This window comes from Citrobacter sp. wls615, from assembly GCF_005281355.1.
Classification (GTDB): domain Bacteria; phylum Pseudomonadota; class Gammaproteobacteria; order Enterobacterales; family Enterobacteriaceae; genus Citrobacter; species Citrobacter werkmanii.
In genome coordinates this window covers 57469-115139 of sequence record NZ_SZXM01000006.1, presented here as the reverse complement: position 1 = coordinate 115139, position 57671 = coordinate 57469, and the positions used below count along the sequence as shown (strand labels likewise).

The window sequence follows — 57671 nt, the reverse complement described above, 5'->3', positions numbered from 1 at the left end:
GGACGACACCACCAACGCGGTGTCGATCCGCAACTTCTTCAAACGCGTAACGGGCGTGGCGACGACGGAGCGTACCGAAGACGCCACACTGATCCAGACCCGCCACCGCATCCCGGAAACACCCTTGGTGGAAGATCAGATAATCATCTTCCAGGTGCCAATCCCCGAGCCGCTGCGCTTTATTGAACCGCGCGAAACAGAAACCCGCACCATGCACGCGCTGGAAGAGTACGGCATCATGCAGGTGAAACTGTATGAAGATATCGCCCGCTTCGGCCATATCGCCACGACCTACGCCTATCCGGTGAAGGTCAATGACCGCTACGTCATGGACCCGTCGCCCATCCCGAAATTCGATAATCCGAAGATGGACATGATGCCGGCCCTGCAACTGTTTGGCGCAGGTCGCGAAAAGCGCATCTATGCCGTTCCTCCTTATACCCGCGTGGAGAGCCTCGATTTCGACGATCACCCGTTTACCGTGCAGAGCTGGGATGAGCCTTGCGCCATCTGCGGCTCTACCCACAGCTATCTCGATGAAGTAGTGCTCGATGACACCGGCAAACGCATGTTTGTCTGCTCCGACACCGACTACTGCCGCCAACAGAGCGAGGCTCTCAGCAAATGACGCAACCGCTGCTTTCAGTCAACAACCTGACTCACCTCTACGCGCCGGGCAAAGGCTTCAGCGACGTCTCGTTTGACCTGTGGCCTGGCGAAGTGCTGGGTATCGTCGGCGAGTCCGGTTCCGGCAAAACCACCCTGCTGAAATCAATCTCTTCACGGCTGACGCCGCAGAACGGTGACATTTTGTATCAGAACCGTTCGTTGTACGGCATGAACGAGGCCGACCGCCGCCGTCTGCTGCGCACCGAGTGGGGCGTGGTGCATCAGCATCCGCTGGATGGCCTGCGCCGTCAGGTTTCCGCAGGCGGCAATATCGGCGAACGCCTGATGGCCACCGGCGCGCGCCACTATGGCGACATCCGTGCCACCGCACAGCGTTGGCTGGAGGAGGTGGAGATCCCTGCCTCACGTATCGACGACCTGCCGACCACCTTCTCCGGCGGCATGCAGCAGCGCCTGCAGATCGCCCGCAACCTCGTCACCCACCCAAAGCTAGTGTTTATGGACGAACCTACCGGCGGGCTGGACGTTTCGGTACAGGCCAAACTGCTGGACCTGCTGCGCGGCCTGGTGGTGGAACTGGATCTGGCGGTAGTGATTGTCACCCACGATCTGGGCGTGGCGCGTCTACTGGCGGACCGTTTGCTGGTGATGAAGCAGGGTCAGGTGGTGGAAAGTGGGTTAACCGACCGCGTACTCGACGATCCGCATCATCCGTATACCCAGTTGCTGGTGTCGTCGGTATTGCAGAACTGATTTTTTGTTGTGCCCGATGGCGCTGCGCTGTTCGGGCCTACCTGGATCGCACTTTTGTAGGCCGGATAAGTTGTAGGCCTGATAAGCGAAGCGCCATCAGGCAATCGAACGCAAAAATGTCTAAAGAGGCTAAAAATGAACGCGATCCGCGTTGAAAACGTCAGTAAAACCTTCGTGCTCCACCAGCAAAACGGCGTACGTCTGCCGGTGCTGCAAAACGCCACTCTGGCAGTGAAAAGCGGCGAATGCGTGGTGCTGCACGGCCACTCCGGCAGCGGAAAATCCACGCTGCTGCGTTCGCTGTACGCCAACTACCTGCCAGATGAAGGACACATCCACATCCGCCACAGCGATGAATGGGTCGATCTGGTGCAGGCCCCGGCGCGCAAAGTGCTGGAGGTTCGCCGTTCAACCATCGGCTGGGTGAGCCAGTTTCTACGCGTGATCCCAAGGATTTCCGCGCTGGATGTGGTGATGCAGCCGCTGCTGGATCTCGGCGTATCCCGTGAAGAATGCGCCGCGAAAGCCGCCAGCCTGTTAACGCGTCTCAACGTACCGGAACGTCTGTGGCACCTCGCGCCATCGACCTTTTCCGGCGGCGAACAGCAGCGCGTCAATATCGCCCGTGGGTTTATCGTCGATTACCCGATTCTGCTGCTCGATGAGCCGACCGCCTCGCTGGACGCCAAAAACAGCGCTGCCGTAGTGGCGCTGATCGAAGAGGCGAAAGCCCGCGGCGCAGCCATTGTCGGTATTTTTCACGATCAAACCGTGCGCGACCGCGTAGCGGACCGTCTGCACCTGATGGGAACAACAGCATGATTATCAACAATGTAAAGCTGGTTCTGGAAGATGAAGTGGTGCAAGGATCGCTGGAAATTGAGGGAGGGGTTATTCGCGCATTTGCAGAAACCCAGAGCCGTCTGCCGGAGGCTTTAGACGGCGAAGGCGGCTGGCTGCTGCCAGGGTTGATTGAGCTGCATACCGATAATCTGGATAAATTCTTCACCCCGCGCCCGAAGGTCGACTGGCCTGCCCACTCGGCGATGAGCAGCCATGACGCGCTAATGGTCGCCAGCGGCATTACTACCGTGCTGGATGCGGTGGCGATTGGCGACGTGCGCGACGGCGGCGATCGGCTCGAAAATCTGGAGAAGATGATCAACGCCGTGGAAGAGACACAAAAACGCGGGGTCAATCGCGCCGAACACCGCCTGCATCTGCGCTGCGAATTGCCGCACCACACCACCCTGCCGCTGTTTGAAAAACTGGTCGGGCGCGAGCCGGTGACGCTGGTTTCACTGATGGATCATTCGCCGGGCCAGCGCCAGTTCGCCAATCGAGAAAAGTACCGCGAGTATTATCAGGGCAAATATTCGCTCACCGACGAGCAGATGGCCCGCTATGAAGAAGAACAGTTAGCGCTGGCGGCGCGTTGGTCACAGCCCAATCGTAACGCCATCGCCCAGCTTTGCCGCGAACGTAATATCGCGCTGGCGAGCCATGACGATGCCACCAGCGAACATGTGCTGGAATCGCACCAACTTGGCAGCGTGATCGCCGAATTTCCCACCACTTTCGCGGCGGCTGAAGCCTCGCGCCAGCATGGCATGAACGTGCTGATGGGCGCGCCGAACATCGTGCGCGGAGGGTCTCACTCCGGCAATGTGGCGGCGCATAAGCTGGCTGAACTGGGGCTGCTGGATATTCTTTCTTCCGATTACTACCCCGCCAGCCTGCTCGACGCGGCATTTCGCGTGGCGGATGACGACGCCAACCGCTTTACCCTGCCGCAGGCGATTCGTCTGGTGACCCGCAATCCGGCGCGGGCATTGAATCTCGACGATCGCGGCGTTGTTGCCGAAGGTAAACGGGCGGATCTGGTGCTGGCACACCGCAAAGGGGGCAACATCCATATCGACCACGTCTGGCGTCAGGGCAAAAGGGTATTCTGACTATGGGGAAACTGATCTGGCTGATGGGGCCATCCGGCTCTGGTAAGGACAGTCTGCTGGCAGAACTCCGCCTGCAGGAACCCGCGCAACTACTGGTGGCGCATCGATACATCACCCGTGCCGCTAACGCCGGGAATGAAAATCATATTGCGCTGAGTGAACAAGAATTTTTTACCCGCGCCGGGCAGAATCTGCTGGCACTGAGCTGGCACGCGAACGGCTTCTACTACGGCGTGGGCGTGGAGATTGACCTCTGGCTGCACGCCGGTTTTGATGTGGTGGTCAACGGATCGCGCGCCCATCTGCCCCAGGCGCAGGCTCGTTACGGCGCGTCGTTACTTCCTATTTGCTTACAGGTTTCCCCAGCGATTCTACGGCAGCGTCTGCAGGCGCGTGGGCGGGAGAGTGAAACGGAAATCGCCGCCCGCCTTGAACGCGCGGCCCGCTACGCGCCGTATGACTGCCACATCCTCAACAATGATGGCAGTTTGCTACAGTCTGTCGATACACTGCTCGCACTGATGGGACGCAAGGAGAAGAAACATGTCTGTCTGTGAATTACGCCGCGCCACGCTCTACGATACCGATGCGGTTTACGCGCTTATCTGTGAACTCAAGCAGGGACAATTCGATCACCAGGCCTTTAACGCCGGATACGCCGCGAATCTGCAAGATCCTAACATGCACTACCAGTTGGCGCTGCTCGACGGGCAGGTCGTCGGCTTGATCGGTCTGCACCTGCAGTTTCATCTGCACCACGCCAACTGGATTGGCGAGATTCAGGAACTGGTGGTAATGCCACAGGCGCGAGGATTAACGGTAGGCAGCCAGCTACTGGCCTGGGCCGAAGCCACCGCGCGCGAAGCAGGCGCAGAAATGACCGAGCTTTCCACCAGCACCCAACGCCTTAACGCGCATCGTTTTTACCAGCGCGAAGGCTATACCCAGAGCCATTTTCGCTTCACCAAACCGTTGTAGGAGGAGCCATGAGTCTGACCATTACGCTGACGGGAACCGGCGGCGCGCAGCTGGTGCCGGCATTTGGCTGCGACTGCGCGGCCTGTCAGCGGGCGCGCTTACAGGCGCAATACCGTCGACGCCCCTGTAGCGGGGTGGTCAAATTCAATCATGCGGTGACCCTGCTGGACGCGGGGATCCCGCATCTGATGGACGACTGGCCAGCGGGCAGCTTTCAGCAGTTTCTGCTGACCCACTATCATATGGATCATGTGCAGGGGTTGTTCCCGTTGCGCTGGGGCGTAGGGGCGAATATCCCGGTGTACGGTCCGCCGGATGAACAGGGTTGCGACGATCTGTTTAAGCATCCCGGTATTCTCGATTTTAGCCATACCGTCGCGCCGTTCGTGGTGTTTGAGCTGCAAGGGTTGCAGGTGACGCCGCTGCCGCTCAACCATTCAAAACTAACGTTTGGCTATCTGTTCGAGACCGCGCACAGCCGCGTGGCGTGGCTCTCCGACACCGCCGGGCTTCCCGATAAGACGCTGAAGTTTCTCCACAATAACCCACCGCAGGTGATTATCATCGACTGCAGCCATGCCCCGCGCGCCGAGCCGCCGCGCAATCATTGCGATCTCAATACCGTCATCGCGCTGAACGAGGTTATGCGCTGTCCAAGGGTGATCCTGACGCATATCAGCCACCAGTTTGATCTGTGGCTGATGGAAAATCCGCTGCCAGAAGGATTTGAGGCTGGGTATGACGGGATGGAGATTGTGCTGGATTAGCGATCACACCCCACAATAAGACTTGTTAACAGGTCTTTTGTGTCTTATATTAAGACCAGTTAAACGGTCTTTAGGAGCCATTATGCCGCATATCATCTTAAGCGATACCACCGCCAGCGTGAGTGAGTTGAAAAAAAATCCGATGGCGACTGTCAGCGCAGGAGATGGGTTCCCGGTCGCCATCCTGAACCGTAACCAGCCCGCCTTTTATTGTGTGCCAGCAGAACTTTACGAAAAAATGCTTGATGCGCTGGACGATCAGCAACTGGTTAAATTAGTCCATGAACGTAGCCAACAACCCCTGGTGGATGTGGATCTGGACAGCTATTTATGAGTTATACGGTAAAGTTCAGGGAAGATGCGCTGAAAGAATGGCAAAAACTTGATAAAGCTATTCAGCAGCAGTTTGCCAAAAATCTAAAGAAATGCTGTGAAAACCCGCATGTCCCTTCAGCAAAGCTCAGGGGAATAAAAGATTGCTATAAAATCAAACTACGAGCTTCAGGGTTTCGTCTTGTTTATCAAGTTATTGACGACACCCTGGTCATCGCGGTCGTTGCCGTCGGTAAACGCGAGCGTAGTGAAGTCTATAACCTTGCCAGCGAAAGATTGCGCTAACGATCGTAATCTTCTTCCATTCTGCGCTCTTCGTCTTCTAACTGACGCCGTTCCTGATCGAGCTGGCGCTGACGGTCATCCAGTTGGCGACGTCGATCTTCAAACTGGCGGCGGCGATTGTCATATTGCCTGCGCCGGTCGTCACTCATCTGGCGCTGCCAGCTTTCATCACGGGAGTCGTCATAATCCCGCCCGTTGTCCGGTTTGTATGCGTCGTTAATCGCCTGCTGAATATTACCAATGGCGTCATCAATAATATCCGCCTGCGCTGACATGGTGGTCAGTGACAGCAAGCTAAACAATAAAAGCATGGGATAACATTTCATAAGCCAGACCCGAAGTTGAACTGGCTTTACGTTAGTCAACGCAGAAAAGAAGGTGTAGCGGAGGAATCTCAAACTCGATAGGACGCCCCTGGCTCCATCAACTGGTAAGCGCGTTGTTTTTCCTCTGCCACCAAAACAACACCGTGGCATTTTGTATCTGGTGACATGCTCCATATACGCTCTTCTGGGATACATCCCCCATCATATATAACCTTCGAACCATCATACGGCCAGAATGCGTTTTGCTCCGTGTCCAGGATAAAAACTGAGATGTATTCAGACTCACGCGCAATTTTCTGCCAGAGCATTTTCCCGCCATCATATTGCTCAAAATCGCTAATCAGCGTTACACCACAGCGCAAAATCAGTGCTTCATACAGGCGCGTCGCCAACCCTTTATCTCGTTCGGACGGATTAACACATATCCCTTCTATCTGAAACACAGACGCCTCTTCCCAACATCGTTCCACCGTTAGAATATCGTTGTCCAGGTAGGGTTTACGCTGCAAATCCAGTGCAGCAAGAACTCGATGGCGAGGCACACCATTAAAAATCTCAATATCAGCTTCAATGATTGCTGCGCGTGGAGTTTGCCTGTCATAAATAACCAGCAGAATACGCCCGGAAAGCTCAAACGTATCCACCACCTTAAACGAGCGGGCGACGGCCATCGGGCTATACGTTGTCGGCATCACAATCATCTGCGAATCACCTCTTGTTAGTACTGGCATAATTCCTTTTATATCCTAATCAGGCTGTGTTTGCTCAGATTAGCATCACCCGTTTGCTCCCTGGTCTTGATGAATTCCTAATCTCTTTGGCAGGTTTAGTTTTCCGAAGGAAGCTCGCAAAATAGTATGCAAAGAGGACAATGTCTTAGCGGTATGACTGTTCACTTTTCCGCAGTGCCTGCGCCAGCTCTCCCCGAGTAAAAGGCTTACGCAATAACGCCACATCCGGCAGTGCCGGGTTATGGGCCGGACGCAAATCCTGACCGCTCATCAGCAGGATGTTCAGCTGCGGATAATGTGCCTGGGCATGGTTAACCACATCCACGCCGCTTAAACCACCAGGCAGCATGACGTCGCTGATAAAAATATCAATCTCGGATGAAGCCGCCAGCATGTGCATCGCCTGTTCGCCGTTGGCGGCTTCTAACGTCAGGTAGCCCAGCAGGTGTAATTGCTCACACAACGTCTGGCGCACATCAGCCTCGTCCTCAAGCACCAGCACCAGTTTTTCACCGCTGTTCGCCGCATGTACCGCCACCGGTTCTGCCTGAGCCTGCACCGGCACTACGGCGCGAGGCAGTTGCAACCTGACCGTCGTTCCCTGCCCCGGCGCGCTTTCAATCTCCACGCGCCCGCCGGACTGACGTACAAAGCCGTAGACCATTGATAACCCCAGCCCGCTGCCGCTGCCGGTCTGTTTGGTGGTGAAAAACGGCTCAAAGACCTGAGCTTTCACCTCCTGCGACATCCCGCAGCCCTGGTCGGCGACCTCCAGCATCACCATATCCTGCTTACGCCCATCGCTGCGCGTGACCCGCTGGTTCCAGGTACGGATTTTAATCGTGCCCGCCTGCCCGTCCATGGCGTCACGGGCGTTCATCACCAGATTGATAATGGCGTTTTCCAGTTGGCTGACGTCAATCCACGCGGGCCAGGCGGGAGACTGGGCTTCAATCTCCAGCGTCAACGTGGCCGGAAGAGAGTGGCGCATCAGTTCGCCCAGATTTTCCAGCAGCGTTTTCAGCTCCACCGCATGAGGGTGCAACGACTGTTTGCGCGAAAAGGCCAGCAGTCGCTGGGTAAGTAGCGCCCCGCGCTCGGCGGCTTTTAGCGCCCGATTTACCCGTGGCGCATCGGGCGACTCCGGATTCACCAGATCCAGACTGCCAATAATAACCGCCAGCAGGTTATTGAAATCATGCGCTAATCCGCCCGTCAGTTGCCCCACCGCCTTCAGCTTTTGGCTGTGCAGCAGCGCCTCTTCCAGTTCCTGGCGCTCGGTGCGGTCGATTTCCATCTGGCTGGTTTTTTCTTTGAGTAATCGGGTTGTGTGCTCCAGCGACGCCGTATTCCGGGCAAAGACGCTAAAAGCGCGGGCCAGCTCGCCTAACTCATCACGCCGCTGCAGGGCCGGGACGCTGACATCTGATTCACCGTGCGCCAGCCGGGTCATCGCCCGCGAAATGGCCGTCAGATTGGAACCGAGATTACGGTAGATATACCACCCGGCAAAACCGGTGATCACCACCGCCAGTAGCGCAAACACTAAAATAAACAACGCGCCAGATTGCAGTTCCTGATGGCTTTGCGCTACCCGCTGCTCTGAGATCAGCGCCACCTGCGAGGCATACTGATTGATATCGCTGTTGAGGATCGCCACCAGCGCTTTGATATGAAACATATACCAGTTGATCGCCAAATCGCTCTGCTCTAGCGCGGAAGAGAGCGGCTCCAGCTTATGCAGCTCCTGATTGAAGTCGTTGAGGATACCGCTAATCAGCGGATTGGCATGCTGCAAGGGAAGCGCAGGCATCACCGCATCCAGTTGTTTCACCACCGAACGCGGCGTGGGTGTATCGATGGCGGCAACAATTAAGCGGTCCATCTGCCCCAGCAGCACATCGTCCTGCGCGCCGGTGAGCTTTTGCAGATGACGTAAATAGCTTTGATTCTGATACAGCGAACTGAGCAACGCGTTACGCTCCAGATGTCGCCGCTGCCCGCGCTGCAACATCCCTTCTACACTGCTTTGTAGTTCATTACTGCGCTGGATAATACGCTCAACCAGCACCGGCTCCTGCTGCGCCAGCGGCGCGGTAGCCAGTTGTTCCAGCGACTGCTTCAGCGCCCGTTGCGTCTCCTGCAGCCGCTCCGCTTCCCCTTTGTATTCCAGCGCCCCGACCACCTGCGACAGCCGCACCGCCGCCGTCGCCACGTTCGCCGTATCCCGCGCCAGGTTCATGCTGCCGGTCATGTCGTCAACGGTTTGCTGCTGCACCTGCTCCTGAATCTGGCTTGCGTGCTGAAAACCCAGCACCGCCACGCCGCTCACCATCAGCGTGACAGCCACCACCAGCAGATTGAAGAACAGCAATCGTCCGCGCGCACTGGCGAAAAAGTGACGTCCCGGTTGCGGCATATCACGCTCCGTGAAGAAAAATCGCAATATGACAAATATGAACGGCTTCTGACATTTTGCATTTACATTCCTGTGATGGACTGCTGATATCGGCCACCCCACAGGAGATCCGCCATGAGCAGGACACCGGTTCTGGAGATGCGCAACATTGCTAAAGCGTTTGGCAAATTTTATGCGCTGAAAGGGGTCGATTTAACCGTCTGGCCAGGTGAGATTCATGCCCTGATGGGCGAGAACGGCGCAGGGAAAAGCACCCTGATGAAGATCCTCGCGGGCGCCTGTACCGCCACCAGCGGTGAGATCCTGATTGACGGTCAGCCGTTCCACATTCGCGGTCCTAAAGATGCGCTTAGTGCAGGCATCACGCTGATTTATCAGGAGATGCAACTCGCGCCGAACCTGACTGTAGCGGAAAATATCTTTCTTGGCAGCGAGCTGTCGCGCGGCGGTCTGGTCCAGCGTAAAGAGATGGTCATGCAGTCACAGAAAGTCATCGACCGACTCGGTGCCCAGTTTAAGGCCAGCGATCGTGTGATGACGTTGACCATCGCCGAACAGCAGCAGGTGGAAATTGCCCGCGCCCTGCACCGTAACAGCCGCATTCTGGTGATGGATGAACCCACCGCCGCCCTCTCCTCACGTGAAACCCATCGCTTGTTTGAACTGATCATGCGCCTGCGCGATGAGGGGATGGCGATTATCTACATCAGCCACCGCATGGCGGAAGTGTACGAACTCTCGGACCGCGTCAGCGTCCTGCGCGACGGACAATATGTTGGCAGCCTGACCCGCGACAAGCTCAACGCCGCGGAGCTGGTGCGCATGATGGTGGGCCGTCCGCTAAGCGATCTGTTCAACAAAGAACGCGATATTCCCTTAGGGAAAGCGCGCCTCAACGTCCACCACCTGACCGACGGTCATAAAGTCCAGCCGTGCAGCTTGTTGGTACGCTCCGGGGAGATCGTCGGCCTCGCCGGGTTAGTTGGCGCCGGGCGTTCTGAACTGGCGCAGCTGATTTTTGGCGTACGTAAAGCCATCGGCGGCATGATTGAAGTAGACGGTGAACCGGTGGTGATCCACTCCCCGCGCGAAGCGATTGATCACGGCATCGGCTTTCTGACCGAGAACCGCAAAGAACAGGGGCTGTTTTTAGAACTGGCGGCAGCAGAGAACATCACCATGGCGACGCTGGAGCGCGATGCCAACTGGGGCATGCTCGATCGCAAAAAGGCGCAGGCCATTTCCGATGACGCTATCAAACTGCTCAACATTCGCGTGCCGCACGCGCAGGTACGCGCAGGTGGGCTGTCCGGCGGCAATCAGCAAAAATTATTGATCTCACGCTGGGTGGCGATCGGCCCACGCATTTTGATCCTCGATGAACCCACGCGCGGGGTAGACGTTGGCGCGAAAAGCGAGATCTACCGGATCATGAACGACATGGCGCGCAAAGGCGTGGCGATCCTGATGATCTCCAGCGAATTGCCGGAAGTCGTTGGCATGAGCGATCGCGTGTACGTCATGCGCGAAGGCAGCATTGCCGGCGAGCTGAACGGACAAAGTATTACCCAGGAAAATATTATGACGCTGGCGACCGGCGTGAACGACTCCCATCATCAGGCGGTGCCCCATGAATAATCCAACCACTCCCCAGCAGGTGGCGAAATCCACCACCGCAAAAAAGATGCTGATGAGCGATCTGATGCAAACGGTCGGCATCTTACCGATTTTGATCCTGATTGTGGCGGTATTTGGTTTTATTGCGCCCAATTTTTTCACCGAGAGCAATCTGCTGAATATTACCCGCCAGGCCTCGATCAATATCGTGCTGGCGGCTGGCATGACCTTTATCATTTTGACCGGCGGGATCGATCTCTCAGTTGGCTCGATTCTCGGCACCACCGCCGTAGCGGCGATGGTCGTTTCTCTTATTCCTGAGTTTGCCATGCTGTCGATTCCGGCGGCGCTGATGCTCGGCCTGGTGCTGGGGCTGTTTAACGGTGCGCTGGTGGCTTTTGCCGGGCTGCCGCCGTTTATCGTCACGCTTGGAACCTATACAGCTCTGCGCGGCGCGGCCTATCTGTTGGCCGATGGCACCACGGTGATTAACTCCAACATCAGCTTTGAGTGGATCGGCAACAACTATCTCGGCCCGGTTCCGTGGCTGGTAGTCATTGCGCTGGCGGTGGTGGTGGTGTGCTGGTTTATTCTGCGCCGCACTACGCTCGGCGTTCATATCTACGCGGTCGGCGGCAACATGCAGGCCGCACGCTTAACCGGGATCAAAGTGTGGCTGGTGCTGCTGTTCGTTTACGGCATCAGCGGTTTGCTTTCAGGCCTGGGTGGGGTGATGAGCGCCTCGCGACTGTACAGCGCCAACGGCAACTTAGGTATGGGTTACGAGCTGGACGCCATCGCGGCGGTGATCCTCGGCGGCACCAGCTTCGTCGGCGGGATCGGCACCATCACCGGCACGCTGGTGGGGGCGCTGATCATCGCCACGCTCAATAACGGCATGACGCTAATGGGCGTCTCCTATTTCTGGCAACTGGTGATCAAAGGGGCGGTGATCATCATAGCGGTGCTGATCGACAAATACCGTACCCGACACCATCAAAGTGCATAGACAAGCTTGCCGGATGGCGGCGTAATCGCTTTGTCCGGCCGATAACAACAATACCCTACGTGAGGAAACGAGTATGCGTTTGAAGCCATTAGTGACCGCGCTCTGTGCTGGCGCACTGCTTGCTGCAGCTCCGTTTGTGCAGGCAAAAGAACTGAAATCGATCGGCGTTACGGTGGGCGACCTGGCGAACCCATTCTTCGTGCAAATAACCAAAGGCGCGGAGCTGGAGGCACGTAAACTGGCGGGTGATAGCGTCAAAGTGACGCTGGTCTCCAGCGGCTACGATCTGGGGCAACAGGTGTCGCAAATCGACAACTTTATTGCCGCCAAAGTCGACATGATTATCCTTAACGCCGCGGACTCCAAAGGCATCGGTCCGGCGGTAAAACGCGCGAAAGACGCCGGGATTGTGGTGGTGGCCGTTGACGTGGCGGCGGAAGGCGCAGACGCGACCATCACCTCCGATAACACTCAGGCGGGTGAAATGGCCTGCAAATACATTACCGACCGTCTGAAAGGGAAAGGCAACGTCGTCATCATCAACGGACCGCCGGTTTCCGCCGTCCAGAACCGTGTGGAAGGCTGCCAGACCGAGTTCAAACGCCATCCGGACATCAAGGTGCTGTCGTATAACCAAAACGCCAAAGGCAGCCGCGAGGGCGGGCTGGAGATCATGACCGCGCTGCTGGCGGCAAATCCGAAGATCGACGGTGTATTCGCCATTAACGATCCCACGGCGATCGGTGCCGATCTGGCGGCAAAACAGGCGCAGCGTAACGAATTCTTTATTGTCGGCGTCGACGGATCGCCAGACGGTGAAGAGGCGCTGAAGCGCGAAAACTCATTATTTGTGGCGACGCCGGCACAAGATCCGCAGGTGATGGCTGCCAAAGCGGTCGAAATCGGCTATGACATACTGCAGGGGAAACCCGCCCCAAAAGAGCCCGTGCTGATCCCGGTGACAATGATCGATAAAAACAACGTTGCCAATTATAAAGGTTGGACGGTGAAATAACCCGCCACAGCAACGTCGGATAGCGGTAAAAATGCCTTCTCCGGCCTACAAGATCGGTATGAATTTGTAGGCCGGATAAGCGCAGCGCCATCCGGCATTATTCTAAGGAGAATTCTGCAATGAAACGCTCCGCAATAAACGAAATCCTTGGCCACACGCGCCAGTTTTTTTCTCTGCACGACGTGCACCTCCCCCCTTTCGCCAGTTTCCCGCCGACCCAATGGCGCAAGCTTGATGCCTCGGCCTGGAGCGAAGTTTTCGACCTTAAGCTCGGTTGGGATGTCACCGCCTTTGGCGGCAACAATTTCGCCGCGCAAGGGTTAACGCTGTTCACCCTGCGTAATGGCTCGCCGAAAGGTATGCCTTACGAGAAATGCTACGCCGAGAAAATCATGCATGTCCGCGAGGCGCAGGTCACGCCGATGCATTTTCACTGGCGCAAACGCGAAGACATTATCAATCGTGGCGGCGGTAATTTAATAGTGGAACTGTGGAATGCGGGGCTGCGGGAGCAAACGGAGGACAGCGACGTGAACGTGGTGATTGACGGCTGTCGGCAAACCCATGCCGCGGGCAGCCAACTGCGCCTGACGCCGGGTGAGAGCATCTGCCTGCCGCCGGGCCTGTATCACAGCTTCTGGGCGGAAAAAGGTTTTGGCGACGTGCTGGTTGGCGAGGTCTCATCTATTAATGACGACGACCACGATAACCATTTTCTGCAACCAATCACCCGCTATAACGACATTGAAGAAGATGAACCGGCGCAGCTGGTGCTGTGTAACGAATATCGCCTGTTCCGCTAACCAAGGAGCGCATTATGCCGTTGATATCTCTCGCCGATGGCCTCGCCCATGCCCGTGAGCACCGCTATGCATTAGGCGCATTTAACGTTCTGGACTCGCATTTCCTGCGCGCCCTGTTTGCCGCGGCTAAACAGGAACGTTCGCCGTTTATCATCAACATCGCCGAGGTGCATTTTAAATATATCTCGCTGGATTCTCTGGTCGAAGCGGTCAAATTCGAAGCCGCCAGGCACGACATTCCGGTGGTGCTGAACCTTGACCACGGCCTGCACTTTGAGTCAGTGGTGCGGGCGCTACGCTTAGGTTTCAGTTCAGTGATGTTCGATGGCTCCACGCTGGAGTATGAAGAAAATATCCGCCAGACCCGCGAAGTGGTGAAGATGTGTCATGCCGTCGGCGTCTCGGTGGAAGCCGAACTGGGTGCGGTGGGCGGTGATGAGGGCGGCGCGCTGTACGGTCATGCTGACGAGTCGTTGTTTACCGACCCGATGATGGCGCGTGATTTCGTCGACAGAACCGGGATTGACGCGCTGGCGGTCGCCATTGGCAATGCGCACGGCAAATATAAAGGCGAACCGGAACTCGACTTTCCGCGTCTGGACGCTATTCGCCAGCAGGCGGCGATCCCGCTGGTACTGCACGGCGGTTCAGGCATCAGCGATAACGATTTCAAGCGCGCAATTGAACTCGGTATTCACAAAATCAACTTCTACACCGGCATGTCGCAGGCGGCGCTGACAGCGGTAGAGTCACGGATGGCCAATCGGCAGCCGCTGTACGACGAGTTTGCCGAACTGCTGCTGGCTATTGAAGAGGCCATTACCGATACCGTTTCAGAACAAATGCGCATTTTTGGCAGCGCGGGGCAGGTCTGATGGAACGCAAAGGCGTTATCGCCGCAGGCAACATGCTGGTCGATCATGTCCATCAAATTGTGCAATGGCCGGAACGCGGCTGGCTGGCGGAAATCACTCGAAGCGAACGCGCCACGGGTGGTGCGCCGCTGAACGTGCTGCTGACGCTGGCAAAAATGCACACTGGGCTGCCGCTGCAGGCGGTGGGGTTAATCGGTCAGGACAGCGACGGCGACTACATCATGGCGATGCTGGAGCAGTATCACGTTAATCGCCAGCATGTGCAGCGCACCACATTCGCCCCCACGTCGATGTCGCAGGTGATGACCGACCCCAGCGGGCAGCGAACCTTTTTTCACTCGCCCGGCGCCAATCGACTACTGGATTTACCCGCCTTTGAGCAACTGGATACCTCGATGAAAATCTTCCATCTTGGCTATCTGCTGCTGCTCGACAGTCTGGACATGCCGGATGAGGAGTACGGGACGCGTAGCGCACGGCTGCTGGCGCAAATGCGCGACAACGGCTTTGAAACGTCCCTGGATCTGGTCTCGCGTAAGGGCGACCCGCGCTACCAACCACTGGTGATGCCGGCCCTGCGCCATCTCGACTATCTGGTGATTAACGAGCTGGAGGCCGGGGAGTTCAGCGGGCTGGAGATTCGCCAGACCAACGGCGAGCTGCATATTCCCCATATCGCTACCGCCGCGCGCGAACTGCTGGATGCAGGCGTGCGCCAGCGGGTGGTGATCCACTGTCCGGAAGGTGCCTGGGGTGAAGCGCCGGATCTGCCGGGCGTCTGGATACCGTCACAGTTACTGGCGCAAGAAGAGATTGTCGGTAGCGTCGGCGCAGGAGATGCGTTTTGCGCCGGATTTCTGTATGGCTGTCATGAGCGCTGGTCGCTGGCAGACAGCATCAGACTGGCGCACGCCTGTGCGCGGGCAAGCTTGCTGTGCGCTAACGCGATAGATGGCGCGAAAACGCTGGCAGAGTTGAAAGCAGAAATGGCTGACGCCTGATGCGCTACGCTTATCAGGCCTACGGGGTCGTTATCGCTTTTGTAGGCCGGATAAGGCGTTTACGCCGCATCCGGCAACTGCGCACGATCACGCCGCTTTATCGTGATGCTGCACATCGGCGGCAAACACATAGCCCAGCCCGCGCAGGGTTTTGATCAGCATTGGCTGGTGCGGGTTGTTCTCTATTTTGCGCCGCAGCCGCATGATTAACACGTCAATGGTGCGGTCAAACACCTCAACGCTGTCGCTGCGCGTCAGTTCCAGCAATTGCTCACGGCTGAGCACCCGACGAGCGTTCTGCGCCAGTGCCAGCAGCAGGCTGTATTCGCCCTGCGTCAGCTCCACCTTCAGTTGTTGAGGGTTATGTAACTGGCAACCGGCGGTATCCAGATGCCAGCCATTAAAGGAAAGTCCCGTGGTTTGCGGACTGCCGCTTTCAGGCGTCAACACGCCAACGCGTCTGAGCACCGCCTTTACCCGCGCCACCAGCACCCGCGCATTGAACGGTTTCCCGATATAGTCGTCAGCGCCCATTTCCAGTCCGACCACCACATCCGACTCGCTGCCTAAGCCCGTCAGCATGACTACCGGTAATCCGGGCCTCATCTTTTGCACCTGCTGCAACACCATCAGACCGTTGATATCGGGCAACATCATGTCCAGCAATACCAGAGCGATATCCGGCTGAGTCTCAATGCAGCGCAGCGCCTCCTGTCCGCTATGACACGCGGTCACTGCAAAGACGTGCTCGCTCAGCACATCCTGTAACAGCGTGCAGACAGCGATGTCATCATCCACAACCAGAATAACGGGTTTCATCATGTAGCTCCGTTCATTCGTTTTATCTTTCTAATTGTGAGTAATTTCAGGCGAAGTGAAAGAGCACTCATGATCTATCTGGTGAAAATATAATGTCCATCACATTATTTGCTAACTAAATAATCCACCGTCATTCGAACCATGAAGCACTAATACCTAACAAAAATGACAACACAGCTCACATAATTATATTCAAAAAATAAATAATTAGTCCTTATGATAAGCATGAAATTAAAATAACAAAATTAGCCAAGATAATAAATTCACAGTATTAATTATAAAATGGAGATTTATATGAATAACGCCAGGTCATTCCGTTTAAACAGGGTGTTTATTGCTATTTCAGTTGCAACAAGCTTTATAGTGAATACCGCATTCGCGACCGAAACCCCAAAAGAAGCAACATCATTTACCAAACAAATAAATCAGCAATATATAAAATCGTTACCTTTTAGTGATAAACAGGATTTTGCTGACGCACAACGCGGATTCATTGCGCCGCTACTGAGCCATGGCGAACTCAAAAATGCAGAGGGTAAAGTGTTTTACCGTGCCGAAGATTATAAATTCGACATCAATGCCCCCGCTCCCGATACCGTCAACCCAAGCTTCTGGCGGCAGTCACAACTCAATGGTATTTCCGGGCTGTTTAAAGTCACCGACCGGATGTATCAGGTACGCAGCCAGGATATCTCAAACATCACCTTTATTGAAGGTGATACCGGCATCATCGTCGTGGATCCGTTGGTCAGCCCTGAGTCAGCAAAAGCCAGTTTAGATCTCTATTTCCAACATCGTCCGCAAAAACCTATCGTTGCTGTCATCTATACCCATAGTCATACCGATCACTTTGGTGGTGTCAAAGGCATCGTCAGCGAAGAGGATGTCAAAGCAGGCAAAGTGCAAATCATCGCGCCAGCCGGGTTTATGGAAGAGGCCATCAGCGAAAATGTGCTGGCCGGCAATATTATGAACCGTCGGGTGCTGTATTCTTATGGTCTGCTGCTGCCGCACAATGCGCAAGGTAACGTTGGCAACGGTCTGGGCGTTACGATTGCACCAGGCAATCCAACCATTATCGCTCCGACAACCTCAATTACCAAAACAGGTGAAAAACGCACGATTGATGGGTTGGAATTCGACTTTCTGATGACGCCAGGCAGCGAAGCGCCAGCAGAAATGCACTTCTATATTCCGAAACTGAAAGCGCTCTGCACTGCAGAAAATGCGACTCATACGCTGCACAACTTCTATACTCTGCGCGGAGCGAAGACCCGTGATGTTAGCAAGTGGTCATCCTATCTGAATGAAACACTTGATACATGGGGAAGCCAGGCTGAAGTCCTGTTTATGCCGCACACCTGGCCGGTATGGGGTAATGATCATATTAATAATTATATTAATAAATACCGTGACACCATTAAGTATATTCACGACCAAACGCTACATTTAGCCAACCAGGGTTACACGCTGAATGAAGTGGGCGACATGATAAAACTCCCACCTGCGCTGGCGAATAACTGGGCCAGCCGCGGTTACTATGGCTCGGTCAGTCACAACGCCCGCGCCGTTTATAACTACTATCTTGGCTACTATGACGGCAACCCAGCGAACCTCCATCCTTATGGACAAGTCGAAATGGGCAAACGCTACGTGAAAGCGCTGGGTGGCTCCACACATGCAATTGGGCTGGCACGCGATGCCTACAAACAAGGCGATTACCGCTGGGCCGCCGAGCTTCTCAAACAGGTAATCGCGGCTAATCCAGGCGATCAGATCGCGAAAAACCTTCAAGCGGATACCTTTGAACAGTTGGGCTATCAGGCAGAGTCCGCAACCTGGCGCGGGTTCTACCTGACCGGTGCGAAAGAACTGCGTGAAGGAGTACATAAGTTTAGCCACGGCACCTCAAACTCCAGTGACACCATTAAAGGTATGACGGTTGAAATGCTGTTTGACTATATGGCGGTCCGCCTGGATAGCGACAAAGCCGCAGGTAAAGATATCAGCCTGAACTTTAATCTGGCAGAAGGTGATAACCTGAACCTGACACTCAATGACAGCGTGCTTAACTACCGTAAGACACTGTTGCCAAAAGCGGATACCTCGTTCTATATGAGCCGTGCCGATCTGCATCGCGTGCTGACTGGCGAAACAAAGATGGCAGATCTGGTGAAAGCGAAAAAAGTCAAAGTCATCGGGAATGCGGCGAAGCTGGATGAAATTATCGCATGTCTGGATCAATTTGACCTGTGGGTAAATATTGTCACCCCCAATTAATATGACCGACGTTCAGGGGGATTACCCCCTGAATATTTATTCACCCAAGAAATAAAATACAATAAAAAATAAAACAATCGAATAAGTTATGAATGCGGTTGCGCAATAAAGCTATTTTTCTCCTCGATAAAAATAGCCATACTGGTACTTCTTATTTCTTATATTCACCCCGGATATTGTTCGTAATACACAGGATGTATTTTAATATGCAAATAGTTAAATCCCGGATTGTGATGCAACTAAAAAAAAGTGGTTGGCTTTCGCTTGCCGTATTACTTACAGGATGCTCACTGCCCCCGGCTATTCCTGTTATTGGCGCTTATTACCCTGACTGGTTTTTCTGCATGATCGCTGGCGTTATTCTTACGCTCATCACCCGACGGGTCATGCTGCATAAATATAACGTTCTGTCATTCGCAGGGGTTATTTATACCGCCCTCTTTGCACTCTACTCCATGCTGTTCTGGCTGGTATTTTTTTAACTCACATTGAGATGCGCCCATGGAAAGCTCGCAGAAAAAAGTTCCTCGTAACAAAGTGCCTACCCTGGCTCTGGTTATTCTCACACTTGTGGTGCTGATATTTGTCATCTGGCGTGTGGATAGTTCCCCGTCCACCAGTGACGCCTACGCCGCAGCCGACACCATTGATGTTGTGCCGGAAGTTAGCGGGCGCATCGTGGAACTGGCGGTGGTTGATAACCAACAGGTGAAACAGGGCGACCTGCTGTTCCGCATCGATCCTCGCCCTTATGAAGCCAGTCTGGCCAAAGCGGAAGCCTCGCTGGCGGCGCTGGATAAACAGATCATGCTGACTCAACGCAGCGTGGATGCGCAGAAATTTGCCGCCAGCTCCGTAGAAGCAACGGTCGCGAAAGCCCGTGCTGCCGCTAAACAGGCCAGTGATACCCTTAAGCGCACCGAACCGCTGTTGGCGCAGGGTTTTGTCTCCGCCGAAGATGTTGACCGCGCCAGAACGGCGCAGCGTGCCAGCGAAGCCGACCTTAACGCCGTACTGCTGCAAGCACAGCAGGCCGCCAGCGCGGTCAGCGGCGTGGATGCGCTGGTCGCCCAGCGGGTGGCCGTCGAGGCCGATATTGCGTTAACCAAACTGCATCTTGAAATGGCGACAGTGCGCGCGCCGTTTGATGGCCGCGTGGTATCGCTGAAAACGTCCATCGGCCAGTTCGCCTCTGCCATGAAGCCTATTTTCACCCTGATAGACACGCGCCACTGGTACGTGATCGCCAACTTCCGCGAAACCGAACTGAAAAATATCCAGACCGGCACGCCGGCAACCCTGCGCCTGATGAGCGACAGCGGTAAAACCTTCAGCGGCAAAGTCGACTCCATTGGCTACGGTGTGTTGCCGGACGACGGCGGCATCGTGCTCGGCGGCCTGCCGCGCGTCTCCCGCTCGATCAACTGGGTGCGCGTGGCCCAGCGCTTCCCGGTCAAAATCATGGTCGATAAACCAGACTCAAACATGTTCCGTATCGGTGCATCAGCGGTCGCCACCCTTGAGCCGCAATAATGAACGTGCTCAATTACCTGCCGCTGCCGCTGGTCAGGCTGCTGGCGTTTTTCCATGAGGAACTCAGCGAGCGGCGGCCAGGGCGGCTGCCGCAGACGCTCCAGCTGTGGATAGGCTGTCTGCTGGTTGTGCTGATATCAATGACTTTCCAGATCCCGTTTCTGGCGATCTCGCTGGCGGTGCTGTTCTACGGCGTTCAGTCCAACGCGTTTTACACCAAATTCGTGGCGATCCTGTTTGTTCTCGCAACGACAATGGAAATCGGCAGCCTGTTTTTGATTTACAAATGGGCGTATAGCTACCCATTGATCCGCATGATCGTCGCCAGTCTGGTGGTGCTCGGCTGCATGTTTATGATGCGCACCTATAAGCTCGGGCTGCTGTTCTTCGCCGTCGCGATTATCGCCGTGTATGGTCAGACTTTCCCCGGCATGCTCGATTATCCAGAAATCGTCGTACGTCTGACGCTGTGGTGCATCGTCGTGGGGCTCTACCCTGCGCTGCTGATGGTGCTGCTGGGAGTACTGTGGTTTCCTAGCCGCGCCGGAACGCAGATGCAGGAAGCGCTATGCGCAAGGCTGGATGATGCACTCGCCCACCTGACAACGTCAACTGCGCCGTTGGCGGAAAAATACGTTGAACGGGAGGTGCTGGCGCTGCAAAAGCTCAACGTGTTCTGCATGGCCGACGATAACGACTGGAAGGCGCGCAGCGCCTGGTGGCAAAACAGCGTCGCGACGGTCACTTATATATACAGTACGCTGAACCGTTACTCTGCCAACGATCAAAACACCGCACTGAGACAAAAACTCCACGGCGAAATCACTTCGCTGCGCCAGTCAATAGCGCAGGGCGAACCCTGGCAAAGCGCGCTGGAACTCAGCGCAGATGAGTGTACCGCTGCCCAGCAATGCGGGCTGGAGACGCTCTTCGCGCAACTGCGCCAGCTCGGAACAATGGATCCCGATACACCGCCATCACCAGCCGCTAAACAGCCGTCGATGGTGCCGGACGCCTTCAGCAATCCGGCCTATCTTCGCTACGCGCTGAAAACGCTGCTGGCCTGCATGATCTGTTACGTCTTTTACTCCGGCGTTGACTGGGAGGGCATTCACACCTGCATGCTGACCTGCATTATTGTCGCTAACCCCAGCATCGGTTCATCGTGGCAGAAGATGACGCTTCGCTTCGGCGGTGCGGTGTGTGGCGCAGCGCTGGCGCTACTCGTCACCATTTGCGTCATGCCGTGGCTGGATAATATCGCCGAGCTGCTGTGCGTGCTGGCACCCATCCTGCTGCTTGCCGCATGGATCGCCACCGGATCGGAGCGATCGTCCTATATCGGCACGCAGATGATCGTTACCTTTGCGCTCGCCACCCTCGAGAATGCCTTTGGGCCAGTTTACGACCTGGTCGAGATCCGCGATCGCGCGGTCGGCATTCTGGTCGGCACCGCCGTTTCGGCGGTGATCTACACCTTTATCTGGCCGGAAAGCGAAGCCGGTGTTCTTCCGCACAAGCTGGCGGCGGCACTCGGTACGCTCGGCAAACTGCTGCGTATCCCTCAGCACGATCCCGCTATGCAGCGGACCTGGCTGCAGTTGCGTATCGGTTGTCACGCCGCGTTTAACGCCTGTGAAGAGATGTGCGATCGCGTGGCGCTCGAGCGGCAGCTAAATGATGAGGAACGCGCTCTGCTGCTGGCGCGCAGCAAGGCCGTTATTCGCCAGGGACGAGAGATCCTCTACAGCAATAACAACATGCCTGCCCCGGAATCGGCTCTCGCCGAATCGGTGGAGCAGTACGCTGCGGGAATAGCGAGCGCAAGCAGCATTCCGCCAACGGCAAGTCTCGACGCATTATCAACATTATCGGAACCGGCGCAGCGCGCTATGCAGCAAATCGCCCGGTTACCTGACTGGACTGGCCCGGCTATCACTGTTGCCGGGGAACAGGCGCAAGGAGCCACACCACAATGACTCGTCACCTTTCTCGCTTACTACTTTGCAGCCTGCTTACTGGCACGACGGCGCTCTCCGGCTGTGCGTTAATCCGCAGCGATTCCGCGCCGCACGCGCAGCTACAGCCGGAACAAATCAAGCTGGCCGACGATATCCATCTGGCGAGCCAGGGCTGGCCACAGGCGCAGTGGTGGCGGCAGTTTAACGATCCGCAGCTCACAGCGCTGATTGATAAGACGCTCGCCGGTTCGCATACGCTGTCCGAGGCAAAGCTGCGTGAAGACAAAGCGCAAGCGCAGGCCGACCTGCTGGAAGCCGGTTCACAGCTGCAAATGGCAGCCTTAGGCATGATTAACCGCCAGCGCGCCTCCGCTAACGGCTTCCTTGGCCCCTACGCGCTGGATGCGCCGAAGCTGGGAATGGATGGCCCGTACTACACGGAGGCCACCGTCGGATTAGTCGCCGGGTTCAATCCCGATCTATGGGGCTCGCACCGTTCTGCTGTATCAGCAGCCATTGGCGCGCAAAACGCCACGCTCGCCGAAACCGCCGCGGTGGAGCTGTCGCTCTCGGTCGCCGTCGCGCAGCTGTATTACAGCATTCAGGCCAGCTATCAGATGCTCGACCTGCTGGAGCAGACCCGCAGCGTGATTGACTACGCGGTTCAGGCGCACCAGAGCAAAGTGGCACAGGGGCTGGAGGCAAAAGTGCCGTACCACGGCGCTCGGGCGCAGATGCTGGCGGTGGATAAACAAATTGCCGCCGCCAAAGGGCAAATCAAAGAGACCCGTGAATCGCTGCGCGCGTTGATGGGCGTGGGTGCCGACGGGTTACCGGAGATCAAGCCCGTGGCACTGCCGCAGGTGCAAGCGGGCGTTCCCGCTACGCTCTCCTACGATCTGCTCGCCCGTCGCCCGGATCTTCAGGCCATGCGCTGGTACGTGCAGGCCTCGCTCGACCAGGTCGACGCCGCGCGAGCGCTGTTCTATCCGAGCTTCGATATCAAAATGTTCTTTGGCCTTGACGCGATTCATATCGACGATCTGTTCAAGGGGACCAGTCGGCAAATTAACTTCATCCCCGGCCTGCGCCTGCCGCTGTTCGACGGCGGTCGCCTGAACGCCAACCTGCAAAACACGCGCGCCAGCAGCAACATGCTGATTGAGCGCTACAACCAGTCGGTGCTCAACGCGGTGCGCGACGTGGCGATTAGCGGTACCCGTCTGCAAACCCTCAGCGACGAGCGCACCATGCAGGCGGATCGCGTCGACGCCATGAGCTACACCCAGCGTGCCGCCGAGGCGGCCTTTAGCCGTGGTCTCGGCAGTCGTTTACAGGCCAGCGAAGCGCGCCTGCCGGTACTCGCCGAGCAGATGTCGCTGCTGATGCTCGACACCCAGCGGGTGATTCAGAGCCTGCAGCTGATTAAGTCCCTCGGCGGCGGCTATCAAAGCAGCCCGGCCAAGCCGCAGTAGCGTCGACGCCACGCCAGTTCGCCGCGTGATGAACGTCACGCGGCTTTTTCTTTCGACACGTCAAATATGACGACAGCCTGTTTTTCGTCAGAGTTTTGACCAAAAATCGCCCGTAATATCGACTAATGCCCCTGAAAAAAACATGGCATAAAAGATGCATAAGCAAAGCGACAAGCGCGTATGCGCGATTTGATTAACTGGAGCGAGACCGATGAAAAAAGTCGTCACGGTTTGCCCATATTGCGCATCAGGTTGCAAAATCAACCTGGTGGTCGATAACGGCAAAATCGTCCGGGCTGAGGCGGCGCAGGGGAAAACCAACCAGGGTACCCTGTGTCTGAAGGGCTACTATGGCTGGGATTTTATTAATGATACCCAGATCCTGACCCCTCGCCTGAAAACCCCAATGATCCGTCGCCAGCGTGGCGGCAAACTGGAATCTGTTTCCTGGGATGAAGCGCTGAATTACGTCGCCGATCGCCTGAGCGCCATCAAAGCGAAGTACGGCCCGGACGCTATTCAGACGACCGGTTCATCTCGCGGTACAGGTAACGAAACCAACTATGTAATGCAAAAATTCGCGCGCGCCGTTATTGGTACCAATAACGTTGACTGCTGCGCTCGCGTCTGACACGGCCCTTCGGTTGCAGGTCTGCACCAATCGGTCGGTAACGGCGCAATGAGTAATGCTATCAATGAAATTGATAACACGGATTTAGTGTTCATCTTCGGGTATAACCCGGCGGATTCCCACCCGATCGTGGCGAATCACGTAATTAACGCTAAACGTAACGGGGCGAAAATTATCGTCTGCGATCCGCGCAAAATTGAAACCGCGCGTATTGCCGACATGCACATCGCGTTGAAAAACGGCTCGAACATCGCGCTGCTCAACGCCATGGGGCATGTCATCATCGAAGAAAAACTGTACGACCAGGCGTTCGTCGCCTCCCGTACGGAAGGATTCGAAGAGTACAGCAAGATTGTCGAAGGCTATACGCCGGAGTCCGTCGAAGATATCACCGGCGTTAGCGCGCACGATATTCGTCAGGCTGCACGTATGTACGCCACGGCGAAAAGCGCGGCAATTCTGTGGGGCATGGGTGTGACCCAGTTCTATCAGGGTGTGGAAACCGTGCGTTCACTGACCAGCCTCGCGATGCTGACCGGTAACCTCGGTAAGCCAAGCGTGGGCGTTAACCCGGTTCGTGGCCAGAACAACGTTCAAGGCGCCTGCGACATGGGCGCGCTGCCGGATACCTATCCGGGCTATCAGTACGTTAAGTTCCCGGAAAACCGCGAGAAGTTCGCTAAAGCCTGGGGCGTGGAAAGCCTGCCTGCACATACCGGCTATCGCATCAGCGAACTGCCGCACCGTGCGGCGCATGGCGAAGTGCGCGCGGCGTACATTATGGGTGAAGATCCATTACAGACCGATGCTGAGCTCTCCGCAGTGCGCAAAGGCTTTGAGGATCTGGAACTGGTCATCGTGCAGGATATCTTCATGACCAAAACCGCCGCTGCCGCAGACGTTATTTTACCGTCTACGTCATGGGGCGAGCATGAAGGCGTCTTCTCTGCGGCTGACCGTGGCTTCCAGCGCTTCTTTAAAGCCGTTGAGCCGAAGTGGGATCTGAAAACGGACTGGCAGATTATCAGTGAAATCGCCACCCGTATGGGCTACCCGATGCACTACAACAACACCCAGGAAATCTGGGACGAGTTGCGTCATCTGTGCCCGGATTTCTACGGCGCCACTTACGAGAAAATGGGCGAACTGGGCTATATCCAGTGGCCTTGCCGCGACACCTCAGATGCCGACCAGGGTACGTCTTACCTCTTCAAAGAGAAATTTGACACCCCGAACGGCCTGGCGCAGTTCTTCACCTGCGACTGGGTAGCGCCAATCGACAAACTCAGCCCAGAGTACCCGATGGTACTGTCGACGGTGCGTGAAGTCGGCCACTACTCTTGCCGTTCGATGACCGGTAACTGTGCGGCGCTGGCCGCGCTGGCGGATGAGCCTGGTTATGCCCAGATCAACACCGCTGACGCAGAGCGTCTGGGTATTCAGGATGAAGATCTGGTGTGGGTTAACTCACGTAAAGGCCGGGTTATTACCCGCGCGGCAGTCAGCGATCGTCCAAACAAAGGTGCGATTTACATGACCTACCAGTGGTGGATTGGGGCATGTAATGAACTGGTAACCGAGAACTTAAGCCCGATTACCAAAACGCCGGAGTACAAATACTGTGCCGTTAACGTTGAACGCATTGCCGATCAGCGCGCTGCCGAGCAGTATGTTATTGATGAGTACACCAAGCTGAAAGCCAGCCTGCGCGAAAGCGCGATGGGTTAGTCCGTTTACGTACCTGTTCTGCAACAGCCTCCGCCCGGAGGCTGTTTTTTTATCCATACGATCTCTTTATACTGTTCATTCCGTACCCTAAATAAAACTCAAAATGAAACAACTTCTTGCATTGATGTTCCTCGTGACATTCTTTGCCCATGCCAGTGATACTGAGCCAGGAAGCCAGTATTTACAGGCAGCAGAGGCAGGTGACCGACGCGCACAGTATTTCCTCGCCGATACCTGGTTCAGTTCAGGCGATTTGAGTAAAGCCGAATACTGGGCGCAAAAAGCCGCCGACAACGGTGATGCGGATGCATATGCTTTGTTGGCGCAGATTAAGATAACCAACCCGGTCAGTCTGGATTACCCTCAGGCCAAAACGCTGGCGGAAAAAGCGACGCAGGCGGGCAGTAAGGCTGGGGAAATTACGCTGGCGCGTATTCTGGTGAACACCCAGGCAGGCCGCACCGATTACCCCAAAGCCATTACCTTGCTGCAAAACGCCTCCGAGGATCTGGAGAATGACTCCGCCGTCGACGCGCAAATGCTGCTCGGGCTGATTTACGCCAACGGCGTAGGCATTCCTGCTGACGATGAGAAAGCGACGTGGTATTTCAAGCGTAGTTCAGCCATTTCCCGCACCGGTTATTCCGAATACTGGGCCGGGATGATGTTCTTAAACGGCGAGCAGGGTTTTATCGAGAAGAATAAACAGAAAGCGCTGCACTGGTTGAATCTGAGCTGTATGGAAGGATTCGATACCGGCTGCGAAGAGTTTGATAAGTTAACCAACGGGTAATAGTTTGCATTGCCGGATGAACGTAGTCGTTGTAGGCCTGATAAGCGTAGCGCCATCAGGCAACCCGGAGCAGGTTGCCGGATGGCGGCGTTGCCTTATCCGGCCTACGAGGCGGTCTTATCAAATTTACCCAGCACGTCGCGCTCATAGGCCAGCGCTTTCTTGCGGTCAAATTTATGTTCCCACTTGGCGATAACCAGCACGGCCAGCGCATTACCCACCACGTTCAGCGCAGTACGCGCCATATCGAGGATACGGTCAACACCGGCAATAAACGCCAGACCTTCCAGCGGGATCCCAACGCTGCCGAGCGTTGCCAGCAGCACCACAAAAGATACGCCCGGCACGCCCGCAATCCCTTTCGAGGTCACCATCAGCGTCAGCACCAGCACGATTTCCTGCCACAGCGACAGATCGATACCGTACAACTGAGCAATAAAGATAGCGGCGATACTCTGGTACAGCGTTGAACCATCAAGGTTGAATGAGTAACCGGTCGGCACCACAAAGCTGGTGATTGACGCCGGTGCGCCGTAGGCTTCCATCTTCTCGATAATACGCGGCAGCACGCTCTCGGAACTGGCGGTCGAGTAGGCCAGAATCAGCTCGTCTTTCAGAATGCGGATCAGGATCCAGATGCTCAAACCGCAGATGCGCGCGACGATCCCCAGCACCACCAGTGCGAAGAACAGGATGGCGAAATGCACCAACAGCACCAGCTTCGCCAGCGGCCACAGGGAGGCAAAACCGAAGTTCGCGACGGTAACAGCGATCAGCGCAAAAACCCCGACTGGCGCGTAACGCATCACCATGTGCGTCACTTTAAACATGGTTTCGGAGATAGAGCGGAATACTGTTACCAGCGGCTCGCGGTGAGTTGCCGGCAGAGAAGACAGACCTAAACCGAACAGTACCGAGAAGAAGATAATCGGCAGCATGTCGCCTTTTGCCATCGACGCGACGATGTTGGTCGGCACCAGTGACAAAATCGTGCCCATCAGGCCATGCGCGTGGCTCTGTACTTCTGCGGTGGTGCTCTGATATTTCGAAATATCGACGGTTGCCAGCTGCGACATATCAACCCCGGTACCGGGCTGGAACACATTCGCCAGCGTGATACCAAGGATAATCGCCACGGTGGTGATCACTTCGAAATAGATAATCGTTTTGGCGCCAATACGGCCCAGCTGTTTGGCATCGCCCACCCCGGCGATACCGACAATCAACGTAGAGATAACAATCGGTACGACGATCATTTTGATCAGGTGGATAAAGATATCGCCCGCCGGAGACAGCAGGTTTACAATCAGCCATTCACGGCTGTCACTATGGTAATGCAGGTAACTCCCTAGCAGAATGCCCAGCACCATAGCGATTAGAATCTGCCATGCCAGGCTGACTTTCAAATTTTTCATAACAACGGACTTCCTCGATGGAGCGCTATTCCACATGCAGCGCGTGGGAATAGTACATACTGAAAGGGTATGATTTGTGTTGCGTTCGTTTATGGAGTTTTTTAACGCTTATTATCATTATCATCTGCATGGCATTCAGCGCAACCCTCTGAGAACAGGGCCTTTCGCTGATTATTTGCATAAAAATGCAATTTTATCGGGGTAATAATGAATAACTTTTTGTTATAAAAGAATTTTAATATGATCAAAAATGAAGAAGTCAGGATATGAGTTTTTTTTGCTCGCTTGTTCGTTCGCCTGTTTTTTAAACAGGCAAAATGATACAAATCACAAATAAAACAAATTTATTTTTGCCGATTCTGCAACAACTTCGCCATATTAATAGAGTCAATGAGCTGTGCCCGATTCACCCTCGGCGAGTTTAAATCCATAACCTTTTGCCACACTGAGATAGCCTGAGCGTAGTCTGCCTGCATAAACGCATCGGAAGCTAACAGCATCAGCGCAGTGACCTCTGCCGGGTCAAGCGCCAGAGCCTTATCAATCATCTCGCGGGTGGGCGGCGTCATATGTTGCCCGGCCTGATAGTACAGCACCGTCGCCAGCGCGGAATAGATTTCGGCGTTTTCACCGCGTATACGCAGCGCCTGTTCGTAGGCCAGAAGTGCATTATGATACGCGTTTTGCCACAGATAGTACTCACCCAGTTGCGCCCATTTCACTGCGTCCTGCGGATTCGCACGAATTTGCGATTGCAGAGATAGCAGCTGTTTTTCCTGAATATTTTCATCAGAAAAAGCATGTAAGGGGTCTGCCAGACGCGCCTGCTCCTGACGTGCCACCTGCCATTTTGGCGTTAACAGGTAACCGCCGATGCAGGCCACAACCATCAGCCCTACCGCAGCAGCCAGCCGCTTCACGGGCATGGGACGTAACGGCGCGGTGGAATGTTCGGACTGGCTCATTGTTCATCCTCCTGCGCGCGCTGACGCTTTCTCACCCGCCAGACCACCACGCCCACCAGCAATAACAGCAGGCACGGCAACGCCCACAACAGCAGCGTTTGCTCATTCAGCGGCGGGTTGTAGCGCACGAAATCACCATAGCGGTCGGTCATCCAGGCGGTGATTTCTGCTTCGCTTTTACCTTCGGCAACCATGCTGTAAACCTGATGGCGCATACTGACCGCCACGGGCGCATTGGATTCCAGCAAGTTCTGGTTCTGACACTGCGGACAGCGCAGCTGACTGGCAATAGACAGCGCTTTCTCCTGCTGCTGCGGATTGCCAAAGCGCCAGGTATCCACAACCTGGGCGTGGGTGGCAAAAGGCAGAAAAATCAGTAAAGCCACAAGTAACATCGTTTTGCCGAATGGCGGCGTGAACGCCTTATCCGGCCTACCCTGCTTTTCACTCGTAGGCCTGATAAGCGCAGCGCCATCAGGCAATAACTCAGGATGCTTCCTCCCTCGCCATGCGCTCAGCAACGCACCAAACACCATCAACAATCCCCCTCCCCAGATCCAGCGCACGCCAGTCTGCACGTATAAGCGCATGGCGTAACGGTCCGGTCCGGTTTTTTCTCCCATCACCGCGTACCAGTCATGCATCAGATTCCAGCGGATACCCGGCTCCATCATCTGTTGACGACGTGCGGCATAGAAGCGCCTTTCGGGCTGCAGGCTACCGATACGCTGCTCATTTTGCCACAACGTGATCAGCGCTTTTTCACTGGTGTAGTTACCTTTGGCTTCCAGGTCGAGACGCTCAAAACGGAAAATGTAGCCCGCCAGATCCACCTGCTGCCCGGGGCTCAGATTCAGGCTTATCTCCTGACGACTACCGCTGGAAAAGACGATCCCAGCCGCAAGCACCAATACCCCGGTATGCGCCAGCAGTGCGGGAAGCTGACAACGCAAAGAGACTTTGCGGCTTCTGATTGTCGCCAGTACGATAACCAACAGCATCAGCAGGCCAAAGGGCAGCGTGGCGCGGTTAAAGTACGGTGCGCCCACGGAGAGCCGCCCCCAGCCAAACAACCCGTAAATCATCGGATAGAGCGTGCCAATCAGCACAATCAGCAGCACCGCGCAAAAAAGTAATAGCGCGACCAGAATCAGCATCTCGCGCGACCAGCCGCCAAAACGCGCATTCTGGCGAATTTGCTGGCCTCGCCAGGCGTACAACCCCAGCGACGCCAGGCTCAATACGCTAAACAGCGCAAACAGCGGCGCGGCGCGCACGTTATCCAGCGCAAAGGCATGTACCGAAACAAGAATGCCGGAACGCACAATCAGCGTCCCCAGCAGCGATAAGATCAGCGTGACAATCGCCAGCAGCAGCGACCAGTGGCGGAAGATCCCACGCTGACGCGTGACATACAGGCTATGCAGCAGCGCGCTGGCGGAGAGCCAGGGTAATAAGGAGGCATTTTCGACCGGGTCCCAGAACCACCAGCCGCCCCAGCCCAGCTCGCAGTAGGCCCACCAGGAGCCGAGGATTATCCCCAGCGTCAGCGCGCACCAGCCGGGCAACGCCCAGCGCCAGCACACCCAGGCGCTCTGCACGTTAAAGTCACCGCGCAGCAGTGAGGCCAGCGCCACGCCCGCGGCTACCATCAAACCACCGTAACCCAGGTACAGCAGCGGCGGGTGGAGGATTAACCCAAGATGTTGCAGCATCGGGTTAAGATCTCGTCCTTCTATAGCAGGCGGAAAAATACGCACGAAGGGATCGGACCAGACCACCACAAACAGCAGCAACAGCGCCGTCACCATTGACAGGATGCTGAGCGTCAGCGGAAACAGTGCGTCGGAATCACGCCGATAGCAAAGAGCGAACAGCGCGCTCCAGCCGGAAAGAAACAGCACCCACAACAGCAGCGACCCTTCATGGCCGCCCCACACCGCCGCCAGTTTTAATCCCCACGGCAGCAGGCTGTAGCTGTGCTGAGCAACATAGACCACCGAAAAGTCGCTGGTCAGAAAGCAGAATACCAGAATAGCAAAAGCCAGCAGCAGCAGCGCAAACTGCGTCCATACGCCCACGCTTGCCAGGCGCATCACGCCCTGCCAGCGCTGGCGGACACCCACCAACACGGCAAGTGGGGTCAACACGTTGACCCCGAGGCTTAATAAGAGCGCCAAAAAACCGGCTTCAGGAAGGAGAACGTCCAGATATCACCTTACGCAACGGTTAGCTGACCCGCATAGAGAATGAAAAAGCGCAGCAGCAGTACGCCAGTCAGGCTGGCGCCGCATACTGCCAGCACGCCATGAAACGTCGAACTGCGGTTGGCCCAGGGTTTTAACAGCATCGGCAGTATCAGCCCAAGCCCAGCCACGCCAAGCCAGAACCACCAGGTCCAGAATCCGCCGCCCAGCGCCGCCGCCAGCGCGCGCATCTTGCCGTCATCGCCCAGCGCCAGACCGACGAAGAACGCCGCCAGCAGGAAGATCTCCAGCCATACCACCGGGGCCTCCATGCGATGCACAAAGTGCGCTTCAGTGCTGTGCGGGTTGCTACGATGGCGTAACGCCATGGCGATCAGCGCCACCGCCGCGCCGGAGGAAATCCCGGAGAACAGGAACAGCACCGGCAGGATCGGGTTATTCAGGAACGGGTAGGACTTCAGCGCCGACAGCAGAAACCCGGTGTACGCCCCGAGCAGGACCGCCAGCACCAGCATTAACGTCTCCAGCGCGCGATGAAACGGCGTTATCAGCGTCAACGCTTTCTGCACGATCCCTAACCGCAGCAGCCAACGCTGCTGCAGGGCAATCACCTCTTTTTCAAAGATTTTTGCCAGCCACAGCACCAGTACCACCATATACAACTGGAACAGCATGACCCCCATCGACATCACCGAAGTGAAGCTGTAGTGGAACATCAGTTTCCAGAAGGTCCACGGCCGCGTCAGGTGGAATACCAGAATCAGCAAACCGAAGATAATCGCCCCCGGCCCTAACACCAGCGTAGTGCGCAGCAGCGTGCTGTCCGAACCGCCCGCCTCCGGATGGAAGCGGCGCAGCAGAATCGCCAACGTAACCAGTCCGGCGGAGATGCCAATCAGGAACAGATAGATGGCGATGGGCCAGTCCCACACCAGTGATTCAAAATGAAATGCAGAAGCGGGTGTCATTGGCTCACCTCCCCATATTTAAAGGGAACGCGGTAGACCTTCGGTTTTGTGCCCAGCGCCAGCTTGTAACGGTAGGTGGTTTTCTGCTGCAACAAACGGGAGATATCGCTATTGGGATCGTCCAGATTACCAAACGTCAGCGCCTTCGTCGGGCATGACTCAACGCAGGCGGGCTGTTTGCCCGCTTTCAGGTTAGTTTTCCGGCAGAAATCGCATTTATCCGCCGTTTTGCTCACCGGATGGATAAAGCGCACGCGATAAGGACACGCGGCGATGCAGTACTGACAGCCAACGCAAAGGTCAGGGTTCACATCCACAATACCGTTGGCGGCATCGCGATACGATGCCCCTGTCGGGCAGACGTCAACGCAGGGAGCGTGGTCGCAATGCTGGCATGAGTGGCGAAAGAAGCGATACTTCACATCAGGAAACGTCCCCTGCGGCTCGCTGCGAATAATCGTCAGGCGCGATACGCCTTCCGGTACGTTGTTGACTTCCCGACAAGCATCCATGCAGGCCGTACAGCCGATGCATAATGACTCATCGTGTACCATACCGTAACGCACGCCGTTGATGTTCAACGTCTTCGCCACAACGCGTCCCGCCGTCCCGCTCACTGCCACCAGCGCGCCGACGCCGGTGATAAACTGGCGACGAGAGCAACTCATGGATGCTCCTTAAGCAACGGAACCGACGCCGGGTTAAAGTTCGGATTGTTACGCTGATCGCTGTGGCAATCGACGCAAATCTTGATCCGTCCTTTATCGCTTAGCGTCTGCATCGTGTCTTGCTTCGGATGCAGTGAGTGACAGCTGGCGCACGCTACTTTTGTGACGTGGACATCGTGCGGCCAGAACGCTTTTTGCAACTGCTCAGGCAGGTGACAGGACATACAGACGCTGTTCTGCTGCTCCACGTTGTACATTGGCTCATTAAAGCGCATCACATCCTTCACCCCTTCGCGGTGGTTCGGTGACGGCTGGCCGTGACAGTTAGTGCAGGTGACCGGCAGTTTGTTGTTCGGGTTAATGACTTCCGCATGTTTACCATGCATACCTTCGGTATCCGGCTTGTGACAATCCAGACAGGCAGCATCCGGATTACGCTGCTGAGTAACCGTCCAGCGTTGATCCGACTCCTGCGGCGTTGGCGTGGCAGTGATTCCACTCAGGCTCCAGAACAGGCCTGACGCCAGCACCCCAGCAGTTAATAACGAACGTAATACGCTCATATTCACTCCGTTGAGTTATCCGCCCCTTACGGGGCGGAATGGGGTTATTGGCTTAACAGACCGTTTTTACGCGCCTGCTCTTCCCACTGCGGAATCACCGTTTTGATGAAGTCCTGCTTCTCAGCATTAATTTGCTGCATGTTCAGACCAATCGCCGCCTGGGCTTTCTCTTTGGTAGAGATATCCGGTAACGGAATTTCATGCGTGATGCCTTTGGTCGCCAGCAGACGAACCAGTTTGGTACGCGCGTCGGCGGCTTTATCCATTGCGCTACCTAGCATCCGCAGACCTTCTTCCGGCGCGTGCATATGGATGCCGTGTGAGGCGATAGACAGATCCCAGCGCCATTGCGCGTGACGGATATCTGCCAGAATCGGCTTCATTTCCGCTTCGGTCGCACCCGCATCCCATGCGGCTTTCGCTTCGAAATGCGCATGTACCAGTTGATCTTCAACCTTGATTTTCAGGTCATGAATGGCCTGTTTACGCTCGGCGACCACTTTTTGCAGGGACGCTTTGTCCTGGGTGTGGCAGTTCGCGCAGGTTTGGGCGAAGTTATCGAACGGGTTGCCAATCTTGTGATCGGTATAGATCTTACCTTCCGCGTTTTGCACTTTCGGCATGTGGCAGTCAATACAGGTCACGTTGTTCTTACCGTGAATGCCCGCGCTCCAGGTTTCATATTCCGGGTGCTGCGCTTTCAGCATCGGGGTTTTGGACAGAGAGTTAGTCCAGTCAGAGAAGGCGATGGTGTCGTAGTATTTCTCCATGTTCTCGACTTTCATGCCCTCATCCCACGGGAACTTAACGGCTTTGTTCTTACCGTCGAAGTAGTACTCCACGTGGCACTGGCCGCAGACCATGGATTGCTGATCAAAGCGACCAGCTTTCTCAAATGGTTTGCCGATGGCTTCCATCGCGCGCTCAGCGTAAGGACGCGACAGTGTCAGTTCTGGCTTGCCTTTGGCGAAGTCCGGCGACGCGGTGTTATGGCAATCTGCACAACCGAGGTTGTTAACAATTTCCGGACCGCCGCGCGCCCATTTACCGTGGAAGTAACCATCTTCACCGTCTTTCTGGATCAGACGCGCCACATCCGGGCTTTTACAGCTCCAGCAGGCCATCGGCAGCGGGCCGTCTTCGGCCGTTTTTGGTGCGCCGGTACGTAAGGTTTCACGGACATCGGTCACGGCATACGCGTGTCCCCGCGGTTTGTTGTAATCGCGCGAGAATGGGTATCCCGCCCACAGGATCACCAGACGCGGATCTTCTGCCAGCGCATCTTCACGGGCTGATTGCTCAGACGTGGCTTTCCAGGAGAGATATTGATCGGGATGCTGAGGGGCGAAGGTTTCATTCTTCGCTTCAACGGTGACGGTCTTTGCGGGTACAGGAGTTTGTTCAGCGTGAACAGCAGAGATAAATAATAAGGGTAATAACAGGCTGAAGAAACGGCGTACGCGTGATTTTGTCCTTGCCATAGGGGTCTCATCCAGATGACGCCATTATCTGCAATGGCGGTTCTTTTATTGTTTTCCATAACAGCAACCACACGAATACTGTCATGACATTGCTCCCCCCAATTTGTAACAAGAAACCACACTGAAAATGTTGTCTTTAATCAATTGTAAGTGTATGTAAAATACCACTTTAGAGTTAGTTACCCCCTCAACCCCCTCACTCTTTTGTTTAATTCTGAGGCAGATCACCTTTTCAACAATTCTCAGATAACCTCATGTTATCGCGAGAATTAATCAATTTTTGCTAGTTCTCTTCAAAATTCAGTTTGTCGCTAATTTGCACAATTCGTTTATTGCGTGATCTGCCGCCCAAATACTAAACAAAACTCGCAAAGCCCCTACATTTAACGTTTATGCGACATATTATTAACATCCTACAAGGAGAACAAAAGCCATGAGCCAAATACATAAACACGCTATTCCCGCAAACATTGCGGATCGTTGCCTGATAAATCCGGAGCAGTACGAAGCGAAGTACCAGCAGTCTGTTAACGAACCCGACACATTTTGGGGCGAGCAGGGAAAAATTCTTGATTGGATCAAGCCGTACAGCCAGGTGAAGAACACCTCGTTTGCGCCAGGCAACGTCTCTATTAAATGGTATGAAGATGGCACGTTAAACCTGGCAGCGAACTGCCTTGACCGTCACCTGCAGGCAAATGGCGATCGTACCGCCATCATCTGGGAAGGCGACGACGCCAGCCAAAGCAAACATATTACCTACCGCGAGCTGCATCGCGATGTCTGTCGTTTTGCCAATACGTTACTGGATTTAGGCATTAAAAAAGGTGATGTAGTGGCAATTTATATGCCGATGGTGCCGGAAGCTGCGGTCGCCATGCTGGCCTGTGCCCGTATTGGCGCGGTGCATTCGGTCATCTTCGGTGGTTTCTCACCGGAAGCCGTCGCCGGACGTATTATCGACTCCAATTCACGCCTGGTGATCACCGCCGACGAAGGCGTACGCGCCGGGCGCGCTATCCCACTGAAAAAGAACGTGGATGATGCGCTGAAAAATCCAAACGTGAAAACCGTTGAACATGTGGTCGTCCTCAAACGTACCGGAGGTAAAACGGAGTGGCAGGAAGGCCGTGACCTGTGGTGGTCCGATCTTATCGAGAAGGCCAGCTCAGAACACCAACCGGAAGAAATGAACGCGGAAGATCCACTGTTTATCCTGTATACCTCCGGTTCAACCGGCAAGCCGAAAGGCGTGCTGCACACTACCGGCGGGTATCTGGTCTACGCCGCAACCACCTTTAAGTACGTGTTTGATTACCATCAGGGCGATATCTATTGGTGTACCGCTGACGTGGGTTGGGTAACCGGACACAGCTACCTGCTGTACGGTCCGCTGGCCTGCGGCGCAACCACGCTGATGTTCGAAGGCGTGCCAAACTGGCCTACCCCGGCGCGTATGTCGCAGGTTGTGGACAAGCACCAGGTCAATATTCTGTATACCGCACCGACCGCCATTCGCGCACTGATGGCAGAAGGCGACAAAGCGATTGAAGGTACTGACCGTTCGTCGCTGCGTATCCTGGGTTCCGTTGGCGAGCCGATCAACCCGGAAGCGTGGGAGTGGTACTGGAAGAAGATCGGCAACGAAAAATGCCCGGTCGTCGATACCTGGTGGCAGACCGAAACCGGGGGATTCATGATCACCCCACTGCCGGGCGCTACCGAGCTGAAAGCCGGTTCTGCAACCCGTCCGTTCTTTGGCGTACAACCTGCGATTGTCGATAACGAAGGTAATCCGCTGGAAGGCGCGACCGAAGGCAACCTGGTGATTATTGATTCGTGGCCAGGCCAGGCGAGAACGCTGTTTGGCGATCATGAACGTTTTGAGCAGACCTATTTCTCCACCTTCAAGAATATGTACTTCAGCGGCGACGGCGCACGCCGTGATGAAGATGGTTATTACTGGATCACCGGACGCGTGGACGATGTGCTAAACGTCTCTGGTCACCGTCTGGGCACGGCAGAAATCGAATCGGCGTTGGTGTCGCATCCGAAGATTGCCGAAGCCGCGGTGGTCGGTATTCCGCATAATATTAAAGGCCAGGCGATCTACGCCTACGTCACGCTGAATCACGGTGAAGAACCGTCGCCTGAGTTGTATGCCGAAGTTCGTAACTGGGTACGCAAAGAAATTGGCCCGCTGGCAACGCCAGATGTGCTGCACTGGACCGATTCACTGCCGAAAACCCGCTCCGGCAAAATTATGCGACGCATTCTGCGCAAAATCGCGGCGGGCGATACCAGCAATCTGGGCGATACCTCAACCCTCGCCGATCCAGGCGTCGTTGAGAAACTGCTCGAAGAGAAGCAGGCCATCGCGATGCCATCATAACCATAACCGTGAAATGCCCGATGGCGCGCTGCTTATCGGGCCTACAAATCCTATCCCTACCCCTCCCCTGAGCGGGAGGGAAATATAAAAACCCTCCCCCAAAGGATTTCGTGTTACAGGAAGGCGGCAAGCGAGCACATCCTCAGGAGCATAGTTCACTATGTGACTGGGGTGACAAATCTGTCTGGAACAGATTTGAACGTTACTTGTAACGGCCCCACCGGGGCGAGGCCCAGGGATGGGCCGAGTAACGAGTGCGGCCAACGAACCTGTAGCGCGAAAGACGCAGGGGACCTCTGGAGAGCTCTGTGATGAATGACAATATTTATCAGCGGATAGAAGACAGTGCGCGTTTCAGGGAGTTAGTTGAAAAAAGGCAACGGTTTGCCACCATTCTGTCCATCATCATGCTGGCAGTTTACATCAGCTTTATTTTACTGATTGCCTTTGCGCCTGGTTGGCTGGGTACTCCGCTGCACGCGGGAACCAGCGTCACCCGGGGTATCCCGATTGGGGTCGGCGTGATCCTTATCTCCTTCATCCTGACCGGGATCTATATCTGGCGGGCAAACGGTGAATTCGATCGCCTGAACAATGCGGTTCTGCACGAGGTTAAAGCATCATGAAGAGAGTCCTGACGGCGCTTGCCGCCACGCTGCCCTTCGCCGCAAACGCGGCGGATGCTATAAGCGGAGCAGTCCAACGCCAGCCAACCAACTGGCAGGCGATTATCATGTTCCTGATTTTCGTCATCTTTACGCTTGGTATTACCTACTGGGCGTCTAAGCGCGTACGTTCGCGCAATGACTATTACACCGCTGGCGGTAACATCACCGGTTTCCAGAACGGGCTGGCGATTGCGGGCGACTATATGTCTGCTGCATCGTTCCTCGGGATTTCCGCGCTGGTCTTTACCTCCGGTTATGACGGACTGATTTACTCGCTCGGCTTCCTGGTCGGCTGGCCAATTATCCTGTTCCTGATTGCTGAACGTCTGCGTAACCTTGGTCGCTACACCTTTGCCGACGTGGCCTCTTATCGCCTGAAACAAGGTCCAATTCGTATTCTCTCGGCCTGTGGTTCCCTGGTGGTGGTCGCGCTGTATCTGATCGCGCAGATGGTCGGCGCGGGTAAGCTGATTGAGCTGCTGTTTGGCCTGAACTACCACATTGCCGTCGTACTGGTTGGCGTATTGATGATGATGTATGTCCTGTTTGGCGGCATGCTGGCAACCACCTGGGTACAGATCATCAAAGCCGTTCTGTTGCTGTTCGGCGCCAGCTTTATGGCCTTTATGGTGATGAAGCACGTTGGCTTTAGCTTCAACAATCTGTTCACCGAAGCGATGGCGATACACCCGAAAGGTTCAGCCATTATGAGTCCGGGCGGGCTGGTGAAAGATCCGATCTCCGCGCTGTCGTTAGGTCTCGGCCTGATGTTTGGTACGGCGGGCTTGCCGCACATCCTAATGCGTTTCTTCACGGTCAGCGACGCCCGCGAAGCGCGTAAGAGCGTGTTCTATGCCACCGGTTTTATGGGGTATTTCTACATCCTGACCTTTATCATCGGCTTTGGCGCGATCATGCTGGTTGGTGCCAACCCTGCGTATAAAGACGCTGCTGGCGCGCTTATCGGCGGTAACAACATGGCGGCGGTACATCTGGCGAATGCGGTGGGCGGGAACCTGTTCCTCGGCTTCATCTCGGCAGTGGCGTTTGCCACCATTCTGGCAGTGGTTGCTGGTTTGACGCTGGCGGGGGCATCGGCAGTTTCTCACGACCTGTACGCCAACGTATTCCGCAAAGGCGCAACCGAGCGCGAAGAGCTGAAGGTATCGAAAATTACCGTACTGGTGCTGGGTGTGATTGCTATCGTGCTCGGCGTGCTGTTCGAAAACCAGAACATCGCCTTCATGGTGGGACTGGCATTTGCTATCGCAGCCAGCTGTAACTTCCCTATCATTCTGCTCTCCATGTACTGGTCAAAACTGACCACGCGTGGCGCAATGATGGGCGGCTGGTTAGGTCTGCTGACGGCCGTCGTGCTGATGGTGCTTGGCCCAACAATTTGGGTACAAATCCTGGGTCACGAAAAAGCCATTTTCCCGTATGAGTATCCGGCGCTGTTCTCCATCAGCGTAGCGTTCCTCGGGATCTGGTTCTTCTCTGCTACCGATAACTCAGAAGAAGGTAACCGCGAACGCGAGCAGTTCCGTGCTCAGTTCATCCGTTCCCAGACCGGGTATGGCGTAGAACAAGGTCGCGCGCACTAATCTTCCCTCTCCTCCGGCTTCCGGGCCGGAGGATTACTGCCTCTCTCAGAACATCAGCCTTGCAACCAGCGGCGCTACCAGCACCATCACCACGCCAGAAAGCATCATCACCAGGCTAGCCACTACGCCCTCCTGTTGGCCAAGCTCATATGAGCGAGCCGTGCCTGCGCCGTGCGATGCAGCGCCAAAACCTGCGCCTTTCGCCATCCCTTCGCGAATAGAGAGCCGCAAAAACAGCACATCGCCGACCGCCATCCCGAATACGCCAGTCACGACCACGAACAATGCCACCAGATCCGGTTGACCACCCAATGGCTCTGCCGCCGCCAGCGCAAATGGCGTAGTGACGGACCGCACCGCCAGACTGCGCTGAATTTCATCAGGCAGCATAAACAGGCGCGCCAACCAGACGGAACTGGTGACCGCCACCAGGGTCGCCGTAACCACACCCGCCGTCAGCGACATCCAGTGACGTTTAATCACGGAGAGGTTGTCATAGACCGGAACGGCGAAGGCAATGGTTGCAGGACCTAGCAGCCATAGCAGCCAGTGCGATTCACCAATATAGTTTTGCCAGGAGATATGTCCAAAGACCAACATCAGCACCAATAGCGCCGGAGTAAGCACTAACGGCATCAGCGGTAATTTACGAAAGCGGCGATACAGGCGCTTGTTGGCAAAATAGATGCCCAGCGTAATCACCAGACACAGCACGCTTAACTGGAAATTACTCACGGTTTAACCTGCTCATTTCATAGCGATACACTTTATCCACGACCCATGCCGTTGCGCCAAGCACCATCATCGTACTTAGCGCAATAACGGCAAAAATACGCCAGCCATCAACCAGTAGCAGTTGCGTATAGTTAACGACGGCGACCACCGCCGGGACAAAAAACAACAGCATTTCAGCCAGTAACCAGCGAGCACCCGCGCGGATCCAGTTCAGCGGGATAACCCGGCAGACAATCAACGCCAGCATCAGCACCATCCCAACCAGGTTGGCAGGAAGCGGCAGATGCAGCCAGGAGACAAGGTATTGAGCAAAAACAAAGAGACCTGCGTACAACAGAACCTGAACGGGGATCTGGAGTCGATGAATAACGGCAGGCGTCACGCGGCTTATCGCCACAGCCATGAGGGTATGTCCTTAAAAAATAGAGAGCGCCAGTATAGAGAGCCCCCGTCCAGGACTGAAATGAATTAAAATCATTGCAGGCATAGTCTTAAGGAATAATCATGGATATCAGAACGCTGCGATATTTTGTTGAGGTGGTGCGTCAGCAGAGCTTTACCCGCGCAGCGGAGAAGCTCTTTGTCACCCAGCCCACCATCAGCAAAATGTTGAAGAACCTTGAAGACGAGCTTAATTGCACGTTGCTCATCCGCGACGGGCGGCGGTTGTTGTTAACCGATACCGGACAGGTCGTGTTCGAACGCGGCCTGGCGATCCTCGCCGAGTTTCGCCAACTCGAAGCAGAACTCAGTGACATTAATCACCTCAACAAGGGAATACTGCGCCTCGGTATCCCGCCCATGGTTGGTATGTTGATGGCTGGCCCCATCAGCCTTTTTCGCCAGCGTTATCCCGGCGTGGAACTGAAGGTGTCTGAATTTGGCGGTTTAACCGTCCAACAGGCGGTGATGAACGGCGATCTGGATGTTGCGATGACCGCGCTACCGGTTGAAGAAGAGAGCGGTCTGGCGACCTTACCGCTTTTCAGTCATCCGCTCTGCGTGCTGGTCCCCCGCTCCGGTCAATGGACAACGTGCGACTCCATTTCCCCCGAAGCGCTGGCGGAGCATCCGCTGCTTATCTACAACGAAGATTTCGCGTTGAGCCGTCAACTGCTTGAATTGTTTAACCAGCACAACGTAAAACCGCGTATCGCTGTGCGTAGCGGACAGTGGGATTTTCTGGCGGCAATGGTCCAGGCCGGCGTCGGGATCGCCATTTTACCGGAGCCGATTTGCCAGCGACTGGATAAGCAAACGCTGCGCTGGATCCCTCTGGAAAGCGACTTACGCTGGCAGTTGGGCATGATTTGGCGCGAAGGTGTGTATCTGTCGCACAGCGCTCAGGCGTGGCTGAAATGCTGCGAAGGGTTTTGGTTAACGCAGGAGTCGTAAAATGCCGGATGCGGCGCAAACGCCTTATCCGGCCTACATCGTGCGACCCCGTAGGTCTGATAAGCGTAGCGCCATCAGGCACGTTCACCCGCATTAAAATCCATTATTTCACCTGCCCAATTTTGCGGGAACAAACCACGCCTCACATCGCGATGAAATGTTGAAAAAGGCCATGTCTGTACCTGTTTTACCCACCCGTGCTTCACTGGGTTAATGTAAATATAATCAACATGCTGGCGATAATCGTGCTCATCGCGGAGAGTGTGTTCCCAAAAGCGAGGTTGCCAAACATGTCGGGCAGACAATGATCGGGTGAAATGCTTCTTAATTTCCCGCCAGCGGGATGAAAAATCAGCGTCATTTTCAGGCAACGTCCAGATGCAATGCATATGCTCAGGCAATACGACCCAGGCATTGATCCGAAATGGTCTGGCCGTTTTGACCGCAGCGATTGCACACCGAAGCGCGTGAATGTTGGCTGTCAGAAGCTGGCTTCGACGGTCCTGCAGATTCACCGTAAAAAACCAGGTTCCTCCGTTGATGTAATTTCGTCGATAGTTGGACATGTTTCCCCCTTTTCTCAACCGTATGGAGAAAAGAGGGAATCGACAAGACAAGCAGATCAGTTCAGGAAAGCGGCTCGCAAATTACATGATGGTTAATTTTATGTAGGCCTGATAAGCGCAGCGCCATCAGGCACATCTTTCGCCGGATGCGGCGCGAACGCCTTATCCGGCCTACATCGTGCTACCGTTTATTGGTTCTCGATCAACAGCGCTTCCAGCAAATCCAGATCGTGCAATAGCTTTTGCAGCGTTTCATTGCTGATTTCACGCGTGGCGCGCAGATGATAAAGCTCGGCGCGTTCTGAACGCAGCGCCGCCAGACGGAACCGTCGCTCCAGGTTCTCTTCCTGCATTGAGCTTTCTACATCGTTTCGCCCATCGGCGCGACGACGCAGGTTACCAATGACACGGGAACTCACCTCGGTCAGCAGCTGATTATCAATGTTCTCTTCGCTATCCGCAGCCAGACGCTCCTCCATTTTCTGGATCGCGACAATCGCTACTTCCGCCGTGGCAGCGCGGGCAATGCGCTCCTCTTTTTGCTGTTGCGAATGGTCCGCTACTTCCAGATGTTGCAGCAGAATCGGCAGCATCACCACGCCGACAAACAGCGAGAACAGAATCACGCCCGCGGCGAGGAAGATCAGTTCATAACGCGCCGGGAAGCCGCTACCATCCGGTAACAACAGCGGAATGGAGAGCACACCGGCGAGGGTAATAGCCCCGCGAACGCCCGCAAAGGAGGCAATCAGGATTTCACGCGTTGTCCAGGAGCCAAACTCCATCGGCTTTTTCTTCAGGAAGCGCAGGCTGAACTTCTTCATGGTCCACAGCCAGCCAAAACGTACCAGCATCAGCGCGGCGTAAATCAGCACGATATCGGTAAACAGCATCCAGATTTCAACGTTCGGATCGACTTCTGCCGCCGCCAAAGATGACTCCAGAATTCCCGGCAACTGCAGTCCTAACAGTAAGAAGACCATGCCGTTAAACACAAATTCCAGCATCGCCCAGGTGCTGTTAGCACGTAAACGCATCGCCAGCGGCGCGCGGCGCATCACGCCGGAGCGGGTAATCGTCATGCCGGCAGCGACCGCCGCGAGGATACCTGAAACACCAATGTGTTCCGCAATCAGATAAGACGCAAACGGCAGCAGGAACAGAAGGACGATTTGCGTTGCTGGCTCATCACCGCCCCAGCGGCTAAGAAAACGCAGGGAGCGTCCGTATAACCAGCTGACGACAAAACCGGCGAGGATGCCGCCAATCGCCACTTTGAAGAACTCAACCGTCGCACCACCGACGGTAAACACCATCGTGCCCATCGCCACGGCCACGGCAAATTTCAGTGAGACCAGGCCGGACGCGTCGTTCATCAAGGCTTCGCCCTGCAGGATGCCCATGATTTTCTTCGGGATACGCCCCTCTCCCACGATACCGGAAAGCGCGACGGCATCGGTTGGCGACAGCACCGCAGCCAGCGCAAAAGCCGGAATGAGAGGGATCCCCGGCACCAGCCAGTAAATCATAAAGCCAATCCCAACCACCGTGACCAGAACCAGCGCCAGCGCAAGGCCGAAAATCTCTCGCCCGTGCTCCAGAAACTCACGCGTTGGCGTCTTCCAGCCATCGGCAAACAGCAGCGGCGGGATAAACAGAACCAGAAACAGCTCAGGATCGAATTCCACATGCAAACCAAACGTCGGCCACGCCAGCAAGGCGCCGATGGCGATCTGCATAAGGGGTAATGGGAGTTGGAAGGGCAATACGCGAGTAAATACCCCCGACAGCGAGACCACAAGGGTCATGATGAGTATGGTGAAAAAGATTTCCATGCGTTCCCTGTTTGCGATGTTTCTTATGATTGGTGATAAAGGCGTCGTGCCTTAATTCTATCTACTTGAGAGTAACGCAAAAGACAACGAGTGTGTTCTGAAAATAAAAACGGGCGGCCTGAGCCACCCGTTTTCAGGAGCGTCATCGAAGCAAAATCAAATAGCCCAACCGCCCGCGTAGAAGGCCACCAGCGCGATAGCAATCACCACCGTACCGATGTTCAGTTTGCGCCATTCGCCAGAGACAATGCGACCAATGACCAGGGTAGCAAAACCAATCATAATGCCGGTAACAATGTTACAGGTCAGCACGATAAATACAGCAGTGACCAGACCCGCCATCGCGTCGACAAAGTCAGCAAAGTCGATTTTCGCCACGTTGCTCAGCATCAGCAGCCCCACATACATCAGCGCAGGCGCCGTTGCGTAAACAGGAACAAGATAAGAAAGCGGAGAAAGGAACAGGATCAGCAGGAACAATACGCCAACGGTGATCGCCGTCAGGCCAGTTTTGCCACCTGCCGCCGTACCCGCTGCGGATTCAATGTAAACCGCCGCTGGTGCGGCCCCTACCAGACCAGAGAACACGCTGCTCAGGGAGTCGGTGGTCAGCGCTTTGCCGCCATCGATAATTTGTCCGTCTTTATCCAGCAGATTCGCCTGTCCGGCTACCGCGCGGATGGTTCCGGTCGCATCGAAGACAGCGGTCATGACCAGCGCCAGCACGCTCGGCAGTACGATCGGGTTCAGTGCGCCCATAATATCCAGGCTGCCAATCAGCGAGTTGCCGTTTTCATCGCTCAGAGACGGCATGGCAAAAATACCGGAGAAATGCACGGCCGGATCGAAAATCAGGCCGACGATGGAGATACCGATAATGGTCAGCAGGATGCCGCCCGGTACTTTCAGTTTTTCGAGACCAATAATCACCGCCAGACCAACCAGCGACATAATCACCGGGAAGGTATCGAAGTCGCCCAGCGCAACCGGCAGGCCATCCAGCGGGTTCTTAATAACCAGACCAACGCCATTGGCCGCAATCAATAGCAGGAACAGGCCGATACCAATCCCCGTACCGTGCGCAACGCCCTGCGGCAGATTGCGCAGGATCCAGCTACGGATACCGGTCGCAGAAATGATGGTAAACAGAACCCCCATCAGGAACACCGCGCCCAACGCCACAGGCACGCTAATATGTTGTCCCAGCACCAGGCTGAATGCGGTAAACGCGGTCAGCGAAATGGCGCAGCCAATCGCCAACGGCAGGTTCGCCCACAGGCCCATAACAATAGAACCGACGCCCGCAACCAGACAGGTTGCCACAAACACAGCGGCAGGCGGGAATCCGGCTTTACCCAGCATCCCCGGAACGACGATAACGGAGTAGACCATGGCCAGGAACGTCGTTAATCCGGCAACGACTTCTTGACGAACGGTACTGCCGCGATGCGAAATTTTAAACCAGGCGTCGAGTGAGCCGCCGGTACGCGCTGAAGGCGTAGACATAGAAAACATCCCCTGAGAGTTTATTTTTTCGTCATTATGCGTGGTGGACAATCCACTGCCTGCTAAACGATTTCTCCATGTGCCAGCTTTGCGTCAATAGGGGTGTCGCAAAAAAGCAAACGTTTAGCTCCGCGCATAAAAAACGGGTGATAAAAAAAAGCAAACGATTATCCAGCGATCATACGTTGGTTTTCAACTGAACTTTGCCGCTTTTTACTCATTTCTTCTTATAATGCGCAAGAAATAGCCAGACGATGCGCAAACGTTATCGTCAATGCGCAATCTGGCAACAAATTTCGCTGAGTTATTACAAGATTTGCATTTATTTTTCACGTCTGCTCGCGCAAAAAAATGCATGAAGATGCGGAAAATTTTTTGGCTAAAAAGCAATCAATTCACTGGCAAATAGAACGGGGTGGCTTACACTTACTTTATCAACACAGACCGGAACCTCCCCAAACGTGCTCGACTGAGGGGTGTTGATGTCGGGGGAAACCCTCCCGTGAACCAACGGGATAGAGTGAAAGACAAAGACCGGAACCAAACTAAAGCGCCCTCTGTGGCGCTTTAGTTTTATACCAATCAATCGTCTTCCAGCAGGCGCGCCCCGGTCCCCTGCTCGCCAAGCTGATCGCCGGGGTTACGCAACGGGCAATCACTGCGGGATAAACAGCCGCAGCCAATACACCCATCCAGTTCATCGCGTAACGCCACCAGAGTATGAATGCGTCGGTCTAACTCCTCGCGCCATTGCGAAGAGAGTTGCTTCCACTCTTTGGCGCTGAGCGAATGCCCTTCAGGTAATACGCCTAACGCGTCGCCGATGGTGGCCAGTGGAATGCCGATACGTTGGGCAATCTTGATAATCGCTACATAACGCAACACATCGCGTTTGTATCGACGCTGATTGCCGCTGTTGCGCATACTGCTGATTAATCCTTTGCTTTCATAGAAATGCAGGGTCGATACCGCCACACCGCTACGCTTTGCAACTTCACCTGGCGTGAGCAGCGCTTTTATCCGGGGTAATTTCTTTTCCATAAATCGCTTTACCTCAAGTTAACTTGAGGAATTATACTCGCCCACAGACAAAACGACGAATCGAACACTGAGAAAGAGGCAACTCTATGTCCCATCAGCAGATTATTCAGACCCTTATTGAATGGATTGATGAACATATCGATCAACCGCTGAACATTGAGGCGGTTGCGAAAAAATCAGGTTACTCAAAGTGGTATTTGCAGAGAATGTTCCGCACGGTGATGCGCCAGACGCTGGGTGACTACATCCGCCAACGTCGGCTTCTGCTGGCCGCCGTTGAACTACGGACGACCGAACGGCCTATTTTCGATATTGCGATGGATCTTGGCTATGTATCGCAGCAAACCTTCTCGCGCGTATTTCGCCGAGAGTTTGATCGTACTCCCAGCGATTACCGCCACCGCCTGTAAAATTATTGCCCGCTCTGCGTCAGTATGGCGGGCGAGCGTTTTATCCAATCCATGAACTCCTGCGGCGGCAGCGCCTTCGCAAAATACCAGCCCTGGCAATACTGTACGCCGCGTTCAAGCAACCACGCGATTTGCTCCGCCGTTTCCACCCCTTCCGCAACCGTCTTCAGGTTTAAGCTTTGCGCCATCTCGATGATATGTTCGGCAATCAAGTGACTGGTGCTGTTAGTGGCCAGCGTGCTAATAAACGATTTGTCGATCTTCAGGATATCGATATTCAATGCTGACAAATTATGGAGGTTAGAATATCCCGTGCCAAAATCGTCAAACGCCACTTCAAAACCGGCCTGGCGGAACGCCTGGATGATGGGCGTCATTTTATGTACATCGATAAAGCCACGCTCTGTAACCTCAACTTTAATTTGCTGGGCCGCCACGGAGTACTCATGATTTTTTTCAGCAATCAGGGCAATCAGTCGTGATGAATGAAAGTCAGAAGCAGAGAGGTTAATCGAGATAGACAACTGAGGATTCGCCGAAAGAAAATACCCCAAATCGTTGAAGACTTCCTCAACAACGTAATCCGTGATCTGCTCAATCATTCCCTCTTTTTCCGCCAGCGGAATAAACTCCGTTGGGCTCATCACCTCACCTTTACAGCCTGGCCAGCGTAGCAAAGCCTCCGCCCCGACACATTGTCCATTTTTGATGTCAATGATCGGCTGGTAGTACAGGCAAAGCTGACGTTTCTTGATCGCACGTTTTAATAAGCGGCGGGGAGAGAGATATTCCTGACGCGTGCGCCACCACATGAGCAGTATCAGGATGCTGCAGATAATCCCAAAGGGGATCGTTAACGCCGCCTCATGATAGAAAATCTGATTCACACGAGCGTCAGAGATCGAAACAATAATCGCGATGGGTCGTTTTTCTGAATGTACGATGGTATAGAAGCGCTCGCCCTGCTGGAATGTTGAGGCCTCATCGCGTATCAGCGGCGAGAATTGCGCAATATTCGCCCCTTCGCTGGAAGAGAAAAAGGTATCCGTTACCGTGTCATACACCCCCCATGACAGATCCGGATCATCTGACATGACTTCGCTGTAAGATAATGGATTGATGACGACAACGTAGTTTCCCCGTTGCATGTACGTCATTTTGTAGCCAGCGAAAAAGGGGGTATCGCGGTAGTAATAGATGGAGACGTCCGGCGCGCGTTTATAGTCGGCTGTCGCCATAATATATGGGACTCGCGGCATCATTGACGTAGAGCACAAAAAATGATCGCCCTGCGCATAAATTAGCTCACTGATATATAAACGACCACGAATAATATTCAGCATACTTTTCTGATGGGCAGGAGTACACATCTTACCCTGGTACAACTGGGCCATATCACGCGCTAAATCGGCCTGGAAGATCACCAATTCCGTTTTATTTAACACCAGTTGAGCAAAAGAGCTGAGTTGATTACGGGTTTCGGACATCGCCCGGATGTGAGCAAACCATAACGCCAGTACCACGGGGAGCAATACCACCATGAATGTTCCGAAGAACTTCAGCATCTTGCGTCGCGCACTGTGATTCATGTCAGCCCTATTTCCCTGTTTCGTATATGCCAGAACCCATTAGGCGGGATGCTATAAACACTGACTGATTAAGTTGCATGAATCTATCATTATTAGCAACAGACTTCTCTATGTAAAAATCTGATAATAGTTGATGATGATATTATTTTTCCGTAAGGCAAACTTAAAGTTATGCTTATTTCATAACATTATTATCAACAAGTAGTAATTTTTTATGAGCATTATCCTGGTCGCGTTTAAGAAATTCATTAAATTTTTTAACGAATAATTTAGGATAAACATAACAGGTAATTAATATGCATCTTTTTATTAGATTATTTGTTATCGGTTTTTTTTATTAAACATAACCATATAGAAAGCATGGCTATTACCTTGCAAAAATAACCTCTAACACTGGTGAACAAACGAGCAAATGTGATATAGTTCACACAATTCATGTAACAGAAACAATGTTTCATTCGTGTTATTGCCCGTCGAGAGCCAGAGTACTACACCCTCGGTGAACACCCCCGCGCTGTCATGGGCATCAAGACTTTCTGAGGACGTTTTTTCATGGCAACGATAACAACTGGCGTGGTTCTTCTGCGATGGCAGCTACTCAGCGCGGTGCTGATGTTTTTAGCCAGTACGCTCAATATCCGTTTTCGTAAATCAGATTATATTGGCCTGGCCGTCATTAGTAGCGGTTTGGGACTGGTTTTCGCCTGCTGGTTTGCAACCGGGCTGCTCGGCATAACCCTGGTGGATATGTCCGCAATCTGGAAGAACATTGAAAACGTGATGGTTGAAGTGATGAGCCACACACCGCCAGACTGGCCGATGGTGTTAAACTGATAAAAATTACATATGGCTACCCCTGTTTTGAGGTAGCCATAATTTTTCGTATAAAGCAGAAAAGTTAGAACGGAATATCGTCGTCGAAATCCATCGGCGGCTCGTTAGACGGCGCTGCCGGAGCTGACTGCTGCGGGCGAGACTGCGCGCCGCCGCTGAACTGATTGCCGCCCTGCGGCTGCTGAGGCTGACCCCAACCACCCTGCTGCTGACCACCGCCTGCCGGAGCGCCACCACCCTGACGGCCGCCCAGCATTTGCATGGTGCCGCCAACGTTAACCACAACTTCAGTGGTGTACTTTTCTACGCCGGACTGATCGGTCCATTTGCGGGTACGCAGCTGGCCTTCAATATAGACCTGAGAACCTTTACGCAGATATTCGCTGGCTACTTCTGCCAGTTTGCCGAACAGCACAACACGGTGCCATTCAGTCTGCTCTTTCATTTCGCCGGTCGCTTTATCACGCCAGGATTCGGAAGTAGCCAGCGTAATGTTGGCAACTGCGCCACCATTCGGCATATAGCGTACTTCCGGGTCCTGGCCCAGATTACCGACGAGAATCACCTTGTTTACGCCTCTGCTGGCCATGATCGTGTCTCCTGAAAAACGTTACTGAATAAGTGTAAGCGCGGGATTGTAGCATTTCCAATAGCGCTTTTACTACGTTGCGAGGTCGATTCCAGTAAACAACCCCGGACAGGCATTGTTGCACAAGCATCTGCGTTTTGCATTCCAATACTGTATATCCATTCAGGTCAGGTTGTGTCATAATTAACCGTTTGTGATCGCCGGTAGCACCATGCAGCCAGGCAAAAAAGCGTTTAATCCGGGAAAGATGAATGGATAAGATCGAAGTTCGGGGCGCCCGCACCCATAATCTCAAAAACATCAACCTCGTCATCCCGCGCGACAAGCTGATTGTCGTCACCGGGCTTTCGGGCTCAGGCAAATCTTCGCTCGCTTTCGACACCTTATATGCCGAAGGGCAGCGTCGTTACGTTGAATCCCTTTCCGCGTATGCGCGTCAGTTTCTGTCGCTGATGGAAAAGCCGGATGTCGACCACATTGAGGGGCTGTCTCCCGCCATCTCAATTGAACAAAAATCGACGTCCCATAACCCGCGATCCACGGTAGGTACGATTACCGAAATTCACGACTATCTGCGCCTGCTGTTTGCCCGCGTTGGCGAACCGCGCTGTCCGGATCACGACGTTCCCCTGGCGGCGCAGACCGTGAGTCAGATGGTGGACAACGTCCTGTCGCAGCCGGAAGGTAAACGTCTGATGCTGCTGGCGCCGATTATTAAAGAGCGTAAAGGGGAGCACACTAAAACGCTGGAAAACCTGGCAGGCCAGGGCTATATCCGTGCCCGTATCGACGGGGAAGTGTGCGACCTGTCCGATCCGCCCAAGCTTGAGCTGCAAAAGAAACACACCATCGAAGTGGTGATTGACCGCTTTAAAGTACGTGACGATCTTACCCAGCGCCTGGCGGAATCGTTTGAAACCGCGCTGGAACTGTCCGGTGGTACGGCGGTGGTTGCCGATATGGACGACCCGAAAGCGGAAGAGCTGCTGTTCTCCGCCAACTTCGCCTGCCCGATCTGCGGTTACAGCATGCGCGAACTGGAACCGCGTCTGTTTTCATTCAACAACCCGGCGGGCGCATGCCCGACCTGTGACGGCCTCGGCGTACAACAGTATTTCGATCCTGACCGGGTGATTCAAAACCCGGAACTGTCGCTGGCCGGCGGCGCTATCCGCGGCTGGGATCGCCGCAACTTCTACTACTTCCAGATGCTTAAGTCACTGGCGGAACACTATAAATTCGACGTCGAAGCCCCATGGGCAAGCCTGACCCCCACCGTGCATAAAGTGGTGCTGTACGGTTCCGGTAAAGAGAATATCGAATTTAAATACATGAACGATCGCGGCGATACGTCCGTACGTCGCCATCCGTTCGAAGGCGTATTGCACAATATGGAGCGCCGTTATAAAGAGACGGAATCCAGCGCAGTACGTGAGGAATTAGCCAAATTCATCAGCAACCGCCCGTGCGCCAGCTGTGAAGGGACGCGTTTGCGCCGGGAAGCCCGTCACGTATTTGTCGAGAATACGCCGCTGCCCGCAATTTCCGACATGAGCATCGGCCATGCGATGGATTTCTTCAACAACCTGAAGCTTGCCGGCCAGCGAGCGAAGATTGCAGAGAAAATCCTGAAAGAGATTGGCGATCGTCTGAAGTTTCTGGTTAACGTCGGCCTCAACTACCTGACGCTGTCGCGTTCAGCGGAAACGCTCTCCGGCGGCGAAGCCCAACGTATTCGCCTGGCGAGCCAGATCGGCGCGGGTCTGGTCGGCGTGATGTACGTGCTGGATGAACCGTCTATTGGTCTGCATCAGCGCGATAACGAACGTCTGTTGGGCACGCTCATCCATCTGCGTAATCTGGGTAATACCGTGATTGTGGTCGAGCACGATGAAGATGCGATTCGCGCCGCTGACCACGTTATCGATATCGGCCCGGGCGCTGGCGTTCACGGCGGCCAGGTGGTTGCCGAAGGGACGCTCAATGACATCATGGCGGTGCCTGAGTCGCTGACCGGCCAGTACATGAGCGGTAAGCGTAAAATTGAAGTACCGAAACAGCGCGTGGCAGCCGATCCGGAAAAAGTGCTGAAGCTAACCGGCGCACGCGGCAACAACCTGAAAGATGTCACCCTGACGCTGCCGGTTGGCCTGTTCACCTGCATTACCGGGGTTTCCGGTTCGGGTAAATCGACGCTGATCAATGACACGCTGTTCCCGATTGCACAGACGGCGCTGAACGGCGCCACGCTGGCTGAACCTGCGCCGTACCGCGATGTTCAGGGCCTGGAACATTTCGACAAAGTGATCGACATTGACCAAAGCCCGATTGGTCGTACTCCGCGATCCAACCCGGCAACCTACACCGGTGTGTTTACGCCGGTGCGCGAACTGTTCGCTGGCGTACCAGAATCCCGCGCGCGCGGCTACACGCCGGGTCGTTTCAGCTTTAACGTTCGCGGCGGACGCTGTGAAGCCTGTCAGGGCGACGGCGTGATCAAAGTTGAAATGCACTTCCTGCCGGATATCTACGTGCCGTGCGACCAGTGTAAAGGCAAGCGCTATAACCGCGAAACGCTGGAGATTAAGTACAAGGGCAAGACCATCCACGAAGTGCTGGATATGACCATTGAAGAAGCACGCGAGTTCTTCGATGCCGTCCCGGCGCTGGCGCGTAAGCTACAAACGCTGATGGATGTGGGCCTGACGTATATCCGTCTCGGCCAGTCGGCCACTACGCTCTCCGGCGGCGAAGCGCAGCGCGTGAAGCTGGCGCGCGAACTGTCAAAACGCGGCACCGGGCAGACGTTGTATATCCTTGATGAGCCGACCACCGGTCTGCATTTTGCGGATATTCAGCAGTTGCTGGACGTGCTGCATCAGTTGCGCGATCAGGGCAACACCATCGTGGTGATTGAGCACAATCTGGACGTGATTAAAACGGCGGACTGGATTGTCGATCTCGGTCCGGAAGGCGGTAGCGGCGGCGGGGAAATTCTGGTCTCCGGCACACCAGAAACTGTCGCCGAGTGTGAAGCTTCACACACGGCACGCTTCCTCAAACCGTTGTTGTAATCATGCCCAATGGCGCAGCGCTTATCAGGGCTGCGCCAGTATCCGGCGTTTATCTTCCGGCAGCGTGTTCACCGCCAGCTGATAAGAGGCATCAACCAGATAATAAATCTGCGAATCCGGCAGCGAGCCGTCCAGATACACCGTGCTCCAGTGCGCTTTATTCAGATGCCTGCTTGGTCGTACATCGCTATGCTGCTGACGCAGTAATTCCGCCAGTTCAGGGCTGGTTTTCAGAGAGACCGCCGGGCGTTCTTCTACCTCTTTTACCATGGCAAAGAGTACATCTTCGACTTTGATTTGTGTGGCTTTCCAGTCACTGTGCACGCTCTGCTCCGCGCCCGTTTTTGCCATGCAGTATTGCAGCAACTCCGAATTCGTCATCTTTATTCCCCTTACCAGCACTCGCCTAATGAGAACATCTTTTATTCAGTGTGCAGCAAGTCCGCAAAAGGTAAAAGCCAGTAACGCAAATTTGTTTAAAAAACCACCAAATAGCAGCCTGCGCCTTTAATACTCAGAATTTACGATCACCTCTTCACCAAACGCGCCAGCCTGGGGTAGCGGTTTATAGGTGGAGTTGGAGGCACGTAAAATACGAATACCGCGAATACCCACGTCGAGAGCGGCGGTGATGTCATTGTCAGAATCGCCGTAGAACATGCGCACGTTTTTATCCTGTAACCACTGCGTTTTGGTGTTCTGGCCCGGCTTGTCGCCGGCAAAAATAACCGGATTCATATTGGCGGCTGGGATGTGAAAGTTATCAGCCAGCGTTTTCGATACCGTTTCAGTCTTCGTCGGGCTACGTCCGGTGACGAAGAAAATACTATCGCCACGACGCACATGCATATCAATCAACTGACGCGCCACTTCTTTTGGAATACTGAACTCGTCCCAGCCGTTGTTCATTTTCTCCCAGAAAGCCGGATTCTTCAGGTAATCTTCACTGTCCGGAGAGTACGTTTTCTTACCGCGCCAGAAGCCAGGGCTGGAAAAAAGGACGGTGTCATCGATATCAAACCCGACGGCCATCGGCGGGCGGCCTGTCAGACTGTTTTCAATTTGCGCCACGGAAACCCAGTGAATGGGAGCCTGCTCGGCGAGTTTTGCAACGTTGGTGCCTGGATTGAGCTGCGAGGGAGAAGAAACTAATGCCTGAGCAGGCTGATTTAACGTGAACAATAAACAAACGGCACTCAGTGCCAACGTAAACTTGCGCATATTTTTCCCTAAGTAGTCAGTTAGTGATCATTTTTTTATTAACAACTGGTCAAAAAACTATCTGACCTTACCCCCTGAGGGAAGGGAAAGGAAGGATTTTCTCTGGTTTTGTTACAGAAAAAGAGCACGATCACACAGAAAAGCGTGCCTGATAGCGCAACGCTCATCAGGCCTACAAACGAAAAATCCACTGACTTTGTAGGCCGGATAAGGCGTTTACGCCGCCATCCGGCAACACTGTGCGAGAAATAACAAACCTGGTTAAATAACGGCAGCAAATGCCTTCGCCACGCGCTGCACGTTAGCGTGATTCAATCCGGCCACGCACATACGACCGCTGGCAATCAGGTACACGCCAAACTCATCACGCAGGCGATCGACCTGAGCGGCGCTAAGCCCGGTATAGCTGAACATTCCGCGCTGTTGCAGCAGGTAATCAAAGTTACGGTCAGGGATTTCAGCGCTCAGCACGTTAACCAGCTCCTGGCGCATTGCCAGGATGCGGGTCCGCATCTCTTCGACTTCTGCAAGCCAGCTGGCTTTCAGCGCGTCATCACCCAGTACCGTAGCGACCACCTGCGCACCAAAGTTCGGCGGGCTGGAGTAGTTACGACGTACGGTCGCTTTTAATTGCCCCAGAACGCGGCTGGCGGCATCGGCGTCTTCACATACCACAGACAACCCACCGACGCGCTCGCCGTATAAAGAGAAGATTTTAGAAAATGAGTTGCTGACCAGAGCCGGTAACCCGGCGCTGGCAATGGCGCGGATCGCATAAGCATCGTCTTGCATTCCCCCGCCAAAGCCCTGATAAGCAATGTCGAGAAACGGGATCAGATCGCGCGATTTCAGAATCTCAATAACAGCATCCCATTGCGCAGGGGTTAAATCTGCTCCGGTCGGGTTATGGCAGCACGGATGCAGCAGCACGATGCTGCGCGCTGGTAAGGTATTCAGCGTGGCCAGCAGGTCATTGAAACGTACCCCGTTGGTTTCGTTGTCATACCAAGGGTAAGTACTCACTTCGAATCCAGCCCCTTCAAAAATCGCGATATGGTTTTCCCATGTCGGATCGCTAACCCACACACCAGAGTCAGGGAAATAGCGTTTCAGGAAGTCTGCGCCAATTTTTAGCGCCCCGGAACCACCCAGCGTCTGAATGGTTGCGACACGCTGTTGCTGGAGAACCGGATGATCCGCGCCAAACAACAGCGGCGCAATGGTATGGCGATACGTGTTCAGACCTTCCATCGGTAGATACAACGAAGCGCCATGCGGTTTGGCATTGAGTCGGGCTTCCGCCTCCGCCACCGCTTTAAGCTGAGGAATAATGCCGTCTTCGTTGTAGTACAGGCCAATGCTGAGGTTCACTTTGTCGCTACGTGAATCTTCTTTGAATCGCTCCATGAGCGATAAAATCGGGTCGCCAGCGTAGGCGTCAACTTTTTGAAACACGAGGTGGTTCTCCAGGTTTACAGGCAGAGGATAAGAACACAATAAACCGGAAGCGGAAGAAGATCGAGAGGATGTTGCAGTTGGCGAGCATATTGCCGGATGGCGGGGTTCCCGCCTGTCCGGCATGTCATGAACTTAGTCGATATACTTCATCGCCACCCTTGAGGTCAGGCGTGTGATAAGTTCGTAAGCACTAACTTTCGTCATTTCAGCAATCCGTTCAACGGGCAAACCTTCACCCCAAAGAATCACAGAATCACCGGCCTTATCCTGCGCCCCGGGACCTAAATCGACGCAGATCATATCCATCGCGACGCGACCCACGATCGGCACTTCACGGCCATTGACCAGCACCGGTGTCCCAGACGGCGCCGCACGCGGGTAACCATCGCCATAACCCATCGCCACCACGCCTAAACGCGTGTCGCGCTCGCTCTGCCAGGTACCGCCATAGCCGACCGGTTCGCCCGCTTTGTGATCACGCACCGCAATCAGGCTGGAGGTTAGCGACATCACCGGCTGGCAGCCAAAATCGGCACCGATAGAGTGGTTTTCCAGCGGTGATACGCCGTACAGAATCAGCCCCGGGCGCGCCCAGTCGAAGTGAGACTGCGGCCACAGCAGAATACCGCCGGATGCGGCAATCGAACGCTGCCCCGGTTTGCCTTCACAGAAGCGATTAAAGATATCGAGCTGCTTTTCAGTCGCGCCACACTCAGGCTCGTCCGCGCGTGCAAAGTGGCTGACGATATTGACCGGCTGGCGCACATTTTCACATTGCGTCAGGCGCTGATAAAACGCTTCAGCCTGCTCAGGACGCACGCCCAGGCGGTGCATGCCGGTGTCGAGCTTCATCCAGACGGTAACGGGTTCAGCCAGTTTTGCGGCCTCCAGGGCCTCGAGCTGCTCCAGGTTGTGGACGGCAGTATGCAGACGCTGCGCGGAAATAGTCGGTAGATCGGAGGCATCAAAAAACCCCTCCAGCAGCAGGATGGGCTGCGTGATGCCTCCCGCGCGCAGCCGCAGGGCTTCTTCAAGACGAGCGACACCAAAAGCGTCCGCATCGGGGAGCGTTCGCGCGGTCTCTAACAGACCATGGCCGTAAGCGTTCGCTTTCACGACCGCAACCAGTTTACTGGCAGGAGCCAGTTCACGCAGACGTTGCAGGTTGTGTCGCAGAGCGCGGCGGTTAATAACTACAGTTGCCGCTTGCATTTGTATTCCTTAGAAATTACTCATCGTCATATTGAGGACCGGCATAGTTGTCGAATCGCGACCACTGTCCGTTAAACGTCAGGCGAACCGTTCCGATCGGACCGTTACGCTGCTTACCAATAATAATTTCGGCGATGCCTTTTAAGTCGCTGTTTTCGTGATAAACCTCATCACGATAGATAAACATGATTAAGTCGGCATCCTGCTCGATGGAGCCGGATTCACGCAGATCTGAGTTGACCGGACGCTTGTCGGCGCGTTGTTCCAGAGAGCGGTTAAGCTGCGACAGCGCCACCACCGGTACATGCAGTTCTTTCGCTAACGCTTTCAGCGAGCGGGAAATTTCAGCAATTTCCAGCGTACGGTTGTCGGAAAGCGACGGCACGCGCATCAGCTGCAGGTAGTCGATCATGATAAGTCCGATACCGCCGTGTTCACGGGCGATACGACGGGCACGCGAACGCACTTCCGTTGGCGTCAGGCCGGAGGAGTCATCAATATAGATGTTTCGTTTCTCCAGCAAAATACCCATTGTTCCGGAAATTCGCGCCCAGTCTT

53 protein-coding genes (2 of these 53 only partly in view) are annotated in these 57671 nt (G+C 54.8%); 29 read left to right on the top strand and 24 right to left on the bottom strand.

Annotated elements, in window-relative coordinates:
- The 9 genes from phnJ to FDX04_RS02880 all read left to right on the top strand — a co-directional run.
- On the top strand, positions 1-628 hold the 3' portion of the coding sequence (phnJ, locus tag FDX04_RS02920; protein ID WP_233593229.1) for an alpha-D-ribose 1-methylphosphonate 5-phosphate C-P-lyase PhnJ. 164 nt of this gene lie to the left of the window's left edge; 628 of the gene's 792 nt are visible here — the last part of the coding sequence; its start codon lies off the left edge, out of view; it ends in the stop codon at positions 626-628.
- Positions 625-1383: a phosphonate C-P lyase system protein PhnK gene (gene phnK / locus FDX04_RS02915; RefSeq protein ID WP_042312925.1), complete on the top strand. Its 759-nt coding sequence runs from the start codon at positions 625-627 to the stop codon at positions 1381-1383. Before phnJ ends, phnK begins: the two co-directional genes overlap by 4 nt.
- Positions 1384-1518: 135 nt before the next feature.
- Entirely contained in the window at positions 1519-2205 is a 687-nt protein-coding gene (gene phnL / locus FDX04_RS02910; protein WP_137370423.1) for a phosphonate C-P lyase system protein PhnL, read from the top strand.
- On the top strand, positions 2202-3338 hold the full coding sequence (phnM, locus tag FDX04_RS02905; protein ID WP_137361139.1) for an alpha-D-ribose 1-methylphosphonate 5-triphosphate diphosphatase: 1137 nt from the start codon (positions 2202-2204) through the stop codon (positions 3336-3338). The genes phnL and phnM overlap by 4 nt, the downstream gene beginning before the upstream one ends.
- Before the next feature lie 2 nt (positions 3339-3340).
- Positions 3341-3895 carry a ribose 1,5-bisphosphokinase gene (gene phnN, locus FDX04_RS02900; RefSeq protein ID WP_137361138.1) on the top strand — a complete coding sequence of 185 codons (555 nt, stop codon included), beginning with the start codon at positions 3341-3343 and terminating at the stop codon, positions 3893-3895.
- Positions 3882-4316 carry an aminoalkylphosphonate N-acetyltransferase gene (gene phnO / locus FDX04_RS02895; protein ID WP_137348835.1) on the top strand — a complete coding sequence of 145 codons (435 nt, stop codon included), beginning with the start codon at positions 3882-3884 and terminating at the stop codon, positions 4314-4316. Before phnN ends, phnO begins: the two co-directional genes overlap by 14 nt.
- Before the next feature lie 8 nt (positions 4317-4324).
- Entirely contained in the window at positions 4325-5083 is a 759-nt protein-coding gene (gene phnP / locus FDX04_RS02890) for a phosphonate metabolism protein PhnP (RefSeq protein WP_137361137.1), read from the top strand.
- Between the two features lie 82 nt (positions 5084-5165).
- Positions 5166-5417 carry a type II toxin-antitoxin system Phd/YefM family antitoxin gene (locus FDX04_RS02885; protein ID WP_006688247.1) on the top strand — a complete coding sequence of 84 codons (252 nt, stop codon included), beginning with the start codon at positions 5166-5168 and terminating at the stop codon, positions 5415-5417.
- Positions 5414-5701, top strand: coding sequence for a type II toxin-antitoxin system RelE/ParE family toxin (locus tag FDX04_RS02880; RefSeq protein ID WP_137361136.1), 288 nt, complete (start codon positions 5414-5416; stop codon positions 5699-5701). The genes FDX04_RS02885 and FDX04_RS02880 overlap by 4 nt, the downstream gene beginning before the upstream one ends.
- Here the strand turns inward: FDX04_RS02880 and yjdP are convergent.
- The 3 genes from yjdP to FDX04_RS02865 form a co-directional block, all read right to left on the bottom strand.
- Complete coding sequence (yjdP, locus tag FDX04_RS02875) at positions 5698-6027, bottom strand: DDRRRQL repeat protein YjdP (RefSeq protein WP_137361135.1); 330 nt, start codon at positions 6025-6027, stop codon at positions 5698-5700. The genes FDX04_RS02880 and yjdP overlap by 4 nt on opposite strands.
- A gap of 68 nt (positions 6028-6095) precedes the next feature.
- On the bottom strand, positions 6096-6728 hold the full coding sequence (locus FDX04_RS02870) for a GNAT family N-acetyltransferase (RefSeq protein WP_063941245.1): 633 nt from the start codon (positions 6726-6728) through the stop codon (positions 6096-6098).
- Between the two features lie 175 nt (positions 6729-6903).
- Positions 6904-9177 carry a hybrid sensor histidine kinase/response regulator gene (locus tag FDX04_RS02865; RefSeq protein WP_137361134.1) on the bottom strand — a complete coding sequence of 758 codons (2274 nt, stop codon included), beginning with the start codon at positions 9175-9177 and terminating at the stop codon, positions 6904-6906.
- 114 nt (positions 9178-9291) lie between these two features.
- Between FDX04_RS02865 and FDX04_RS02855 the strand changes: the two genes are divergently transcribed.
- The 6 genes from FDX04_RS02855 to FDX04_RS02830 all read left to right on the top strand — a co-directional run bounded on the left by FDX04_RS02855 (position 9292) and on the right by FDX04_RS02830 (position 15497).
- On the top strand, positions 9292-10815 hold the full coding sequence (locus FDX04_RS02855) for a sugar ABC transporter ATP-binding protein (protein ID WP_137370422.1): 1524 nt from the start codon (positions 9292-9294) through the stop codon (positions 10813-10815).
- A complete protein-coding gene (locus FDX04_RS02850; RefSeq protein WP_038636347.1) occupies positions 10808-11803 on the top strand; it encodes a ribose ABC transporter permease in 996 nt (331 codons plus the stop codon). The genes FDX04_RS02855 and FDX04_RS02850 overlap by 8 nt, the downstream gene beginning before the upstream one ends.
- Positions 11804-11876: 73 nt before the next feature.
- A complete protein-coding gene (locus tag FDX04_RS02845) occupies positions 11877-12818 on the top strand; it encodes an ABC transporter substrate-binding protein (protein WP_042312943.1) in 942 nt (313 codons plus the stop codon).
- Between the two features lie 119 nt (positions 12819-12937).
- Positions 12938-13621: a D-lyxose/D-mannose family sugar isomerase gene (locus FDX04_RS02840; protein WP_042312945.1), complete on the top strand. Its 684-nt coding sequence runs from the start codon at positions 12938-12940 to the stop codon at positions 13619-13621.
- A 14-nt stretch (positions 13622-13635) separates the two neighbouring features.
- Positions 13636-14496 carry a ketose 1,6-bisphosphate aldolase gene (locus tag FDX04_RS02835; RefSeq protein ID WP_137361133.1) on the top strand — a complete coding sequence of 287 codons (861 nt, stop codon included), beginning with the start codon at positions 13636-13638 and terminating at the stop codon, positions 14494-14496.
- Positions 14493-15497: a carbohydrate kinase family protein gene (locus FDX04_RS02830; RefSeq protein WP_137361132.1), complete on the top strand. Its 1005-nt coding sequence runs from the start codon at positions 14493-14495 to the stop codon at positions 15495-15497. Before FDX04_RS02835 ends, FDX04_RS02830 begins: the two co-directional genes overlap by 4 nt.
- A gap of 87 nt (positions 15498-15584) precedes the next feature.
- On the opposite strand, the gene FDX04_RS02825 is transcribed toward FDX04_RS02830, so the two are convergent.
- Positions 15585-16316: a response regulator gene (locus FDX04_RS02825; protein WP_137361144.1), complete on the bottom strand. Its 732-nt coding sequence runs from the start codon at positions 16314-16316 to the stop codon at positions 15585-15587.
- A gap of 294 nt (positions 16317-16610) precedes the next feature.
- On the opposite strand from FDX04_RS02825, the gene FDX04_RS02820 reads away from it, so the two are divergent.
- From FDX04_RS02820 to yjcO, 7 genes are all read left to right on the top strand, one after another.
- Positions 16611-18596, top strand: a complete 1986-nt coding sequence (locus FDX04_RS02820) for an alkyl/aryl-sulfatase (RefSeq protein ID WP_137361131.1) — start codon at positions 16611-16613, stop codon at positions 18594-18596.
- A gap of 206 nt (positions 18597-18802) precedes the next feature.
- Positions 18803-19078, top strand: a complete 276-nt coding sequence (locus FDX04_RS02815; RefSeq protein WP_137361130.1) for a YtcA family lipoprotein — start codon at positions 18803-18805, stop codon at positions 19076-19078.
- 19 nt (positions 19079-19097) lie between these two features.
- On the top strand, positions 19098-20129 hold the full coding sequence (gene mdtN / locus FDX04_RS02810; RefSeq protein ID WP_137361129.1) for a multidrug transporter subunit MdtN: 1032 nt from the start codon (positions 19098-19100) through the stop codon (positions 20127-20129).
- The gene (gene mdtO, locus FDX04_RS02805; RefSeq protein WP_137361128.1) at positions 20129-22108 is read left to right on the top strand and encodes a multidrug efflux transporter permease subunit MdtO; all 1980 of its coding nucleotides are present in this window, start codon (positions 20129-20131) and stop codon (positions 22106-22108) included. Before mdtN ends, mdtO begins: the two co-directional genes overlap by 1 nt.
- Positions 22105-23565, top strand: a complete 1461-nt coding sequence (locus FDX04_RS02800; protein WP_137361127.1) for an MdtP family multidrug efflux transporter outer membrane subunit — start codon at positions 22105-22107, stop codon at positions 23563-23565. The genes mdtO and FDX04_RS02800 overlap by 4 nt, the downstream gene beginning before the upstream one ends.
- Positions 23566-23776: 211 nt before the next feature.
- On the top strand, positions 23777-25924 hold the full coding sequence (gene fdhF / locus FDX04_RS02795; RefSeq protein WP_137361126.1) for a formate dehydrogenase subunit alpha: 2148 nt from the start codon (positions 23777-23779) through the stop codon (positions 25922-25924).
- A gap of 103 nt (positions 25925-26027) precedes the next feature.
- Complete coding sequence (yjcO, locus tag FDX04_RS02790; protein ID WP_079225656.1) at positions 26028-26717, top strand: Sel1 family TPR-like repeat protein YjcO; 690 nt, start codon at positions 26028-26030, stop codon at positions 26715-26717.
- Positions 26718-26821: 104 nt separating this feature from the next.
- On the opposite strand, the gene gltP is transcribed toward yjcO, so the two are convergent.
- The 7 genes from gltP to nrfA form a co-directional block, all read right to left on the bottom strand.
- Entirely contained in the window at positions 26822-28132 is a 1311-nt protein-coding gene (gltP, locus tag FDX04_RS02785) for a glutamate/aspartate:proton symporter GltP (RefSeq protein ID WP_137361125.1), read from the bottom strand.
- Between the two features lie 344 nt (positions 28133-28476).
- Complete coding sequence (gene nrfG / locus FDX04_RS02780) at positions 28477-29097, bottom strand: heme lyase NrfEFG subunit NrfG (RefSeq protein ID WP_137361124.1); 621 nt, start codon at positions 29095-29097, stop codon at positions 28477-28479.
- A complete protein-coding gene (nrfF, locus tag FDX04_RS02775) occupies positions 29094-31307 on the bottom strand; it encodes a heme lyase NrfEFG subunit NrfF (RefSeq protein WP_137361123.1) in 2214 nt (737 codons plus the stop codon). The genes nrfG and nrfF overlap by 4 nt, the downstream gene beginning before the upstream one ends.
- A gap of 8 nt (positions 31308-31315) precedes the next feature.
- Positions 31316-32272, bottom strand: coding sequence for a cytochrome c nitrite reductase subunit NrfD (gene nrfD, locus FDX04_RS02770; protein ID WP_137361122.1), 957 nt, complete (start codon positions 32270-32272; stop codon positions 31316-31318).
- Positions 32269-32940 carry a cytochrome c nitrite reductase Fe-S protein gene (nrfC, locus tag FDX04_RS02765; protein ID WP_038636309.1) on the bottom strand — a complete coding sequence of 224 codons (672 nt, stop codon included), beginning with the start codon at positions 32938-32940 and terminating at the stop codon, positions 32269-32271. The genes nrfD and nrfC overlap by 4 nt, the downstream gene beginning before the upstream one ends.
- A complete protein-coding gene (gene nrfB / locus FDX04_RS02760) occupies positions 32937-33503 on the bottom strand; it encodes a cytochrome c nitrite reductase pentaheme subunit (protein ID WP_005132587.1) in 567 nt (188 codons plus the stop codon). Before nrfB ends, nrfC begins: the two co-directional genes overlap by 4 nt.
- Before the next feature lie 44 nt (positions 33504-33547).
- On the bottom strand, positions 33548-34984 hold the full coding sequence (nrfA, locus tag FDX04_RS02755) for an ammonia-forming nitrite reductase cytochrome c552 subunit (protein WP_137361121.1): 1437 nt from the start codon (positions 34982-34984) through the stop codon (positions 33548-33550).
- 433 nt (positions 34985-35417) lie between these two features.
- On the opposite strand from nrfA, the gene acs reads away from it, so the two are divergent.
- The 3 genes from acs (at position 35418) to actP (ending at position 39648) form a co-directional block, all read left to right on the top strand.
- Entirely contained in the window at positions 35418-37376 is a 1959-nt protein-coding gene (gene acs, locus FDX04_RS02750) for an acetate--CoA ligase (protein ID WP_137370421.1), read from the top strand.
- 311 nt (positions 37377-37687) lie between these two features.
- Positions 37688-38002, top strand: coding sequence for a DUF485 domain-containing protein (locus FDX04_RS02745; protein WP_006688274.1), 315 nt, complete (start codon positions 37688-37690; stop codon positions 38000-38002).
- Positions 37999-39648: a cation/acetate symporter ActP gene (actP, locus tag FDX04_RS02740; protein ID WP_137370420.1), complete on the top strand. Its 1650-nt coding sequence runs from the start codon at positions 37999-38001 to the stop codon at positions 39646-39648. Before FDX04_RS02745 ends, actP begins: the two co-directional genes overlap by 4 nt.
- Before the next feature lie 45 nt (positions 39649-39693).
- On the opposite strand, the gene FDX04_RS02735 is transcribed toward actP, so the two are convergent.
- Both FDX04_RS02735 and FDX04_RS02730 read right to left on the bottom strand, forming a co-directional pair.
- Positions 39694-40383: an LrgB family protein gene (locus FDX04_RS02735; RefSeq protein WP_137370419.1), complete on the bottom strand. Its 690-nt coding sequence runs from the start codon at positions 40381-40383 to the stop codon at positions 39694-39696.
- Positions 40376-40786: a CidA/LrgA family protein gene (locus FDX04_RS02730; protein ID WP_042312969.1), complete on the bottom strand. Its 411-nt coding sequence runs from the start codon at positions 40784-40786 to the stop codon at positions 40376-40378. The genes FDX04_RS02735 and FDX04_RS02730 overlap by 8 nt, the downstream gene beginning before the upstream one ends.
- A 101-nt stretch (positions 40787-40887) precedes the next feature.
- Here FDX04_RS02730 and FDX04_RS02725 point away from each other — a divergent pair, with 101 nt between their 5' ends.
- Positions 40888-41778 carry a LysR family transcriptional regulator gene (locus FDX04_RS02725; protein WP_038636290.1) on the top strand — a complete coding sequence of 297 codons (891 nt, stop codon included), beginning with the start codon at positions 40888-40890 and terminating at the stop codon, positions 41776-41778.
- Positions 41779-41852: 74 nt separating this feature from the next.
- Here FDX04_RS02725 and FDX04_RS02720 read toward each other — a convergent pair whose 3' ends face one another.
- The 4 genes from FDX04_RS02720 to soxR all read right to left on the bottom strand — a co-directional run bounded on the left by FDX04_RS02720 (position 41853) and on the right by soxR (position 46726).
- Positions 41853-42344 (bottom strand): transposase, encoded by a 492-nt coding sequence (locus tag FDX04_RS02720; protein ID WP_137361117.1) that lies wholly within the window; start codon positions 42342-42344, stop codon positions 41853-41855.
- A 188-nt stretch (positions 42345-42532) separates the two neighbouring features.
- A complete protein-coding gene (locus FDX04_RS02715) occupies positions 42533-44179 on the bottom strand; it encodes a Na+/H+ antiporter (protein ID WP_061382687.1) in 1647 nt (548 codons plus the stop codon).
- A gap of 156 nt (positions 44180-44335) precedes the next feature.
- Complete coding sequence (ghxP, locus tag FDX04_RS02710; protein WP_038636284.1) at positions 44336-45685, bottom strand: guanine/hypoxanthine transporter GhxP; 1350 nt, start codon at positions 45683-45685, stop codon at positions 44336-44338.
- A gap of 582 nt (positions 45686-46267) precedes the next feature.
- Positions 46268-46726 (bottom strand): redox-sensitive transcriptional activator SoxR, encoded by a 459-nt coding sequence (gene soxR, locus FDX04_RS02705; protein WP_003826630.1) that lies wholly within the window; start codon positions 46724-46726, stop codon positions 46268-46270.
- Positions 46727-46812: 86 nt separating this feature from the next.
- Between soxR and soxS the strand changes: the two genes are divergently transcribed.
- Positions 46813-47136, top strand: a complete 324-nt coding sequence (gene soxS / locus FDX04_RS02700; protein WP_005132611.1) for a superoxide response transcriptional regulator SoxS — start codon at positions 46813-46815, stop codon at positions 47134-47136.
- Between the two features lie 2 nt (positions 47137-47138).
- Here the strand turns inward: soxS and FDX04_RS02695 are convergent, their stop codons facing one another.
- The gene (locus FDX04_RS02695) at positions 47139-48725 is read right to left on the bottom strand and encodes an EAL domain-containing protein (protein WP_137370418.1); all 1587 of its coding nucleotides are present in this window, start codon (positions 48723-48725) and stop codon (positions 47139-47141) included.
- A gap of 552 nt (positions 48726-49277) precedes the next feature.
- Here FDX04_RS02695 and FDX04_RS02690 point away from each other — a divergent pair.
- Positions 49278-49559 (top strand): YjcB family protein, encoded by a 282-nt coding sequence (locus FDX04_RS02690; RefSeq protein ID WP_038636276.1) that lies wholly within the window; start codon positions 49278-49280, stop codon positions 49557-49559.
- A gap of 64 nt (positions 49560-49623) precedes the next feature.
- Here the strand turns inward: FDX04_RS02690 and ssb1 are convergent, their stop codons facing one another.
- Entirely contained in the window at positions 49624-50148 is a 525-nt protein-coding gene (ssb1, locus tag FDX04_RS02685; RefSeq protein ID WP_003826621.1) for a single-stranded DNA-binding protein SSB1, read from the bottom strand.
- Positions 50149-50399: 251 nt separating this feature from the next.
- Between ssb1 and uvrA the strand changes: the two genes are divergently transcribed.
- Complete coding sequence (gene uvrA / locus FDX04_RS02675; RefSeq protein ID WP_137370417.1) at positions 50400-53222, top strand: excinuclease ABC subunit UvrA; 2823 nt, start codon at positions 50400-50402, stop codon at positions 53220-53222.
- Positions 53223-53246: 24 nt separating this feature from the next.
- Here uvrA and FDX04_RS02670 read toward each other — a convergent pair whose 3' ends face one another.
- From FDX04_RS02670 to dnaB, 5 genes are all read right to left on the bottom strand, one after another.
- The gene (locus FDX04_RS02670; RefSeq protein ID WP_038636271.1) at positions 53247-53603 is read right to left on the bottom strand and encodes an MmcQ/YjbR family DNA-binding protein; all 357 of its coding nucleotides are present in this window, start codon (positions 53601-53603) and stop codon (positions 53247-53249) included.
- A 126-nt stretch (positions 53604-53729) separates the two neighbouring features.
- Positions 53730-54443: an acid phosphatase AphA gene (gene aphA / locus FDX04_RS02665; protein WP_061382690.1), complete on the bottom strand. Its 714-nt coding sequence runs from the start codon at positions 54441-54443 to the stop codon at positions 53730-53732.
- A 261-nt stretch (positions 54444-54704) separates the two neighbouring features.
- Positions 54705-55898 carry an aromatic amino acid transaminase gene (tyrB, locus tag FDX04_RS02660; RefSeq protein WP_042312990.1) on the bottom strand — a complete coding sequence of 398 codons (1194 nt, stop codon included), beginning with the start codon at positions 55896-55898 and terminating at the stop codon, positions 54705-54707.
- Positions 55899-56033: 135 nt separating this feature from the next.
- Positions 56034-57113 (bottom strand): alanine racemase, encoded by a 1080-nt coding sequence (gene alr, locus FDX04_RS02655; protein WP_137348844.1) that lies wholly within the window; start codon positions 57111-57113, stop codon positions 56034-56036.
- Between the two features lie 16 nt (positions 57114-57129).
- Positions 57130-57671: the end of a replicative DNA helicase gene (gene dnaB, locus FDX04_RS02650; protein ID WP_003826610.1), read on the bottom strand. It continues 874 nt past the right edge of the window; 542 of the gene's 1416 nt are visible here — the last part of the coding sequence; the start codon falls outside the window, past its right edge; its stop codon occupies positions 57130-57132.

What these genes read in the sequence shown, in the direction of transcription:
- phnK (WP_042312925.1), top strand. Translation starts at nt 625, where the DNA reads ATGACGCAACCGCTGCTTTCAGTCAACAACCTGACTCACCTCTACGCG.
- phnL (WP_137370423.1), top strand. Translation starts at nt 1,519, where the DNA reads ATGAACGCGATCCGCGTTGAAAACGTCAGTAAAACCTTCGTGCTCCAC.
- phnM (WP_137361139.1), top strand. Translation starts at nt 2,202, where the DNA reads ATGATTATCAACAATGTAAAGCTGGTTCTGGAAGATGAAGTGGTGCAA.
- phnN (WP_137361138.1), top strand. Translation starts at nt 3,341, where the DNA reads ATGGGGAAACTGATCTGGCTGATGGGGCCATCCGGCTCTGGTAAGGAC.
- phnO (WP_137348835.1), top strand. Translation starts at nt 3,882, where the DNA reads ATGTCTGTCTGTGAATTACGCCGCGCCACGCTCTACGATACCGATGCG.
- phnP (WP_137361137.1), top strand. Translation starts at nt 4,325, where the DNA reads ATGAGTCTGACCATTACGCTGACGGGAACCGGCGGCGCGCAGCTGGTG.
- FDX04_RS02885 (WP_006688247.1), top strand. Translation starts at nt 5,166, where the DNA reads ATGCCGCATATCATCTTAAGCGATACCACCGCCAGCGTGAGTGAGTTG.
- FDX04_RS02880 (WP_137361136.1), top strand. Translation starts at nt 5,414, where the DNA reads ATGAGTTATACGGTAAAGTTCAGGGAAGATGCGCTGAAAGAATGGCAA.
- yjdP (WP_137361135.1), bottom strand. Translation starts at nt 6,027, where the DNA reads ATGAAATGTTATCCCATGCTTTTATTGTTTAGCTTGCTGTCACTGACC.
- FDX04_RS02870 (WP_063941245.1), bottom strand. Translation starts at nt 6,728, where the DNA reads ATGATTGTGATGCCGACAACGTATAGCCCGATGGCCGTCGCCCGCTCG.
- FDX04_RS02865 (WP_137361134.1), bottom strand. Translation starts at nt 9,177, where the DNA reads ATGCCGCAACCGGGACGTCACTTTTTCGCCAGTGCGCGCGGACGATTG.
- FDX04_RS02855 (WP_137370422.1), top strand. Translation starts at nt 9,292, where the DNA reads ATGAGCAGGACACCGGTTCTGGAGATGCGCAACATTGCTAAAGCGTTT.
- FDX04_RS02850 (WP_038636347.1), top strand. Translation starts at nt 10,808, where the DNA reads ATGAATAATCCAACCACTCCCCAGCAGGTGGCGAAATCCACCACCGCA.
- FDX04_RS02845 (WP_042312943.1), top strand. Translation starts at nt 11,877, where the DNA reads ATGCGTTTGAAGCCATTAGTGACCGCGCTCTGTGCTGGCGCACTGCTT.
- FDX04_RS02840 (WP_042312945.1), top strand. Translation starts at nt 12,938, where the DNA reads ATGAAACGCTCCGCAATAAACGAAATCCTTGGCCACACGCGCCAGTTT.
- FDX04_RS02835 (WP_137361133.1), top strand. Translation starts at nt 13,636, where the DNA reads ATGCCGTTGATATCTCTCGCCGATGGCCTCGCCCATGCCCGTGAGCAC.
- FDX04_RS02825 (WP_137361144.1), bottom strand. Translation starts at nt 16,316, where the DNA reads ATGAAACCCGTTATTCTGGTTGTGGATGATGACATCGCTGTCTGCACG.
- FDX04_RS02820 (WP_137361131.1), top strand. Translation starts at nt 16,611, where the DNA reads ATGAATAACGCCAGGTCATTCCGTTTAAACAGGGTGTTTATTGCTATT.
- FDX04_RS02815 (WP_137361130.1), top strand. Translation starts at nt 18,803, where the DNA reads ATGCAAATAGTTAAATCCCGGATTGTGATGCAACTAAAAAAAAGTGGT.
- mdtN (WP_137361129.1), top strand. Translation starts at nt 19,098, where the DNA reads ATGGAAAGCTCGCAGAAAAAAGTTCCTCGTAACAAAGTGCCTACCCTG.
- mdtO (WP_137361128.1), top strand. Translation starts at nt 20,129, where the DNA reads ATGAACGTGCTCAATTACCTGCCGCTGCCGCTGGTCAGGCTGCTGGCG.
- FDX04_RS02800 (WP_137361127.1), top strand. Translation starts at nt 22,105, where the DNA reads ATGACTCGTCACCTTTCTCGCTTACTACTTTGCAGCCTGCTTACTGGC.
- yjcO (WP_079225656.1), top strand. Translation starts at nt 26,028, where the DNA reads ATGAAACAACTTCTTGCATTGATGTTCCTCGTGACATTCTTTGCCCAT.
- gltP (WP_137361125.1), bottom strand. Translation starts at nt 28,132, where the DNA reads ATGAAAAATTTGAAAGTCAGCCTGGCATGGCAGATTCTAATCGCTATG.
- nrfG (WP_137361124.1), bottom strand. Translation starts at nt 29,097, where the DNA reads ATGAGCCAGTCCGAACATTCCACCGCGCCGTTACGTCCCATGCCCGTG.
- nrfD (WP_137361122.1), bottom strand. Translation starts at nt 32,272, where the DNA reads ATGACACCCGCTTCTGCATTTCATTTTGAATCACTGGTGTGGGACTGG.
- nrfC (WP_038636309.1), bottom strand. Translation starts at nt 32,940, where the DNA reads ATGAGTTGCTCTCGTCGCCAGTTTATCACCGGCGTCGGCGCGCTGGTG.
- nrfB (WP_005132587.1), bottom strand. Translation starts at nt 33,503, where the DNA reads ATGAGCGTATTACGTTCGTTATTAACTGCTGGGGTGCTGGCGTCAGGC.
- nrfA (WP_137361121.1), bottom strand. Translation starts at nt 34,984, where the DNA reads ATGGCAAGGACAAAATCACGCGTACGCCGTTTCTTCAGCCTGTTATTA.
- acs (WP_137370421.1), top strand. Translation starts at nt 35,418, where the DNA reads ATGAGCCAAATACATAAACACGCTATTCCCGCAAACATTGCGGATCGT.
- FDX04_RS02745 (WP_006688274.1), top strand. Translation starts at nt 37,688, where the DNA reads ATGAATGACAATATTTATCAGCGGATAGAAGACAGTGCGCGTTTCAGG.
- actP (WP_137370420.1), top strand. Translation starts at nt 37,999, where the DNA reads ATGAAGAGAGTCCTGACGGCGCTTGCCGCCACGCTGCCCTTCGCCGCA.
- FDX04_RS02730 (WP_042312969.1), bottom strand. Translation starts at nt 40,786, where the DNA reads ATGGCTGTGGCGATAAGCCGCGTGACGCCTGCCGTTATTCATCGACTC.
- FDX04_RS02725 (WP_038636290.1), top strand. Translation starts at nt 40,888, where the DNA reads ATGGATATCAGAACGCTGCGATATTTTGTTGAGGTGGTGCGTCAGCAG.
- FDX04_RS02720 (WP_137361117.1), bottom strand. Translation starts at nt 42,344, where the DNA reads ATGTCCAACTATCGACGAAATTACATCAACGGAGGAACCTGGTTTTTT.
- FDX04_RS02715 (WP_061382687.1), bottom strand. Translation starts at nt 44,179, where the DNA reads ATGGAAATCTTTTTCACCATACTCATCATGACCCTTGTGGTCTCGCTG.
- ghxP (WP_038636284.1), bottom strand. Translation starts at nt 45,685, where the DNA reads ATGTCTACGCCTTCAGCGCGTACCGGCGGCTCACTCGACGCCTGGTTT.
- soxR (WP_003826630.1), bottom strand. Translation starts at nt 46,726, where the DNA reads ATGGAAAAGAAATTACCCCGGATAAAAGCGCTGCTCACGCCAGGTGAA.
- soxS (WP_005132611.1), top strand. Translation starts at nt 46,813, where the DNA reads ATGTCCCATCAGCAGATTATTCAGACCCTTATTGAATGGATTGATGAA.
- FDX04_RS02695 (WP_137370418.1), bottom strand. Translation starts at nt 48,725, where the DNA reads ATGAATCACAGTGCGCGACGCAAGATGCTGAAGTTCTTCGGAACATTC.
- FDX04_RS02690 (WP_038636276.1), top strand. Translation starts at nt 49,278, where the DNA reads ATGGCAACGATAACAACTGGCGTGGTTCTTCTGCGATGGCAGCTACTC.
- ssb1 (WP_003826621.1), bottom strand. Translation starts at nt 50,148, where the DNA reads ATGGCCAGCAGAGGCGTAAACAAGGTGATTCTCGTCGGTAATCTGGGC.
- uvrA (WP_137370417.1), top strand. Translation starts at nt 50,400, where the DNA reads ATGGATAAGATCGAAGTTCGGGGCGCCCGCACCCATAATCTCAAAAAC.
- FDX04_RS02670 (WP_038636271.1), bottom strand. Translation starts at nt 53,603, where the DNA reads ATGACGAATTCGGAGTTGCTGCAATACTGCATGGCAAAAACGGGCGCG.
- aphA (WP_061382690.1), bottom strand. Translation starts at nt 54,443, where the DNA reads ATGCGCAAGTTTACGTTGGCACTGAGTGCCGTTTGTTTATTGTTCACG.
- alr (WP_137348844.1), bottom strand. Translation starts at nt 57,113, where the DNA reads ATGCAAGCGGCAACTGTAGTTATTAACCGCCGCGCTCTGCGACACAAC.